Genomic DNA, 57,671 nt, shown 5'->3' on the forward strand with positions numbered 1-57,671 from the left:
TTTTTTTAACAGCAGGTCCTGCAACAAGTGCTATTACTATGAGTATTGTATATAAAACTTTAGGAAAAACATCATTAATTATTTATTTATCTACGATTGGGTTTTTATCTTTTCTTTTTGGTTTAGGATTTGATACTTTTTTTGCTGGTCTAAATATTTTACAATTTGATTTACACAATGAGGAAGCAAGTTTATTCTCACAATTTGCAAGTATGATTATGCTTTTTTTAATGGCTTATTATTTAATAAAACCTTTACTTTTAAAAAAGAAAAGTGAGAAGTCTTCTTGTTGTTCTTCTGATTCATCTTCTTGCTCTGATATAAAAACTGAAACTAAAGTTGACAATAAATTAAATTTTACAAAAAACAATCCAAATTCAAATAATTTTAAATTTAAGGTTTAATAGGTGAAGTGGGAAAATAATAGAAGAAGTTCAAATATAGAAGATAAAAGAGGTGAATCAGGTTCTAATTTTGGCTCTAGACAAAATAATTCTCTGATGATGTTATTACCAGTTATTAAGATGTTAATTGGCACAAAAATAGGAAGAATTATTTTAATAATAGGTGCTATTGCATATTTTATGGGCTTCAATCCTTTAGCTTTTTTAGATATGGGAATGACTCAAAATAATACTTCAAGTTCTCAAGTTATAAATACACAAAAAGATGATAAAAGTGCACAGTTTGTAAGTGCTGTTTTAGCTCAAACAGAAGATATATGGTCAAATGTTTTTAAAAAATATAATGCAAACTATATTGAGCCAAAATTAGTTTTATTTAGAAATTCAGTAAAAAGTGGATGTGGTTTTGCTTCTTCTCAAACTGGACCTTTTTATTGTCCTGCTGATCAAAAAGTATATTTGGATTTATCATTTTTTGATGAACTTGCAAAAAGACACGATGCTCCGGGTGATTTTGCCCAAGCTTATGTAATTGCTCATGAAATAGGTCATCATGTACAAAATATTACTGGAACAATATCTAAAGTACAAAATGCAAAACAAGGATTATCAGATGCAAAAGAAAATGCATTGCAAGTAAAAGTTGAACTCCAAGCTGATTGTTATGCTGGACTTTGGGCATATTATAGTAAGAAAGATTTTAATTCAATAGAAGAGGGTGATATTCAAGAAGCACTAAATGCTGCAAGTGCTATTGGTGATGATACATTACAAAAGAAAGCTCAAGGATATGTAAGACCTGATTCTTTTACTCATGGAAGTGCAGCTCAAAGAATGGCATGGTTTAAAAAAGGTTTTGAAAATGGAACTTTAGAATCTTGTAATACTTTTAATTAGATGAAGAAAAATATGCAAGATAAATTATTACACTATTTAAATGAAAGTCCAACTGTATTTTTTATTTTAAAAAAAGAAAATAAATCTTGGGAACTTGAATATGTTACTTCAAATGTAATAAATCTATATGGTTATAGTGCTAAAGATTTTTTATCAAAAAAAGTAAAACACGAAGATTTTATTTTTCAAGAAGATTTACACACTTTTAGAACAGAAAGTAGGCAGGTTTCAAAAGTTATAAAAGATGAATACATATATAAACCATATAGAATAGTTAAAAATAATCAAATAATTTGGGTAAATCATATCTTAAAAATAATTCATGATGAAAATGGCAGAATTAGCCATTATTATGGATATTTAAATGATATAACAGAATCACAAAAAATTAAAAAAGAGCTCGAAGAACATCTAAATATCATTAATAATAATGTTTTAATTAGTATTACAAATAAAGATGGATTTATTATAGATGTTAGTGATGCATATTGTAAATTGACTCAATATTCAAAAAAAGAATTAATTGGAAAGAAACATAATATATTTAGACATTCAAGTATAGAAAATAGTTTTTTTAAAGAGCTTTGGGAAATTATATTAAAAGGAAATATTTGGAAGGGAGAACATCTTAATATAAAAAAAGATGGTACGGAATTTTGGGTTGAAAATTCAATTACTCCAAATTTTGATGAATATAAAAATATTATTGGTTTTACATCTGTGTATAATGATATTACAGATAAAAAGAAAATATCTGAAATTTCCATTACAGATTTTTTAACAGAATTATATAATAGAAGGCATTTTAATACTATTTTTGATTTAGAATTTAAAAGAGCAAAGCGTGATAATAAGAATTTTGTTCTTCTTATTTTAGATATAGATTTTTTCAAACAGTACAATGACACATATGGTCACGATGGTGGAGATTGTGTATTAAAACAAATTTCAGATGTTTTAAAATCTACTTTAAAAAGATCAAATGACTATATTTTTAGATTAGGTGGAGAGGAATTTGGAATTATTACTTCTAATATTCAATATATAGGTGTTGTAAAATTATGTAATAAACTACTTGATGCAGTTGTGAATTTAAAAATAAAACACAGATCCAGTTCTATTAATGATTTTGTAACCATTTCTATTGGTGCTAAAATTGTGAAAACTTCAAATGATATCAATGATAAAACAATATTTAAATCAGCAGATAATGCTTTATATGAAGCAAAAGAACAAGGAAGGAATAGAGCTGTAATAAAAGAATAAATTCTATTTTTTAAGTCCAATGACTTTAAAAATATTTAAATTATTTAGTATATAAATAGCAATTATTGTACAAATAGTTCCTAAAATAGTATTGTAAGTTATTTTTTCATCTAAAAAAATAGCACTTAAAATTAAAGCTGATGAAGGAACTAAGAATATAAAACTACTAACTTCATTTGTTCCTAGTCTTGTAATCCCAACAAAATATATTGATGTTGCAAATGTAGTACTTAAAATACTTATAACAAATATATTTAACCAAAAAATCAAATCAAAATCATAAATTCTATTAAAAAGAGAATTATCTATAAAGAATTCATAAATAACAAATGTTGAAATTACATATACATAAAAAGTAAAAATTAAAGGATTTGTTTTTACAGCTTTTGAGCTTATTATTGTCAGTATTGGCCAAAGAATAGAAGCTATTAAAAAGTATATATTATCTTTTGAAAATATCTCATTGAAATCAAAATTCCAAACATTTAACATAGTTAGTACTCCAAAGCCTCCAAGAATCAAAGCAAAAGAGTGTTTTAAACTAATAGTTTTTTTCTTGATGATTGCTAAGATTATAAAAGTATTAATAGGTATTAAAGTAGTAACTAAAGCTCCTCCAAAGCCAGCTGTTCCATGCTGCACTCCTAAAAAGAAAACTAAAGAGTATAAAACTAAAACAACAGAAGCTAAAAGAATAAGAAATAAGGCTTTGAAATCTATTTTAAAAGAGAGTTTGAAAAAGTAAAGAATTGGGATCATGGAAAAAAAAGATATTCCCATTCTTAAAAAAATCAATTCATATTCATTTATGTAAGAGCTTAATATCTTTACATTTACCCATGATACTCCCCAGAATATCATGGCCAAAACCATAAGAATATAAAATAGATTTTTATTCATTTACTTAAGATTGTTTAATAGTAAGATATCTACTAAGTCTCCTGATTTTATATCATCACTGTCATCTTTTTGAATAAGTAGAGCAGGACTTTCAAGCATATTTGTTAATATTGCACTTGTCCCTTGTCTTTTTCCATCAAAATTGATTTTATATTCATTATCCACATATTCAACATTACAAGCTGTAAATATTGTTTTTGACATTTTTCTTGGAAAGTTTTGATTTATTCTAGCTTTTACTATTGGTAAGCTTTCATTTGAATCTCTAAATTTATATATTAAAGGTAAAACATAAAGTATCGCACAAACAGTAGATGAATAGGCAAACCCTGGTAGTGCAATGATGATTTTTCCATCTTTTATAGCTGCTAAAATATGCATACCTGGTTTTACAGTAACTCCATGAAATAAAACTTCAGCTTTTAATTTGTCTTTTATCACATCTTGAACAAAATCATAATCACCAACTGAAACACCTCCCGTTGTTACTACAATATCAGCTTTTTGTAAAGCCATTTTTAAAAGATTTGTAATAGAATCAATGTCATCTTTTACAATACCCATTTGTAAAGTATTTGCACCGTTACTTTTACATAAAACTTCTAGAGTTAAATGATTTGAACTTCTTATTTGTGATTCATTTGTTTGAACTTCACCCAAATCTAAAACTTCACTACCTGTACTTGCAATTGCTACTGTTGGATTAATAATAACTTCAATTTGAGAGATATTTAATGAAGCAAGAACTCCAATTTCTGCAAAACCAATTATAGTTCCTTTTTTAATTAAAACTTCATCTTTTTTATAATTTTCACCTATTTCTCTAACAGCAAAGCCAAATGGCACTTCTTTTATTATTTTTATTTTATTATCTAAAATTTCTACATTTTCTATAGGTATTAAAGTATCACTGCCTTTTGGCATTAATGAACCTGTAAATGTTTTTATACAAACACCCCTTGATACTTCTTTTTCAACAATACTACCAGCTGGATTTTTATCAATGATTTCTAGCAGATTATTATTTATATCTTCATATCTAATTGCATAGCCATCCATTGCTGATGTTGGTAATTCAGGACTATTGTGATCAGCAATTATATTTTTAGCAGTAACTCTACCAATTGCATTTGTTATAAATAGCTTTTCAGTTCCTTGTTTATTGATAGAAATATTATTTAATATTTCTAAAGATTTTTCATAACTTATAAAATTTCTCATATCTAGTATCTATCTTTTATTTAAACTATTGTTTTTATTAATAATAATTTGTTCAAAAAGCATCGCTCCAAAACCTCTTGGTAAATCTTCATTTGTTTTTTCAACATTTTGAATAATAGTTCTAATTTGGTTTTCTGTCATATTTCTGGCTACTGGCATAATAGTTTCAACAATCTTTTGTCTAAACTCTTTTTCTTCTTCTCTTGTCATTATTTAATCTTTATTTTATTATTTATGAAATTATATATTTTTTAGATAAAATCTGAGTAAAATAATCATTATTTTTCTGAATTATTCATTTATTTATATATAATATCAGAAATGCTTTGATATGATGAGATATATTTAATTAAAAGGGTTCTTTTGGAAATCAAAATTGCAACAGAAGAAGAAATAAAATATTGTTATAAGCTTATGCATCAAACTAATAAAAATTTATCTGAAAAAGATTTTATTAATTTAGTATCTGAACAAATAAGAAATGGATATAAATTAATATATGTAATAGACAATAGTGAAGTCATTTGTGTAACAGGTTTTGTTATATCCCAAAAACTTGCTATAGGAAAATATTTACATATTGATGATTTCGTAACTAATAAAAGTGTCAAATCAACTGATGCGGCAAAAGCTTTGTTAGATTTTATTAAAATTTATGCAAAACAACAGAACTGTACCTCAATACATTTAGACTCTGCTATAAAAAGAGAAGAAGCTCATAATTTTTATCTTAATGAAAATATGAAAATAGACTCTTATCACTTCAGTATTGATATAATATAAACTCATTAAAAAAGGTTTTGAGAACTTTTTTGATATAATTGCCTTAAAAATTTATAGGAATAATATATTGGTTGAATTAAGTAAAAAAATATCTACAATAGTTGGTAAAACTAATGCAGAATATGGATTAATAAAAGAGGGAGATAGGGTATTAGTTGGCTTTTCAGGTGGAAAAGATTCTCTTACTTTAATACACACTTTAAATAGAATAAAAAAAGTTGCACCATTTAATTTTGATTTTAAAGCAGTAACTGTAACTTATGGAATGGGTGAACAAGTACAATTTTTAAGTAATCATTGTGCTGAACATGGAATTGAACATGAAATTATAGACACTCAAATATTTGAATTAGCAGGTGAAAAAATTAGAAAAAATTCATCTTTTTGTTCATTTTTTTCAAGAATGAGAAGAGGATATATCTACACAGCAGCACAAGAACAAGGATATAATAAAGTAGCTCTTGGGCATCATTTAGATGATGCAATGGAATCTTTTTTTATGAATTTCTTCTATAATGGTACTATGAGAACTATGCCGCCTAAGTATACGGCTGAAAATGGTTTAGAAGTAATTCGTCCTTTAATCTTTTGTAGAGAAAGACAATTAAGAGCTTTTGCAAATGCAAATGAAATTAATGTAATTGGTGATGAAGCATGTCCTGGATTAAGATTTGATGTTAAAATGCCACATGCAAGAGCTAGTACAAAAGAATTATTAGCTAAATTAGAAGAAGATAACCCAAAAATATTTGTATCTATGAAAGCTGCATTTTCTAATATTCAATTATCGACATTTTTTTATAAAGAAAATCAAGAAATTATAGAAAGTATTGAAGAGGAAGATAATATTTTATGAAAATATTAATATCGTCTTGTTTGTTAGGTGAAGATGTAAGATATGATGGAAATAATTCATCTGTAGCTTTTAATCCTAATATCTCATTTTCATTAAAAGAGTTGTTTATGGATATTCTTTGTGAAAATGAGATTTATTCTTTTTGTCCTGAAGTAGCAGGTGGATTAGGAATTCCAAGAATTCCTGCTGAAATTGTTAAAAATGATAAACCTTTTATAGTACAAAATGAAGAAGGAAAAGATGTTACAATAAACTTTTTATTAGGAGCAAAAAAAGCTTTAGATATTTGTCTAGAAGAAAATATAAAAATTGCACTATTAAAAGCAAATTCTCCATCTTGCGGGAATATAAATATTTACGATGGAACTTTTACAAACAATCTAATAGAAGGTCAAGGCTTAACTGCAAGACTATTAAAAGAGAATGAAATAGAAGTTTTTAATGAAACACAACTAAAAGATTTAAAGAAGTTTATAAAAGCTAACAAATAAAGCTTTTATAAACTTTCATTTACAAGATTTGATAATCTTAATGGATCTAAAGCCCCAGAAACTCTTTGTTTTTCTACACCATTTTTATAAACTACAAGTGTAGGTATAGATCTAATCCCAAATCTGGTACCCATATTTGGTAATGCTTCTGTATTTACTTTTACAAATAAAGCTTTTAATGGATATTTTTTCGCAACATCATTAAAAATTGGTGCCATCATTTTACAAGGTCCACACCAAGGTGCCCAAAAATCAACAATAACTGGAATATCTGAATTTACTATTACATGATCAAAATTTGATTCATCTAATTCAATAGGATCTGTATCTAGTAAAGAGTTTTTACAAGAACCACAATTTGCTTTTGCATAGCTATCTTTTTTAGGAATAGCATTTATTTTAAAACAGTGAGGACAAACGATATTGATTTTTTCCATATTTTTATGCCTTAATATTTAATAATATATCAGATACCGCATTTTGAGTTTTTATACTGTTTGCATTTGCACTATATGATATAACTTCAGGTATTTGATTTACTATAGAATCAATCAAATCAGTATTTACTTCTTGAATTTCTGGGGTACCCATTGTATTTGAAACTTGAGCTATATTTGATGCCATTTCATTAAGTTTTAATTCTGAAGAAATCATTGCATTTAGATTATTATCTATTGTCATAAACTGCTCCTTATTTTCTATATTAAAATTTTAACTAAAAAGCTAGAAAAAGTAAATAATATATTAATATCATAAATAGAAAATAATTTTCTTATTTTATCATTAGTTAAATAATTTTAGAGTATTATCCAACTCATGATATATAAGTTATTAAAATCAACGACTGTAAAACTTTTATTACTTGTTTGTACAGTTTTATCAACATTAATACTATCCTCTTTTTTGTTCAATAAGCAAATTGATATGTTGAAAAAACAAATAGATAATATCTATTTTGGTAACTTAATTCCTATCGTAAAACTTCAAATAATTGCTGACAATTATAAAGATATAGTTTCTTGTAGAAAAATAAAATATATATGTGATTTTAAGAATGAACAAGAAATTATTCTTCAAGAATGGTCTTATTACAAAAATACTTATAAAAGTGATAATGAAAAAATTGTAGTTGAAACAATAGATAATGAAATACAAAATACGTTCAAAGAAAATAAACTTCATCTTTTCCAAAATATTTTAACAAGAATTAATTTTTTGATAAAGTATGAAACTCAAGTTGCATTCAAACAAAGAAAGAGTTTTCTTGATGATTATGTAAAAATGAAAAATTATCTATTTTATAGTGTTATTTTTATTATTATAATATCTACATTTATAGTTTTTTATATTGTAATTCAAGTTATTAGAAAAGATAAACAATTAACAGTATTGAATAAAAAATATAAAATAGACTCAATTACAGATTCTATGACAAAATTATATAATAGAAAATATTTTGATACAATTTTTGATAATATGCCTTTTATTGCAAATGCAAATCATTGGGAATGTGCTTTTATTATGGTAGATATTGATTATTTTAAGCAATATAACGATACATATGGTCACGATATGGGTGATGAGGCTTTAAAACAAGTTGCAAATACTTTAAAAGAGTATTTTGATAAAAAATATGAATTTACTTTTAGGTTAGGTGGTGAAGAATTTGGTATAATTCTTTTCGATATTGATATCCATATTTTAGAAAATTGCTTAAAAGATATGAATAGAAAAATTTTAGAATTACAAATTGAGCATAAAAATAGTAAAATATTAGATATTCTTTCTATTTCTATGGGTGCAATAATTTATAAACCAAATACATATGTATCGGCTAATAAAATGTATAAACAAGCAGATGAGTGTTTATATAAATCAAAAGAAAACGGAAGAAATCAATATCATATACACAAAGGATAGAAATGTCATTATTGAGTTTTTTATTTAATAAAAACAGTCATTTTAATTTAGCTAACATAGTTACTTTTTTTAATATTGCATCAGGAATTTTTGCAATATATTTTTTAACTCATCATCAGTTTTTTGCAGCAGCACTTTTTGCATGGTTAGCTGGTGGTTTCGATATTGTTGATGGTAAGATTGCTAGAAAATATAATCTATCAACACAATTTGGTATTCAATTGGATTCTTTTGCAGATTTTTTATCATTTGTCATTGTTCCTACTATGTTTATTTTCTTTGCTGTAATTGATACTAAAGAGATTTTTTTGAGTATGCCTTTAATTATTTTTGCATTTGTTTATTATGTAATTTCAGGACTTAGAAGATTAATTCAGTTTAATATAAATGCTGATGAAGGAAAAGTTGAAAAATACTTTACAGGAGTTCCTACACCTTTAGGAGCTATTTTATTATGGCTTGTTTATTTAATTTTCTTAACAGGTTTTATTACAGAAACATTTGTATTGTTATTAATGATTTTAATTGGATATTTATTAAATTCAAAAATTAAAATACCTCATTTATAAGAACTTAAATGAATCAAGAAGTAGTAAGTGTAGATTTAGGCTCTAACTCTTTTCGTGTTTTGAAATATGATTGTATTAATCATAAAATTATTTCAGAATATAATGAAGTTGTAGGAATGGCTGATGGTCTTGTAGATACAGGATTAATATCAAAAGAAGCACAAGATAGAGTTGTAAAAGCGATTTTACACTCTGTGGAAATTATAAACTATAATCCATCAAAAGCAGTTTGTGTTACTACAGCTGCCATGAGAAAAGCATCAAATAGTAAAGAAGTATTAAATTACTTAAAAGATAAAACAAATATAGAGTTTGAAATAATTGATGGATTTGAAGAAGCAAGACTTACTTTATTAGCTGTTCAATATGCATTAAAAAGAGAAAAAATAGATTCAAAAAATTTTATTCTTCTTGATATTGGTGGTGGTTCAACTGAAATTATTGTAAACACAAATGATATCTATGAAGCTCATAGTTTTGATTTTGGAATAGTAACTATGACTCAAAAGTATTTAAAATATCATGATTTACACAATGATTTAGACTCTAGAAAAAAAGAGATAAAAGAATTTCTTGATAAATTAAATATAAATTTAAATGACTATAGTTTTGTTGCAACTGCTGGAACTCCAACAACAATAGCAGCTATAAAATTAGGTCAAGACTTTTTTTCATATGATAGAAATATTGTAAATGGTGCAATAGTAAATTTAAATGATTTAGAATATAGTTTAAATATTTTTAAAAATTCTTCAAAAGAAGAAATAGCAAAATTAGTTGGCAAAGGAAGAGTTGAGTTTATTGAGGTGGGAATCTTTATTTATAAAGCAATATTTGAAGTTCTAAATAAAAATGAATCAATAGTTTTGGATGATGGTTTAAGAGAAGGTGTTGCTATAAATTATTGTTTAAATAAGTGTAATAATTAAGAAAGTAATCTTACACTTTGTTCTTGAACTATATTAGCTTGTGAGGCTGCCAAATATCCCATATTTGAAGTAATATTAGTTTTTGAAAAATCAGCAGAATCTTTTTGAAAATCTTTATTTTTATTTATTTTATTTTCAGTAAATAAAGTAACTTGTTCTTGTATAGTTTCTTTGGCATTTATTTCTAATTTATTTCCTAATTCTGTAAAGTTATCATATATATTTTGTAATTGATTAACAGAATTATCAACTTTTGTTACTACTTCATTTAAAGCATTAGTATCGTTTAAATTACTGTTATTTACAGTTTCAAAAATTTCATTTGCTATTGCTGCTGTATTAGGCTTTTCTATTGAAAAATTTGATGTTTTTGTATTTATATCAATAGTGTTTTTATCATCATAATAATCCATCGTTAATAAAGATTCTTTATTATATTTGGTTTCATAAGCAATTTGATTAAAAGATCTTAATTCATCATTTATACTTTGTTTTATATCATTTTTATTTTCAAAAGTATCAATTATTTCAAGTTTATTTTGAATATTTGTTAAGTTGTTTTGTTGTTTTTCTATGGCATTTTGAGCAACATTTGTCATTCCAATGCCATTGTTTAATGATTGTACACTTAATGATAGTTCATCTCTTTTTTTATTATATTCATTAATTGATAGATTTAAAGCATCTTTACTAGTATTTGAAACTTTTGAAGAAGAAGTAGATTTTTCTAATTGTAAAGAAGAAGAATTATTGAGGTTAGCAATATTATTATTTATACTATTTATATCCATAAAAAAGCTCCTTTGAACAAATTTTTAAATCAAATTATTGTACTTAAATTATAATTAATAGCATATAAATTTATATTTAATGAATGATAATAAAAAAAAATTTAAATTAATTGTTTTATCAAACCGTAATTTAATTAATCTTTGAGTAAAATATCTCCTTATTTTTAGAACAACGGAGAATTATTATGAAGATGACTGGCGCAAAAATGGTTGTAGAATCATTACATCAAGAAGGGGTTGAAGTAGTATTTGGATACCCTGGAGGCGCTATTATGAACGTCTATGATGAAATATATAAACAAAACCATTTTCAACATATTCTAAATAGACATGAGCAAGCTTCAATAATTGCGGCTGAGGGATACGCAAGAGCAACAGGAAAAGTTGGAGTTTCAATAGTAACTTCTGGACCTGGATTTACAAATGCAGTTACTGGACTTGCAGATGCATATATGGATTCAATTCCTTTAGTTGTAATTTCAGGGCAAGTTCCAACTACAATTATTGGTTCAGATGGATTTCAAGAAATTGATGCAGTTGGAATTTCAAGACCTTGTACAAAGCATAATTATTTAGTTAATAAGATTGAAGATTTACCAAGAATTATTAAAGAAGCGTTTCATATAGCAAGTACTGGAAGACCTGGCCCTGTGCATGTTGATATTCCAAAAGATATTACAGCAGAAATAGGTGATTTTGTTTATCCTACTGAAGTTAATATGCCAACATATAAACCAACAATAAATTATAATAAAAGACAATTAAAAAAAGCAATGGAAGCTATTTCAAATGCTAAAAAACCATTGTTATATGTTGGTGGAGGATCGGTTTTATCTAACTGTTCATTTGAAATTAGAGAATTAGCTAAAAAGTTAAATATTCCAGCAGTTGAAACACTAATGGCAAGAGGGGTAATGGGTGATGAAAATCCATTATTTTTTGGTATGTTAGGAATGCATGGAGAGTTTGCAGCTAATATGGCTGCTCATGAAACAGATTTATTAATCTCTTTAGGTGCTAGATTTGATGATAGGGTAACAGGAAGACTTGATGAATTTGCTTCAAAAGCAAAAGTTATTCATGTGGATATCGACCCAACTTCAATTGCAAAACTTGTAGTTCCTGATTATCCGATTGTTGGAGATTTGAAAATTACAGTTAAGGCGATGATTGAAGCTATTGATAATAGTGAAATAGAGTTTAATGATTATACAAACTGGGTTGAATTATTAAGAGATTACAGAGAAAAAGAGCCTTTGAGATATATTGATTCAAATGAAGTTATTAAACCTCAATGGCCAATACAAAGAGTTGGAAAATTATTAGGTGAAAAAGCTGTTATTTCTACAGATGTTGGACAACATCAAATGTGGACAGCCCAATTTTATCCATTTTCATATCCAAGACAATGGATTACATCAGGTGGATTAGGAACTATGGGATTTGGATTACCAGCTGCTATGGGTGTTGCAAGAGCGCTTAAAGGAACAGATAAAGTATCTATTAACTTTACAGGTGATGGTTCAATTTTAATGAATATTCAAGAGTTAATGACTTGTGTTGAGTATGAATTACCTGTTATTAATATTATTTTAAATAACAACTATTTAGGAATGGTAAGACAATGGCAAACAATGTTTTACGGAAATAGATTATCAGAAACTGATTTATCAGCTCAACCAAACTTTAAAATGCTAGTTGAAGCTTTTGGTGGATTAGGTTATAGAGTTACAACAAAAGAAGAATTTGATGCAGCTTTAAAAGATGCGGTTGAACAAAGAAAACCAGCAATGATAGAAGTAGTTGTTGCTAGAAATGAAGAGGTATTACCAATGGTTCCAAATGGTCATGCATTAAATGAAATGACTTTAATTGAAGGAGGAAAATAATGAATAATTTTAATCACTATTACGATACAGAAACTACTAGACAAGTTATTTCAGTAATTGTTCTAAACGAACATAACGTATTATCAAGAATTGTTGGATTATTTTCAGCTCGAGGTTATAATATTGATTCATTAACAGTTGCTCCAATAGCTGAAAGTCAATACTCAAGAATGACTATTGTTACAACAGGTGATAAAAGAGTTATTGATCAAATTGTAAAACAATTAAATAAATTAATTCCTGTATTAAAAGTAAATGAACATAAAAATGTTGTAGAAAAAGATACAGTTTTAATGAAGTTTTCAATTGATAATAATTTATCAGATATTGATGTAATTGCACGTGCTTACCATGGAAGTATTCAAAATGTTACTGATGAAGCTATTATAGTTTCAGCTACTGATTCAAGTGCTAGAATAATGAACTTTATAAAAGTTATGCAAAAATTCAATCCACTTGAAGTAGTAAGAAGTGGTATAGTAGCAATGGAAAGATAAGAGTAAAAAACTCTTATCTTATCCTAATTAAAGGATAAAAAATGACTATTCAAGAGATTGCAGATTTTGTTGGTATTGATTGCCAAGAAGAAAAAGAGATAACGGGATTAAACACTCTAACAGATTCAAATGAAAATGAACTTACTTTTTTAGAAAATAAAAAATATTTATCAGATTTAAAAAATACAAAAGCAGCAGCTGTTTTAGTTACAAAAGAAAATGCAAGTGTAATTCCATCTAATACAATTGCATTAATTTGTGATGAACCATATTTGATGTTAGCAAAAATAACAAAACTATTTGCTCCAAATGTTATAGAAATGGATGGAGAGAAACCATTAGTAGGTGGTGGAACAAAAGTAATGCCAAATGTTTATATTGGTAAAGATTCTGTTATTGGTAGCGATTGTACTATTATGGCAGGCGCTTTTATAGGTGATAATGTAAAAATAGGAAATAACACTATTATTTATCCTAATGTTACTGTTTACAGAGATTGTACTATTGGAAATGATTGTATTATTCATGCAGGAACTGTAATAGGAAGTGATGGTTTTGGATTTGCAAATACAAAAGATGGTAAATATATCAAGATATATCAAAACGGTAATGTAACTATTGGAAATGATGTAGAAATTGGTGCAAATTCTACTATTGATAGAGCTGTATTTAAATCAACAATTATAGAAGATGGTGTTCGAATTGATAATTTGGTTCATGTAGGACATAATTGTAAAATAGGGCGAGGTTCAATTTTAGTTGCACAAGTGGGGATTTCTGGATCTAGTATTTTAAATGCTTATGTTGTAATGGGTGGACAAAGTGCAACTGCAGGTCACTTAGAAATTGCAGCATTCTCTACAATTGCTGCACGTGGTGGAGTTACAAAAAGTATTACTGAGCCTAAAAAATCATGGGCAGGGTTTCCTTTGATTGAGCATAGACAATGGCTTAGATTACAAGGTAAAATCTCGAACTTATTAAAATAAAAAGGTTTTAAAATCGCAAAGAGAATCATATCATTAATTATTTTATTTATTATTATTTACTTCCAATTTTCTACTTTTGAAAGTGGAAAAGATGTTGTGGGAGATGTTGGATCAACTTTTTCTGGTTTTTCACAAAAATATTTTGGGTATTTATCATATATATATTTATTACTTTTTATTTATCCATTATATATACTTAATTTTAGAAAGAATATCAAAGAAAAAGATTTGCTTTTAAACTTTCTAGTAGTCTTTTTATTGCTTTTTGTTTGTTTAATTTTTCAAGCATTACTTATTGAAAATCCTTATTATAGAGGAGAAATAGGTAATATTTTAGTAGATTCCTTATCTCCAGTTATTGGAAGAGCAGGGCTTTATTTCTTTGTTCTTGTGGGATTTATTATATGTGCATTAGTTTTATTTGAAAACTCAGATTTAGAAATTAGTGATTTAGCTAAGCTAAAAAATAAAATAAAATTGAAAAATAGTTTAGATATAAAAAAAATAGAGAATAAACGAAGAGAAAAAAGAGTTGAAGAAAATACTAAAGCAATTTTAAATAATATAGATAGAAATTTGAATAAAAGTATGCCAGAAATAAAAACTGTTTCAAAACCTTCAAAAATTATTGAACCAGAAATTTATGAAGAAATAGAAGAGATTAAAGACAATGAACTTTATGAAACATCACTATTTGAAGAAGATGATTTCAGTAAAAAGATTGATGTTGTTGAATCTCATGGAATAATAGTTGAAGAATTAGAAGAAAATAAAAAACTTTTAGAACAAATAGAAGTTGGGAAAACTGAAAAGCCTAAAAATTTTAAACTACCTCCAAGCTCTTTTTTTCAAGATTCACCAAAAGATAACAAATCAAAAGTATCAGAAGCATTTATTGATCAAAAAATAAGTGACTTACTTGATAAATTAGCAATGTTTAAAATTGATGGAGATGTTGTACGAACTTATACAGGTCCAGTTGTTACAACTTTTGAGTTCAAACCAGCTCCAAATGTTAAAGTATCTAAAATATTAAATCTTCAAGATGATTTAGCAATGGCACTTAAGGCCCAAACTATAAGAATTCAAGCTCCAATTCCAGGAAAAGATGTGGTTGGAATTGAAGTTCCAAATGAAGATACTCAAACTATATATTTAAAAGAGATGCTAGATAGTGAAATTTTTCAAAATTCTAAATCTCCACTTACTATGATTTTAGGAAAAGATATAGTTGGAAAACCATTTATTACAGACCTTAAAAAACTTCCACATCTTTTGATTGCAGGAACTACAGGATCAGGAAAATCTGTTGGAATTAATTCAATGATTTTGTCATTATTATATAAAAATTCTCCAGATAATTTAAGACTTGTAATGATTGACCCAAAAATGCTTGAATTTTCAATGTATAACGATATTCCACATCTTTTAACTCCTGTAATTACAAAAGCAGGCGATGCTATAAATGCCTTAGCCAATATGGTTAGTGAAATGGAAAGACGTTATACTCTAATGTCAAAAACGAAAACAAAAAATATTGAAAATTATAATGAGAAGGCAAAAATTGAAGGTTATGAAACAATGCCTTATATTGTTGTTGTAATTGATGAGTTAGCAGATTTGATGATGACAAGTGGAAAAGATGTAGAGTACTCAATAGCAAGGCTTGCGCAAATGGCAAGAGCTTCTGGAATTCATTTAATAGTAGCAACTCAAAGACCATCGGTTGATGTTGTAACAGGACTTATTAAAGCAAATTTACCAAGTAGATTATCTTATAAAGTAGGGCAAAAAATAGATTCTAAAATTATCTTAGATTCTATGGGAGCTGAATCACTTTTAGGTAGAGGAGATATGTTATTTACACCTCCTGGAATGTCTGGACTTGTAAGAATTCATGCTCCTTGGTCAACTGAAGCTGAAATTGAAAGAGTAGTTGACTTCTTAAAAGATCAAAGAGTAGTTGAATATGATATGAACTTCATAAAAGATAGAAATACTCAAAGTTCATTAAATTCTTCAAATACAACAGAAATTACAGAATTGGATGAATTATATAATGATGCTAAAGAAATAGTTTTAACAGAGAAAAAAACATCTATATCTTATATTCAAAGAAGACTTAGAATTGGATATAACAGAGCAGCAACTATTGTAGAACAACTTGAGCAGTCGGGTATTCTGTCAGAAGTTAATGCTAAAGGTAACAGAGAAATATTAGTTTAAAATTGTTACTTTTTGTTTTATATTGATATAATATATTTTCAAATGTAAACAAGGAGTAATTTTGATTAATATTTTGATGATAGAAGATGATCTTGAATTCGCTAATAATTTAATTAAATATTTAAAACAATATAATATCGAAGTTACAAATTATGAAACCCCAGAGCTAGGAATTTCAGCTCTGGCACTTAAAAAATATAATTTAATTATACTTGATTTAACCCTACCAAATATAGATGGTATAGAAGTTTGTAGATTAATACGATTACGTTACGAAACTCCAATTATCATTTCAACACAAAGAGCATTTTTAGGCGATAAAATAGCTTGTTTTTCTTATGGAGCTGATGATTTTATGCCAAAACCATATGATATGCAAGAATTAATTTTAAGAATAAAAGCAATTTTAAAAAGATTTAATAATCTAATAATTAATGAAAATACTACTTTAAATAAAGATCAAGTATTTATTTTTGATGAATCTAAAATGGAAATTTATAAAAATAATGTTTTAGTTGAATTAACTAATGCGGAATATTTTATTTTACAATATATGATTCAAAAAAGTGGTTTTGTAATATCTAGAGAAGAATTATTATCTAATGTTGATTCAATAAAATATGAAAGTTCATATAAAAGTATTGATGTTTTAATTGGACGTGTTAGAGCAAAAATAGAAGAAAATCCTAAAAAGCCTAAATATATAATTTCAATTAGAGGGGTTGGATATAAATTAATTAATCAATTGTAATTTTATATTTACCTTTTATTTACTTTAAAATACCATATATTTACTTATAAAAGTTAGAATTTAGTATTCTTTAAAATTAGGAGTATATTATGGCAACAACAAGTTCAGTAACAACAAGTGCAGCAACTGATGCATATGGAAATAGTTACACAACAGCTGTAAGTAACGATTCATTAGAAAGTTCTGATTTTATTACATTAATGCTTACTGAAATAAAACTACAAGATCCAACTAATACAGTTGACTCCGCTTCAATGTTAAGCACTCAATTACAATTATCTACTCTTGATGCAAATACTGCAACTGTTGCAGCAATGGAATCGTTACAATCTACTTTTGAACAATCTGCACTAGCAAGTTCTGCTAATATTATTGGTAGTATTGTCGAAAATGGTGATATTGATAGTGATGGTAATCCTAAACAATATAAAGTTTCATCAGTTGCTATGAATGATGGATCTATATCTTTAACAGCTTATGAATTAGAAAATTTTTATGATGTTTACTATTTTGATGCTGTAGATAGTTCCTCAGATACTGTTAATTCAACAAATGAAAATGGAACTATTACTTTAAAAAATGGTGATAATGCAAGTTATACTTTTTCAACTTATAATAAATCATATGAAGATTTAGCTGCAGAAATAAATAATGTTTCTGGAATTACAGCTTCGATGGCTCAAAATACTAGTGGTAAATATCAAATGGTTGTTTCTGTAAGTAATGGTTCATCATCATTATCTCAAAGTAATTCAACTTTGAATTATACACAAGACACAGCAACTGCATATGCAAGTGATATAAAAACTATTTCATATAATGATATTACAAAAATTTACTAATTGTTACTAACTGTTTAAATAGCATTAGTTTCATTTATACTACACATACCATATATTTACATTTAAAGCTTATGATTAATATAGTGAGAACCACTATTTAATCATAAAGGATTTAAAATGATTAGTACATTATGGACAGGAATTGCTGGACTTTCGTCTCAGCAAACAGCCTTAGATAACGAATCAAATAATATTGCCAACGTAAATACTGTTGGATACAAAGCTTCAAGAGTTTCTTTTGCAGATTTAATGTATCAAGGTAGCATCGGAAAAGGTGCTAAAGTTACAAGTGCAGAAAAACAGTTCATACAAGGAAGTTTAAATATTACTGGTTCGTCTTATGATATGGCACTTAATGGAGATGGTTTTTTTGTTGTTGCAAACAAGAGTGCTACTGGAACTTCTGAGAATTATTTCACTAGAGCTGGAAATTTTAGAATGGGTGAAAATGGAACTTTACAAGATTCCAATGGAAATGAAGTTCAAGGTTGGGCATTAAGCGCAATAGATGCAGATGCAGATGTAACTTCAACCAATAGTAATCTTGATTCTTTTACAGATGTATTTACTCAAATAGCTGGGAATCAAGTAGTACAATTTACTAATAAAGTAGAAACTTATGCTGCAAAAATGTCTGATTACAGTTCTTCAGCAGTAGGGGATGCATCTGAGTTATCAGGTTCTGGAGCAAAAACTCAATCTACAAAAATTTCTGATATTGAAGCTTTAATTACAAATTATTCAAATGCTTTATCAGATTATGCTGAAGATCCTTCAGCAACAACTAGTCCTTCTACTGCTCAAAGTACATTATTAACTTTTGATGTAAATAATTCAAATCTTGATGCGGTAGGTGATCAAATATATGTTTATATTGATGGAAGTAAAATTACTCAAAATTATATAGATACAACAGCAACTACGACTCAAAAAGCTGCATTGGATGCTGCACTGAGTCCAACAGTTATTACAACAGATGCAGAATATAATATGTATGCAAGTAGAATTGCAACCTACGAAGGTTTAGCTGATAAAATTTCTAATATTACAGGATTAAAAGGATATACAGTAAGTGCTTCAGCTCCATATGATGCAAGTACTGCATATGCTGATGTATTAAAAGGAAATATAAAAATAGATTCTATAATACCAGGTGATGCCTTTACTGTTGGAGATGTAGTTGAAGTATCTGGAACAACAGAAGTAGATGGAATGAAAACAACTATTACTGAAAATGTTGTGGGTTCTGGGGAAGCTGCTGTTCAAAGTGCAATGGAAGCTTTAAGAGATGCAGTTGGAGGTAATCAATTAGATGCTTTTAAAACATCTGATATTTTCAGTGATGACTTAGATGTTGCTCAAGGATTTGCAGCAGGTGATTCTATTTCTTATACAATAGGAGATTTAACGGGAGTAACTGTTTCTTATACAGCAACTACAATTGACACAGAAGTTGAAGCTATAGATGCATTAGTTACAAAAATAAATACAGATCCTGAATTAAGTCTTTTAGTTGAGGCACAAAATATTAATGGAAATTTGGTAATTAAATCAAAAGAAGCTGGAGAAGAATTTTCTGGAGTTTTAAAATTTACTGATTTTTCTGCTACGAAAACATACACAAAAGATAAAAATCTTGATATTAGTGGAAATACTGGTGCTGGTGCAGAATTTATGCAAATTGTTTCTACAGTTGATCAAACATCATCTTTAAAATCTTTACAATTAAAATTGGATTCCTTAGGATTAACTGATTCTGCTTTTGGTGAATTTTCTGTAGATGATACAGGACTTGTAACTATGACTCAAGATGGAATCGACTATGTAATAGGTCAAGTTGCTATTGCACAATTTACTAATAATATTGGATTAGAAGCAATTGGAGATAACTTATACGCTAAAACAACTGAAAGTGGAAATCCTGTTTATTCTGTAGCAAATGATAATGGTGTTTCTATTGCAGGTGAAACTTTAGAACTTAGTAAAGCTGACTTAAGTGAAAGTTTAGTTAATTTAATGGTATTTCAAAGAGCATTTGAAGCAAATGCAAAATCTATTACTACAGCTGATGATATTTTGCAAACATTAATCAACCTAAAAAAATAATTAGGAGTTTATTATGGTTAGTTCTATAAACAATATTATGTTCAACTTAGATATGTTAAACAAAAGAAGTGAAAAAAATACATATGGTTTAAGTAGTGGTGATGCACTACAATACGGAAGTGATAATTCAAAACAATATAACGAAATATTATCTGTGAAGAATAACGTAAAATCATATACTAGTATTTTAGACAAAATTCAACTATCTGGTGCATATAATGATACAAGTGACTCAGCCGTATCAAATATGAAAAATTCTGTTAAGTCAGTACAGAGTTTAGTATTAGAAGCTTTAAATGGAACCAATAATAGTGATACAAAAGAAATAATCGCAGCAAATATTGAATCTAAAAAAGAAACTATATTTAATTTAGTTAATAGTAGTGTAAATGGACAGTATGTATTTTCTGGTAAAAATACAGATTCAGCATCTTTTGAAAAAGATGCTGTAAGTGGAAAAATTAACTATACTGGTTCATATGACAATAAAACTCTAAATGTAGAAGATAAAACTTATGCTACTCAAGGAGTGAATGGTATAGAACTTTTATATACGCCAAGCCAAAGTGCTGAAGTAGGATCTAGTCTAACTTTTAGTACAAATGAAAGAATATTAGATAAAGATGGTAATGAATATGGATTAGTAGATACTACTGGTTTAGGTGATTATGGTTTATTTTTAAATGGAGATAGTTCAAATACTAATGTAGCCTCTCTTCCTATAACAGTTAATAGTGATGGAACTTATACAGCGAATTCTATCACTACAGCATTAGAATCGAAAACTTCAATATTTGATACTTTAGATCAAATAATAAATGCGCTAAGACAACAAGATTCAAGTGGAAATGCAATTACAGAAGATGCAGCAAATCAAATTTTATCTAATTCTTTGGAAAAAATTGGGTCAGCTTATGATAATGTAAATTTAAATCATGCAATATTAGGAACAAGAACTTCTTATATTGATAACTATGAGCAAATAACTGAAGCAAAATTAACAAATTTTAATATTCTTTATGAAACTTATGCCGGTGCTGATTTAACAGCACTTGCAATTGAATCACAGTCATTACAAAACACTTATACTGCTTTGTATTCAACAATAAACAAGATAAATAATTTATCTCTTGTTGATTATTTAAAATAATTAAGCTTTGAAATGAAAAGAATATTTATAGGAGGATATTATGATTAACTCTTTATATATTGGAAGAAGTGGACTAGATGCTGCAAAGTATTCAGTTGACGTTACATCAAATAATATTGCTAATGAAAATACAGCAGGTTATGTAAAAAGAACCATTAATACATCAGAACTAACTACTTTAGAAGATGATATAGGAAATGGAGTATCTTTTGATTCTGTTACAAGAAGTACTAGTGTATATTTATATGACAAATTAGTTTCTCAAGATAGTTTATCCTCATATTATGAAGCTGAAGATTCTATCTTAAGTAATGTTGAGATGATGTTTAGTGAAACTGAAAATACTGGTTTTTCTAGCACTTTGAGTAATTTTCTTGACTCTTTAGAAACATTAAGAGGTGATTCAACAAATTTGATTTATAAAAATGATTTTTCTTCTCAAGCAGGATTTATAGTTGAGGGAATACAATCTTTAAATGAAAATTTAAATGAAACAATATCAAGTACAAAAACTCAGTTAGAAGATGATGTAAAAACTGTAAACAATATTTTAGAACAAATAGTTTCTCTTAATGAGCAAATTTTAAAAAGTAATACAGAATCAGTTGATTTATTAGATAAAAGAGATCTTCTAGAAAAAAAGTTGTCAGAATATGTTGATGTTCAAGTTAATAGATCAAGTAATACTTATAATTTAAAACTATCAGGTGTTAATGTGATTTTCAATAATACAAATCTACATGAAATAAGTATTAAAGAAGAAAACATTGCGCAAAAAGATATTTATAATTCAAGTGATTTTGATACTGTTGATTTTAGTACTGGAGATAAGATTTCAATTGTATTAAATAATACTTCCACAAAATTAACAATAGATTCTGCTATTGTAGGTAAAACTGCAAAAGAACAAATTATGGATAAGATAAATGCTAGTTCAGAATTTGCTAACTTCACAGCTTCTTTAGATACAAGTAATAATTTAATTATCACTTCTGATATAGAAGGAGAAGAAGGTAAGTTTGATATTGCTATCTCTTTAAATGGAACTGAAATATTAAAAAATAGTAATTCAGTAGAAGCTGAAAACAATGTTTCTCTTGCTGTATATAATAATGAATTAGCACTAAGTGGAGGATCATTAAAAGCTTTAACAGAAGAACTTACATCTTCAACTTCAAATATCTATGAATACAAAAATAGTTTAGATGATTTTGCTCAAGCATTTGTAGATACAGTTAATTCTAATAGTGCAACACCTTTATTTTACGGTTCAAGTGTTGATTCATTAAGTTTTATATCTGATAATGTAAATTCTTTAACTAATGATGACTTAGAAAACTTAGCACAAATACAATGGAATGATGATATTACAATAGGTAATGAAACTACTTCTTTCGTAGACTTTTATAAAAGTTTATTGGTAACTATATCTTCAAATGTTGAAGATAATAGTTTTAAATTAGAATCTCAAAATGCAGTTGTAAATTCATTAGAAACAACATATAATAATCTTACAAAAGTTGATCCTGATACTGAGATGATAAATCTTCTTCAGTATCAAGCAGCTTATGAAGCAAATGCAAAAGTTATATCAACTGTTGATGAAATGTTACAAACTTTATTAAATATGTAAAGGATAAAAAATGGCAGAAGGAATATTAGGACTAGGAAGTTCGGGAAGTGTCGATTTAAGTTCAGAATTAATAACAAAATTAAAAACAGCAGAAAGTACAAGTATCCTTGATCCTATAACAGCAAGTCAAGAAGAAACCCAAGCTGAATTAGATGCTTTATCAGAAATCCAAACTATGGTTTCTGAGCTTTTAGATTTAGTTGATGATTTTGATTTATTTACAAGTGGTACAAATATTTTTGATGAAATTACAGCTACAACAACAGGAAGTTCAGTTAGTTTTGATGCCGCAGATACATCTAAGTTAAATCCAGGAACGATAACTGTATCGGTTCAACAATTGGCTCAAAAAGATGTTTATCAATCAAATACTATATCTGATATTACTTCAACAATGAGTAGTGGAACTATGACTATTACAGTTGGAGGAACTGCTTATTCTTTTACAACTACAGGAAAATCTTATGAAGATCTCATTGAAGAGATCAGTTATAATTCTAAGTTGGATGTTAGTTTAGAAAAAGTTAATGATACAGAATATCGTATGATTGCTAAAAGTAAAGAAAGTGGTACAGCTAATGCAATAACAATTTCACAAAGTGGTGATGTTGATTTAGGTTTTGTAAATGTTTTAGCAGCTCAAAATATGAAAGCAACAATTGATGGTGTTAATTATGATGTTTCATCAAATAAGATTACAATGCAAAATGGTTTAATTATTAAAGCTGTTGCAGTAGATACTGATACATCAAATTCTTCAATCAGTATGGAAAGAGATACAAGTACTATTGTTACTAGAATTCAAGATATTGCATCTAAATACAATGATTTAGTAGATTTAATAGATTCATATACTTTAGGTGATGAGGATAATGCTGCAACTATTTCAGATTCAAGTACATTAAAAACAATGATGTCTACTATAAAAGAAATTTTATTTGATACCTATGGATTAAGTAATGAAGAAAATATGTTTAAATATGGGATTTCTTTTGATAGTGATGGATATATGAATGTAGATAGTACTACATTAACAAATGCGGTAACTAATAACTATGATGATATAAAAGAACTATTTACAGGATATGCTGAAAAAGAGGGAATAGGAACAAGATTAAAAACTTATCTGGATTCATTAGATTCTTCAGATGGTCTTTTAACAACATATGAAGATAAATTAAATACTTATTTAGATACATTAAGTGATGATTATGATACAGCATCAGAAAAATTAGATGAAAAATATACAGCTATGGCTACTCAATTTGCTGCCTATACAGTTTTGATTACACAAATGGAGAATGCTTTTGCATCTTTACAGCTATTAATTGATAGTAGTACTAGTGATTCTTAATATAAATTCTTTAATTTTTTAATTATACACAAGGTTATGCAAGTGTTATTTTTTAGACACTTGCTGCTATTTAATATTATTTATGTTAAAATAAATAAAATATAATTAAGGAGTATGTTATGAATACAAGTATTGTAGGAAGACACATAGATTTAACAGATGCTATTAAAGAGTATATTAATAGCTCAATAGAAGTATTTAAAAAATATAATTTAGATATTATTTCTGTAAATTCAATTATTTCTCAAGAAGAAAAACATGGTAAAAAAGCTTTCTCATTTGAATTCACTTTAAACATTGCACATTTAGATACTGTTGTTGTAAAACAAAAAGATAAAGATTTATATTCAGCTATTGATATAGCTGTTGATAGAGTATCTAAAGTACTAAGAAGACATCATGATAAAATTGCAGCTCATAAAGCTACAAAATTAACAGAAGTTGTTGCAAATGAAATTCAAGATGGTATAGCATTAGAATTAGAAAAATTTGAAGATGAAATTGCTCCTGTAAGATTAACATCTTATAAACCAATAGACATTGAAGAAGCATTAGAAGATTTAAAAGGATCTGATGCACAATTCAAAGTATTTATGGATAAAGATGATAATATGAGAGTTCTTTATAAAAGCTCAGTTCAAGGCAAATTTGGACTTTATTAAAAAAAGCTTTTGTTATGAAAAAGGTATTAGCAGAAAAGCTAATACCTTTTTTAGTTTATAATAAAAAATAGGATTAAAAAAATTTATGGATAAAACATTAAAAAAAATTGCATTAATTGGTCAGCCAAATGTAGGGAAATCTTCATTATTCAATCGAATTGCAAATAAAAGAATTGCTATTGTATCAGATTTAGCAGGTACAACTAGGGATATTAGAAAACATGAAATTGAAATATTAGATAGAAAAGCCTTAATGCTTGATACAGGTGGTATTGATGACACAAATGATGCTATATTTTCAAATGTAAAAAGAAAAGCTATTGAAACAGCAAAAGAGGCTGATATAATACTTTTTATGGTTGATGGTAAGAACATACCTGATGATAAGGATAAAGAATTATTTTATGAGCTTCAAAGATTAGGAAAAGAATTAGCGCTAATTGTAAATAAAATTGATAATGATAAGGAATTAGAAAGACTTTGGGAATTCTTTGAATTTGGAATAGGGGATGAAAATCTTTTTGGAATATCTGTTTCTCATAATAGAGGAACTAAAAATTTATTTGATTGGATTTATCAACATCTTCCTGTTAATCTTGAAACAGTAGCAAATGAAGAAGCAGAAGCTTTAAGAAAAGCTAGATTAGAAGATCCTGATTATGATGATGAAGATTATTCAAGTGAAGACAATGGAAACTTTGATTCAGAAGAAATTATAGAAGAAGAAAAAGTTGATGATAATAAAATAAGAGTTGCAATAATTGGAAAAGTAAATGTAGGAAAGTCTTCTATGTTAAATGCAATTTTAGGAGAAGAAAGATCTGTTGTTTCTCCAATTGCAGGAACTACAATCGATCCTGTTGATGAATCTTTTGAATACAAAGACAAAGAAATTACATTTGTAGATACAGCAGGATTAAGAAGAAGAGGAAGTATTGAAGGTATTGAAAAATATGCCTTAATGAGAACAAAAGAGATGTTAGAAAAAGCTAATATGGCTCTTGTTATCTTAGATGCTTCTGCTCCTCTTGCTGATTTAGATGAAAAAATTGCTGGATTAGTTGATGAATATGGATTAGGTACTATTATTGTTCTAAATAAATGGGACGAGAATATGGAAACTTTTGAAAAAATGCAAGAAGAAATTAGAAGAAGATTTAGATTTTTATCTTATGCTCCTATTATTGCTGTTTCTGCAAAAACAGGAAGAAGTATTGAAAGATTAAAAGAAAAAATTATTGAGATTCATAATAATTATACTCAAAGAATTCCAACTTCTCAACTTAATAAAGTTATTGAAGAAGCAGTAATTAGACACTCAATGCCAAGTCCAAATGGTGCGTATTTAAGAATTTATTATACAACTCAATTTAGTACAAGACCGCCTAAAATTGCTCTTGTAATGAATAAACCAAGCCTTTTACACTTCTCGTATAAAAGATATTTAATAAATTACTTAAGAGATAATTTTAATTTTGAAGGTACACCAATTCATGTAATAGCTCGTGGAAAAAATGATAAAATGGGTGATGAAGAATATTTAGAAAGAGACAATTAAAAACCTAAATTTAGGAGTTATCTTTGAACAAAGTAAAAAATGATATTTTTGCTGGTGTTACGGCAGCTGTTGTTGCACTTCCTTTAGCTTTAGCTTTTGGGGTTGCAAGTGGAGCTGGAGCAATAGCAGGTTTATATGGTGCAATAATTTTAGGTTTTTTTGCCGCTGCTTTTGGAGGTACTCCTACCCAAATTTCAGGTCCAACAGGACCAATGACTGTTGTAGTTGCAGCTACAATTGCTACTTTTCCTAATGATTTTCCAGCAGTTATGACAGTTGTTTTTTTGGCAGGTATTATGCAAATTTCCTTTGGAATTGTAGGTATTGGAAAATGGATAAAATATATTCCTTATCCTGTAATATCTGGTTTTATGTGTGGGATTGGTGTAATTATAATTATTTTACAAATAAACCCTTTTTTAGGTGTTGATGGATTTACATCTATCATTTATACCTTAACTCATTTGTTAGAAACTTTCCAAAAAGTGAATTATGAAGCTATAATAATATCATCTATTACGCTTGCTATTATGTTTTTAACTCCAAGTAAAATTTCAAAAATTATTCCACCTGCATTAATTGCATTAGTATTTGTTACATATTTTTCAATTTTAATGAACTTTGATATAAAGACTATTGGTGAAATTCCAATGGGTTTACCTGAATTTGTCTTACCTGTTTCTTTTGATGTATTAAAATTAAGTACCATTTTAACTTTAGCTATAACTTTATCACTTTTGGGCTCAATTGATTCATTATTGACTTCTATAGTTGCAGACTCTAAAACAAAAACAAAACATGACCCTAAAAAAGAGTTAATAGGGCAGGGCATAGGTAATATGGTGTGCTCTTTCTTTGGAGCAATTCCAGGAGCAGGTGCAACTATGAGAACAGTAATAAATATAAATAGTGGAGCAACAACTAGAATTTCAGGGATGGTTCATTCTATTACTTTATTATTAATTGTATTGTTTTTAGCCCCACTTGCTTCTAAAATTCCACTTGCTGTATTAGCAGGAATTTTAATAAAAGTTGGATTTGATATTTTGGATTATAAATTTTTAAAAATATTAAATAAAATATCAAGACAGAACTTGCTTATTATGATTACTGTATTTTTATTAACTATTTTTGTTGATTTAATAATGGCTGTTGGTGTTGGAATTACTATTTCTTCAATAATGGCTGTTTATCAAGTATCAAGAAATACTCAAATAAAAATAGCACGTTCAAAAGTTTCATTTGATATTGATATAGAAAATAATGATATTCAAATAATAAAAGTAAATGGATCTTTGTTTTTTGGAACAGCCTCTTTTTTAGAAGATAAATTGGAAAAACTAAAAAGTAGTAAAAAAATAATAATAGATTGTAAAAATGTATCTTTTTTTGATATTTCTGCTATTTTCACTCTAGAAGAAATTATTGAAAAATTTAGAAATAAAGATTTTGAAATTATTTTGGTTTTAAGATATAGACATAAGAAAAAAATATTATCAGTAGATTCAGGAAATGTATTTAAAAAAATAAAAATATATTCTAACTTAGATGATGCCATAAACTATACACAAAAATTTGAGTTAAAAAATAATGGCTAAAATATATCTTTTAAGTAATCAAATAAATTCTGAAGTTGTTAATTTAGAAGTTTTCAAAATAGAATATATAAAATCTAAAATTGATTTATTAAAATACGATGCATTAATTTTTACATCTAAGAATGCAGTTTATTCTTTAGATTCTTTTAATAAAGATTGGAAAAAAATTCCTTCTTTTGTAATTGCTCCTAAAACCGCTCAAATTATAGAAAAACTAGGTGGACAAATTGCATTTACAGGAATTACTTCACATGGGAATGAATTTGCCATTGAATTAATTGAGTTATTAAAAAATAAAAAAGTACTCTATATAAAAGCTTTTAAAACTGTTTCTAATTTAGTTGAAATATTAAAAAATAATAATATTTTATTGGATGAATTAATTGCTTATAAAACAACTTGTAAAAAATCAGATGTTATTTTAGAAGATAATTCCATTTTTATTTTCACTTCTCCTTCTAGTGTTGAGTGTTTTTTTAAGCAATATTCTTGGAATAATTCTTATAAAGCTATTGTAATAGGCAAAACAACTGCTCTTTATTTACCAAAAGGTATTGATTGTACTGTAAGTTCAGAGACATCAATAGATGAGTGCATAAATCTAGCAAAGCAATTTTTAATTTAAACTCAATTTTAAACATCTTTAGCTAAAATAAGATTATCTAAGTAGTTCGGGATTTCCATTGTTGTGGGTCCGATAATTTTGTATTGTACTTGATTGTAGATATATGGTGTGCAGCTTTTCATTACGTTTTAGCTCCTAAAATATACCTCTCTTGTGCGTTTATTGGCTTTTAGGGCCATTTAGATGGTTAGCGGCTACTTGGGTATTAAATTATTATTTAAGGAATTATCGTGAATATATTGATACTTGGTAATGGTGGTAGAGAGTACTCTATTGGATTAGCAATATTTAAAGAAAATGCTCATAATTTGTTTTTTATGCCAGGAAATGGTGCAACAGATAAATTAGGAACGAATATAAATATAAAAGATTATAAACAATTAGCTCTTTGGGCAAAAGATAATTCTATTGATTTGACTATTGTTGGACCTGAAGCTCCATTAGTAGATGGTGTTGTTGATATATTTAAAGAAAATGATTTGACTATTTTTGGACCAAGTGCCGCAGCAGCAGCTCTTGAAGGTTCAAAAGTTTATATGAAAAATATACTAAAAAAATATAACATACCAACAGCAGCGTTTATAGAGACTTCTAATGAAAAAGAAGCTCATGATTTTATTGATACTATGAATTTACCAATTGTTGTTAAAGCAGATGGTTTATGTGGTGGTAAGGGTGTAATTATTGCTCAGTCAAAGAAAGAAGCAAAAGAAGCAGCATCTGATATGCTTTCTGGTACTTCTTTTGGAGATGCTGGAACTTCTATTGTAGTTGAAGAATATTTAGATGGTTATGAATTATCAATTTTTGCTATTTGTGATGGTGAAAACTATAAGGTATTACCAGCTGCTCAAGATCATAAAAGAATAGGGGATGGAGATACTGGACCAAATACAGGTGGTATGGGTGCATATGCTCCAACCCCTTTAGTAAATGATGAAATTTATAAAAAAGTAGAGGAAAGAGTAATTATTCCAACACTTGCTGGTATGAAAGCAGAAGGTGCTCCTTTTGAGGGAGTTCTTTTTATTGGAGTAATGGTAGTAAAAGGTGAACCAATTATTTTAGAATATAATGTAAGATTTGGTGATCCAGAATGTGAAATATTAATGCCTTTATTAGAAACTCCTGTTTCCGAATTATTTTATAAAGGTGCTACAAAACAACTTGATAAACTAGATATTAAAATCAAAAATGAATTTAGTGTTGGCGTTGTAATGGCAAGTGGAAATTATCCATATGGTTCAAGTCCTGCAGCTGAAATAATTGTTGATAAAATCGTTGATGAAGATTTATTAAATAACTCTCATATTTCTTATGCAGGTGTTGAAAAAATTGATGAAAAATTAATGGCAACAGGTGGAAGAGTACTTGTTTGTGTGGGATTTGGTAAAAGTATTAAAGAAGCAAGAGATAGAGCTTATGCTTTATGTGGACAAGTTCATTTTGCTGGTAAAAAATGTAGATCTGATATTGCATATCAAGCTTTAAAGTAAATATTAATGCAAGAAAATAGTAGTAATAATCTACAATTAGCATCAATGAAGTCACGAGCATTGGCTTATGTTATTGATGATTTATTGATTACTGTAATTATTATGGTAATATTTTGGGATAGTATAGTTTCACGAAGTGATGATATGGATGCTATGATGTTTTTAATGAAAACAGATTTAGTTATGCCACTAATTGCACTAAAAGTTGCTTATCATACTTTTTTTATTTGGTATTTTGGCGCTACAATAGGTAAAATTGTGGCAAAAATAAGAGTTATAGATGTTGATTCATGGAATAAGATTTCATTATTCTCGTCATTTTTAAGATCTGTAGGGAGAATATTTTCTGAAATGTTTTTCTATGTTGGTTTTTTAATTGGTTTTTTTAATGAAGGTAGAAGAACATTTCATGATATAACAGGAAAAACGTTGGTAGTTAATGCATAAAAAAATTATAGCTTCATTAATAATTACATCTTCATTACTTTATTCCCAAGAAATAAAAAATGAAAAATTTCAGTTAATATCAAAAGATATAGATTCAAAGAATAATATTGTTATAGCAACAGGGAATGTTGTAGTTTTTTCTCCAACTTATTATTTAAGTGCTGATAAAATAATATATAACAAAGATAATGAAACTTTTGAATTATTCAATAATGTTTTAATTATAAAAGATAATAATATCCAAACACAAAGTGAATATGCTTTTGTTGACTTAAAAAAAGATTCTTTTAATCAAAATCCAATGTTTTTATACGAAAATAAAGACAAAATTTGGATGAATTCGAACCAATCTACAAAAGAAACGGAAATAATACAATTAGATAGTACTATTCTTTCATCATGTGATTGTTTAGACCCAGTATGGAGTATTAGAGCTTCTAGTGCTGATTATAATACTGAAGATAAATGGATTAATACATATAATCCAAGATTATACATAAAAAACGTACCAGTTTTTTATAGCCCTTATTTAGGTTTTTCAGCTGATAAAACTAGAAGAACAGGTTTACTAATACCAACTTTAGGTTATTCAAGTAGTGAAGGATTATATTATTCTCAACCTATGTTTTTTGCACCTGCTCAAAATTATGATTTTGAACTAGTACCACAAATTAGAACAAATAGAGGATATGGTTCATATTTATATTATAGATATGCTGATTCTCAAGATTCTATTTTAGAAATGAAAACAGGTATCTTTAAAGAACAAGATCAGTACGTGATAGATAATAGCTTAGATAGTGACTTACACTATGGGTTTGATTTAGACTATCAAAAAAGAAATCTTTTTACAAAAAGTAGTAAAGCTCAAGATGGTTTATATACTTCAATTAATTATTTAAATGATATTGAATATATAACTTTAGAAAATGATGATACAACTACTTCAAGTGATTCAGAAGTTGAATCAAAAATTAATTACTTTTACAATACTAATGATTATTATACAGGTGTATATGGAAGATATTATATAGACACTGATGCTGATTCAAATGCAGGAACTCTTCAAGAAGTGCCACAAGTACAATTTCACTCTTATAACAAAGAATCTTTTATTGATAATCTAGTATATTCATTAGATACAAAAGCAAGTAATTATACTAGAGATGAGGGAATAACAGCAAACGTTTATAAAATTAGTGCTCCTATTAGTTATAGTAAATATTTTTTCGATGACTTTATGTATCTTAATTTAGAAAATGAAATAGTTTTGATGAAATATGATTATGATAATTTTGGAAGTGATGATTATGAAGATGGTAATTTAATTCAAAATCGAGCTTCTGTTTCAGTAGGTAGTGATTTAATTAAACCATATGATAAATATTTACATACAATTAATTTAAATGCTAAATATTCTGTTCCTACAAATCTAAAAGAAGATGGCGATTTATATCAAATTACTACAGAAAGCGGTTCTGATAAAGAAACAGAACTAGAAGCATTTGATATTGTTGATGAAGAAAAAAATATTGAATTGTCAATAAATCAGTCAATATATGGGAAAAATAGTTTAAAACAACTTGTGAATCATAAAGTTTCACAGTCTATTTTATATGATGATCTTGATAATCCTAAACTGCAAGATTTTGAAAACTATGTAAAAATAAATCATGATTTTGGTAGTGTTTCTGGAAAAACAGTATATAATGTTCAAGATGAAAAATTTGTTGAAAATTCTGCAAGTAGTACATTCACATATAAAGATGCATCATTAACTTTGGGTTACTATCAATCAAAAGCAACTGATAATGATACAAACGATAGAGAAGATTTAGAATCTTATAGAGTTAGTACATCTTATCAATTATCAAAAGACTATAAAGTTTCTTACTATGAAAATTATAACTTACTTGATAATGAGTTAAGTAAACAAGGTGTTTCTTTAGGTATAGATGATGATTGTTGGAATTTAAATCTTAAATTCCAAAATGAAATTGTTTCTTCATCTTCTAGTACGTCAGATGGAACAGATCAAAAAGTATTTTTTGTTAGTTTATTGTTAAAACCATTAGGTGGAATAAATCAAAAATATGAAATAGAAGATGATAATTGATGAATTCAGATAATATATATTTTAAAAATAGAGAAGTAGCAGCCTATAGATTACTTGATGTTTTACCAATGGACAGCATGAAATTAGAAGATTGGACAGTAATTGCTAGTTCGTATGGTGGTTTTGAAATAGCCAAAATCATAGCTAATGCTTTAGATAGTAAATATGATATTATGTTTTCAGAAAAAATATTTGCACCAAATAATGAATTTTGTGAAATAGCAGTAGTTACAGAACATGAAGAAGTTCTAATTCATGAAGAGTTAGTTAAATCTTTTGATATAAGTTTAGATTATGTGTATGCAAAATCTAAACAAGTTTACGAGGAGTCTATTACTCAAAGAGTAAGTAGATTTAGGCATGGTGAGAAAATTGAGAAATTGGAAAATAAAAATGTTTTAATAGTTGATGAAGGTATTAATACAGGCTTAACAATGATGGCTTGTATAAAAACAGCTATCAATTTAAAAGCAAAATCTATTTCAGTAGCAACTCCAATTTTACCAACAGCTAGTATTCCTACAATTGAATCAATTGCAGATGATTTATTTTTTATAAAAAAATTAGATCATTTTGTTGCAATTAATTTTTATTATGATAGTTTGGATGATGTTAGCTTTGAAGATATAGAGAAAATAAATAAAGGATAAAAAATAATGTCAATAGTTTGTGAATTTGAATTAAGTGGAAAACAAGAGATTTTTGAGTTTAATAAAGTAGCTAAACAAGCAAATGGTTCAGTATTAGCGAAATTAGGAAATGCAGTTGTATTAGCAACGGTAGTTAGTGAATTTGATAATCCAGTAAGTGAAGATTTTACTCCATTAACAGTTCAATATATAGAAAAAACATATGCGGCAGCAAAATTACCGGGTGGTTTTATAAAAAGAGAAGGAAAACCAAGTGATTTTGAAACCTTAACATCAAGAGTAATTGATAGAAGTTTAAGACCTTTATTTCCAAAAGGTTATGTTTATCCAACAACAATTACAGTAATGGTTTTAAGTGCTGACAAAAATGTAGATTTACAAACTTTAGCTTTAAATGCTGCAAATGCTGCACTATATACTTCAAACTTACCAATTAAAAAATCTGTTTGTGGAGTAAGAGTTGCTAAAATTGAAAATGAATATGTTATTAATCCACTTCCATCTCAAATAGAAAATTCTGTTTTAGATTTATATGTTGCTGGATCTAAAGATGAATTATTAATGATTGAAATGAAAACTATTTCTTCTTCTGAATTAATAGAGGTTGATATTGAAGCATTTACAAAAGTTCATAATGCAAATGAGATGAATGAAGAAATGTTAGTTGAAGCAATTGGTTTTGCTCAAAATGCACTTAAAGAAGCTAACTTAACATATGAAAAAGGTTTTGAAGCTGTTTGTAAAGAAAAAGTTGATGTTGAATTAATTCAATTTACAATTGAAGAATCTGTAATTAATTATGTAAGAGATAATTTTTCATCTGAAATTAAAGAAGCTATCAAGAAATTAGCAAAAAGTGAAAGAGCAACACAATTAAAAGATGTTGCAAGAGTTATTTCTAAAAATGAGTATTGTACAAATAATGAACTAGAGTACGCAACTATCTATGAAGCTGTATCAATTGTAAAAAGAGAAATAGTAAGAAATATGATAGTAAGTGATAAGGTAAGAGCAGATGGAAGAGGACTTAAAGATGTAAGACCAATTTCTATTGAAACAAATATCTTACCTTCTACTCATTCTTCTTGTTTATTTACAAGAGGTGAAACACAAGCTTTAGTTATTGGAACAATTGCAGGTGCTAAAGATGGTCAAATGTATGAAGTATTAACTGAAAAATCAACTTCAGTGGATAGATTTATGGTACATTATAACTTTCCAGGTTTCTCAGTTGGTGAAGCTAAACCTATGTTTGGAGTAGGAAGACGTGAGTTAGGACATGGAAATTTAGCTAAAAAAGCACTTGAAGCTACAATCGATGATGATTATAATGAAACAGTAAGACTAGTTTCTGAAATTTTAGAATCTAATGGTTCTTCTTCAATGGCAACTGTTTGTGGAGGTTCATTAGCTCTAAAAGCAGCAGGTGTGCCAATTTCTGATTTAGTAGCAGGTGTTGCTATGGGAATGGTAGTTGAAGGTGATAATTATTCAGTTCTTACAGATATTATGGGATTAGAAGACCATGATGGAGATATGGATTTTAAAGTTGCTGGAACATCAAAAGGAATTACAGCTTTACAAATGGATATAAAACTAGGTGGTATTGAATTATCAGTTTTAAAAGAAGCATTATTACAAGCAAAAGAGGGAAGAGACCATATATTAGTTTTAATGGAAGAAGCTGTTAATGAAATTATCCCAAGTGAAGCTTTACCTTTAGTTGAACAATTTGCAATTGATCCAAGTAAAATAATGGTTATTATTGGAAAAGCAGGAGCAACTATAAAAGAAATAATTGAGAAATTTACAGTATCAATTGATTTAGATAGAGATAATGGAACAGTAAAAGTAAGTGGAGAAAATAAACAAAATGTTTTAGATGCTTGTGAACATATAAAAACCATTTCAAATAATGCCCCTTCAAGAAAAGACTCCCCTAAAAATATTGATTTTGAAAAACTATATGCAATAGATGAAGTTGTTACGGGGAAAGTTGAAAGAGTAGTAGATTTTGGTGCATTTGTACTTCTTTCAAAAGGAGGAGAAGGTCTTTTACATATTTCAAAGATTTCAAAAGAAAGAGTAAATAATGTATCAGATATCTTATCTGTTGGTCAAGAAATTGAAGTAAAAGTTTTAAAAGTTAAAAAAGATAGAATTGAATTATCAATGAATTAAATAATAAATTAAGAATGAGGATTATAAAATTCTTATTCTTGTTTAAACCTCCCAAAACACTTCAAATAACTTTTTAAAGCACCATCTTATCAATATTTAACCAAATTAATTATCAAAATACAAGAAATAATCTTTATTCTAACCCTAAATTAATATTTCTTACGTTAGTATAATATAAATAAATTTTTAACAAAACTTAAGGGGTTTTAATATGGCTAAGCTTTTAATCGTAGATGATTCTACAATGCTAAGAGATATGCTTAACTATGCATTAAATGAGGGTGGTTACACAGATGTAACAGAAGCCGTTGATGGTGTTGATGGTTTAGCAAAAGCTAAGGCTGCTAATTTTGATTTAATAATCACAGACGTTAATATGCCTAATATGGATGGATTAACACTTATTAGTGAATTAAGGAAAGTACCATTATATTCAAAAAAACCAATTTTAGTACTTACTACTGAAAGAAGTGATGAAATGAAAGCAAAAGGCAAAGCTGCAGGAGCAACTGGTTGGATAGTAAAACCATTTGTACCGGATCAACTTTTAAAAGCAGTAAATATAGTTTTAAGTAGATAAATAAAGGAGCTCTTATGTCGTTTGATATTTCTAAATATAGAGAAATGTTTCTTGAAGAAGCTGAAGAGTTATTTGAATCAGCAGACAATGTGCTTTTAGAAGCTGAGAATAATGGTTCTTTAACAGATGAGGAAATGGGACAGCTTTTTAGAGATGTTCATACTTTAAAAGGAAGTGGGGCTTCTGTTGAACTAGCTTTATTTGCTGAATTTACTCATGATGTTGAAAACTTAATGGATAAATTAAGAAATCATAAAATTGAATTTATTCCTGAAATGGCTGAAACATTAATTGATGGTCTTGATGTTATGAAAGAATTATTAAATTTAGAAGTTTCAAATACATTAACTAGAGAAATATTTACCGAAATGACATCTGGATTATTGCATGATCTTAGAGCTTATTCAAATGGTACGGTTGTAAAAAAAGAAGAAGCTATTGTTAAAAAAGAAGAAGTAAAAAAAGTTATTGAAGTAACAAAAAAAGAAGAAATCGAATTATTAGATAGTGATAATTTTGGTTTCTTTGATGATGATTTAAATGAGCAACGAGATAATCAAATAAAAGCTTATGGAATTTTTGCTGATGATGATTTAGATGAAGAGCAAAAAAATTATGGTTTTTTTGATGATGACTTGGAAGAAATATCAAGAAATGCTATAGATAGTGATTTTAAGCTAACTAGTAATGATAAAGAACATTTCGGTTTCTTTGATGATGTCCCTGAAATCACTCCTAATTCAGAGATGAAAACTAACGATATAAAAAATTCTAGCCTAGAAAAAGATAAAAACTTTTCTGCTCCAATACAAAATACTGAAATAAGAAAACAAAAAGTTGTTTCAAATGATGAAAACGAAGAACAAGTTAATTCGAAAAAAACAACTTCAAATAATAATAATAGTATTAGAGTAAACTTAGATAAAATAGATTTACTTATGAATAATGTTGGTGATTTAGTTATTACAAATGCAATGTTAACTCAATTTTCCTCTACAATTGAGGAGTCTAAAACTAGAAATTCTGTATTAGAAAGACTTGAATTACTTGAAAGACATATTAGAGATATGCAGGATTCTATTATGAGTATTAGAATGGTTCCTATGGATTCAATTTACTCTAAGTTTCCAAAAGTTGTTAGAGATATTTCTAAAAAACTTGGTAAAAAAGTTGAATTTAAACATTATGGAGATAATGTTGAAATCGATAAAGCAATGATCGAAGGTTTAACTGATCCATTAATGCATATTATTAGAAATTCTCTTGATCATGGAATAGAGACTCCAGCAGAGAGAGAATTAACAGGAAAACCTGATATTGGTTCTATTAGTATTTCAGCTGAACAAGCAAATGGTCAAATGATAATAACAATTCAAGATGATGGAAAAGGTATTAATTCTGATAAAGTTGCATTAAAAGCATTAGAACAAGGTCAAATTGATGATAATCAATATAATACCATGACTGATAATGAAAAGGCAATGTTAATATTTGGAGCAGGTGTTTCAACAGCAGATGAAATTACAGATATTTCAGGACGTGGTGTAGGAATGGATGTTGTAAAAACAAATATTCATAAACTAGGTGGAGCAATTAAACTTGATACTCATATTGGAATAGGTACAACTATTACAATTATGTTGCCTTTAACCTTAGCTATTTTAGATGGATTAGACATAAAAGTAGGAAGTCAAAAATATATTTTACCATTAAGTTCAATTGTTGAATCTTTACAACCAAGCTCTGATATGATTAAAAAAATTGGTGATGGAACTCAAGATTTATTAATGTTAAGAGAAGAATTTATACCGGTTGTTAAATTACATCAACTATTTGGTCTTGAGAGAAGCTTTAACAAACTAGAAGAGGGAATGTTAATAGTCGTTAAATCAGGAAATACAAAAGTAGCATTATCAATTGATGAATTTTTAAATCAACATCAAGTTGTTGTAAAACCTTTAGATAAAAATTTTAGAAGTGTACAAGGAATTGGAGCAGCAACAGTAAGAGGAGATGGAAGTATAGGATTAATTTTAGATGTTATTGGTATTATTAATGCTCAAATTAAAATTGAAAAAGATATGAATTCTGCAAAAAGGGCTTCATAATACCAATGAGTAATTCAACCCAAGATATTCATGAAAAAGTAAAAAAACTTCTTTATTCTTTGACTGGTATTACTCTAGCTGATAATAAGGATATTATGATTTCAAATAGAATTGATAAATTAAAAAGAAATTGTAATTTTAGTGGTGATATTGTAGATCTGCTAAAATCTATTGAACAAGGTAATCATTTAACAGAATTTATAAATTCTTTTACTACAAATAAAACACATTTTTTTAGAGAAGACTTCCATTTTTTAGATTTAAAAGATAGAGTTCTTCCTATGTTTGCTAATAGTGGTAATAAAATACAAATGTATTGTTCGGCTTCATCTACAGGAGAAGAACCTTACTCTATGGCGATAAGTGTTTTTGAAGCAAAAGAAGAATTAAATAAAAATATCTCTGCTTCAATAATTGCAACAGACATTGATACAAATGTTCTAGAGTATGCAGCAAATGGAATTTATAGATACTCTAAATCATCAAAAGAATTTCCATCTTGGATAAAACCTCAAAAATACTTTAAAAGAAGAGTTCAAAAAAATCTTGCAGGTGAAGAAGTTTTAATCAAAGCAAATGATGAGTTAAAAAGAATGATTACTTTTCAAGTTATGAATTTAAATGATAATGTATATCCTTTTTCTAATAATCAATTTGATGTTATTTTTTGTAGAAATGTATTAATATATTTTTCCTTAGAAGATCAAAATAAGATTTTAAAAAAACTATTTAAACACCTTAAAGTTGGAGGTACTTTGTACTTAGGACACTCTGAAAATCCCCAAGATTTAGTTAATTATGTTAAAAGAGTAGGGCAAAATATTTTTGTGAAAGAAAAGGATATCATATGATTGTAATTGGTCATAAAGATGGAAGTATTGAAAAAGCCTCAGCTGTTAGATTTACTCAAAAAACAAAAGGTTATTTAACTCATACAATAATTGGTGGTGAATTTGCAGTTGGAAATGATATTGAACAAATTGCATTTAAAACTTTATTAGGTTCTTGTGTTGCAATTATGTTCTATGATAAAGTAACAAAAATAAAAGGAATGAATCACTTTTTACTACCAAAAACAAGTAATACAAATGATGATATGAAATATGGCCTTTATTCTGTAGAAGCAATGTTAAATGAAATGTATAAATTAGGCTGTAAGAAAACAAATATGGTTGCAAAAATTTCAGGTGGAGCTGATATTATGCAAATAAATTTATCAGCTCAATCTATTGGCTTTAGAAATGTTGAATTTGCAAAAGACTTCTGTAAATCAGAAGGATTTAAACTTTTAAGTGAACATACTCGTGGTGAGCATGGTAGATTAATTCTTTTAGCAAATGATTTTGATACATTTATCAAAGTTACTCAAAAATCAGAAACAGATAGTAAGATTTTCTCTGAAGAAAAATCATTACAACAAGAAATTACAAAAGCACCAGTACTTAAAGAGTATGTTGGTGGAGTTGATTTATTTGGTCTTGATACAAAAGAGGCTGAACCTCAAATGGAAATAGAACTTTTTTAATAAAATTTAGAGAGAAGTTGGTAAATATTAATGTACACAGTTTTAGTTATTGATGATTCAGCTTCTATGAGAAGAATTATTAAAGATATGATTAATTCTATTGATGAATTTGAAGTTATTTGTGTAGCAACAGATGCCTTTGATGCAAGAGAGAAAATCAAAGAATATGAACCAGATTTAGTTACAATTGATATAAATATGCCAAAAATGGATGGTGTTGTTTTTTTAAGAAATTTAATGAGACTTCACCCCATGCCTGCTGTTATTATTTCAGGGGAAAGTGTTCGTGGAAATGACATTTTTGATGATGGTGCAGTTGGATTTATTCCTAAGCCTGACCATGGTGAATCAATGCAATCTTTTCAAAACAGGCTTAAAGAAACACTTTTAAATCTAACATTTTTATTAAAAAGATATACTTTAAAAAAACCACAAGCCTCTAAAAAACATGTGTTAAATAATCAAAATATTGAATATAAAATACATCCGGATGAAGTAATTCCTTCAAAACCTGCATCTTTACCGGGAATAAAACTTATTGCAATTGGTTCTTCGACAGGAGGGGTAGAATCTTTACTTAGAGTTTTCAAAAAACTGCCTTCTGATTTACCTCCAATTTTAATTACACAGCATATTCCCTATGGATTTTCTAATTCTTTTGCACATAGATTAAATGATTACTCAGAAGTTATTGTTTGTGAAGCAAAAGATGGAATGAAACTAGAAAGAGGGCATGGATATTTAGCTCCTGGAAATATGCACTTAACTATTGAAAAAGTTGGAAATGAATATAGAACAAAATTATTAGATACAAAAAAAGTAAGCCAACATAAACCAAGTGTTGATGTACTATTTAGATCAGTAAATAATAATGTAGGTTCAGCAGCAATGGCCATAATGATGACTGGGATGGGTGATGATGGAACAATTGCAATGAAAGAGTTATACGATAATGGCGCTTATACTGTTGCACAAAATGAAGAAAGTTGTGTTGTATTTGGAATGCCTATGAAAGCTATTCAAGCTGGAGCGGTAAAAGATATAATTCATTTAGACAAAATAGCTGATTATATTATAGATTTTGCGAAAGGAAAGAGAAAATAGAGCTACTTTCTTTTATATGGGAATTAGTTTGAAAATTATAGTTTTCAATACTAATTAATTATATTTATGCTAGAATCACTTTTAACATAAATAATTTACTATATCAACAAATGGACGTATAGATGAGATATGACTTAGATTTCACAAATAGTTTTGATAAAACTCTTTTATTTTGGATTGAAAGATTTATAAGAAACAAATTAACAACCTTATCAAATAGACAAGTAAGTGACAAAGATAAATTAGCTTTTATAATTCAGTCATTAGTTAAAGGTACAAAAAACATAGATGAACTAGCTATTATCGTAAAAGATGCTAGAAATATAGGTTTAAGTGGAATAAATACATACTTTAACCCTCTTTTAAAGCTATACAATTTCATAGCTAATCTAGGACTTGCTTCAATGAAAGAGATTGATGAAGAATTATTAAGTGATTTTTTAGCATCACAAACTAGTTCATTATCAGATGCATCAAAAAAGAATCATAGAATTGCCCTACTTGCCTTGTTTTCATATATAGATAAACAAAATCAAAATGAAGATGGTAGTTCATATTTATACAAAATAGAGTTAAAAAACTGGGGAGGATTAAGTGGAAAAAGTGGTACTAAACTACCCTCTTATATGAATAAAAGTGAAATTGATAGATTTTTAACTGCAATTGATAATTTTGAATTTAGTGAAAATATAGCTTATAGAAATAGACTTATTCTAAAAATTATCATTTATACAGGGATTAGGGTTAGTGAAATTCTAAATTTAAAACTAAAAGATATGTTTAAAGAAGATGATGTTTATGTTTTGCAAATAAAAGGAAAAGGAAATAAACCTAGAATTGTAATGATTAAATCTTCTATAATTGAAAATGAATTAAAAAATTGGTTAGATTTAAGAGTTTGTAACAGCGATTTATTAGTTTGTAATCAAAAAGGAAATAGATTAACACAAGCATATGTTAGTAGAATCGTTGAAAATATACTGATAAGTGCAGGAATTAGAAAAGAAAAAAATGGAGCTCATATGTTAAGACATAGTTTTGCAACCCTACTTTATGCTAAACATCATGATTTAATATTAGTTCAAGAAGCTTTAGGACATGCAGATATTAATACTTCAAGAATTTATACACACTTTGATAAAGAAAGATTAAAAGCAACAATTGATTTGATGAGTTGACATTTATCAAATACTAAAATATAATTAAATCACTAGAATAAAAAATAAAAAAAGGAAGACAAAATGGAAGCTTTAATTGTAGTTGCTCACGGAAGTAAAGTAGAAAGTTCTAATAATGAAATTAAAAAAATTGTTGATAATATAAAAGAAAATTTAAAAGATGAACAATTAAGTGTTTTCTATGCATTTCTAGAATTAACAGAACCATCAATATTTGTCTCTTTAAATAAAGCCATTACACATGGATGTAAAGTTATAAAAATCTTTCCTTATTTCTTAGCCGCAGGAAAACACGTAAAAGAAGATATCCCAGCTGAAATAAAAAAATTTAAAAAAAGATATCCTGAAATAGAATTTACATTATTACCACATATTGGTGAATGTAAAGGTATTGAAAATTTAATATTATCTAATATTTAATTTTTTATAAATATATTATATTACCAAAGAGCCTGAGTAAAATCATCACTACTTGTAGAAATTAATTCTAAATAGATATTTTTACTATAATCTATGTATAAGTTATAATCCCCTATTGAGATTGATTCTTCTACATCTCTTTTATTAAAATATAGTTCATCAGTACTATCACAAAAGCTTGATAAATAGTACTCTACAAGGGAAGGAGCCATATTATCAATAGCTCTTTCTAACAAATCAAAATCTTGAACTCCAAATATATTATACAAGGAGTCCTTATTTACTAAAGTAATCATTACTTAGCTTTTTTAGTGATTAAATCCATTTAACAATGATGCCATTCTATTTAAATCAATTTTATTGCTATTACTTACATCTTCATCTTCTTTTTTTAATACATTTTGAGGAGCAACAGGTGTTGAAGAACTTGAATTATTTAAAGGAGTACTTTCTAAAACAAGAATATCATCTTTTTTATCTTCACTCTTTTCTTTTTCAGAAGAAGTTGATGTAGAGTTATTTGATGAGTTATTATTATCAGAACTTTTTCTATTTAATATACTTTCAATTTTACCTAACATAGAACTAATGTTTGATCTATCTTCTTGTGTATGATTTTTAAATTCATCAACATTTTTCTCTAAATCTTCTTTAGCACCTTCTAATTCTAATACTTCATCTTCTAATTCATTAATTCTAAGTTTTAAATTACTATTATCTTCTTGAAGCTCTTCGTATGCTTTAATTAAAGTACTTAAGGCGTTATTTAACTTCGTAATTGTCTCTGCATTTGTCATGATTATCAAATCCTTGTTGGTATTGTTATTATTATCGTATTATTGCAAAATTTAGCTAATAATTCCATCAATTTTTAATAAAGAATCAACACTTGGTTCTCTTTGCGCAAAATTGAAAAATAATTTGTCCATATCATAAGAACCTCCTTGGCTTAAAATAGTATCTCTATATTTTATTCCTAGTTCTTTATTAAAGATATTTCCTGAATCAATAAACATATAAAATGCATCGGCACTTAGTACTTCAGCCCATTTATATGAGTAATATCCAGCTGCATATCCACCTGAAAAAATATGAGAAAATCCATTTTGAAATTTATTATATGAAGGTGGAATCATAGCTGCAAACTCTTTTCTAATTCCATCAAGTAAATTTTGTATTTCATCTTCTGTTTTGTATAGCTTTTGATATAGTTTAAAGTCAAACAATGCAAATTCTACTTGTCTTACAGTAAATAGTGAAGATTGGAAATTTTTTGCCTTTATAATCTTTTCTATTGCTTCATCATCAAGAACTTCTCCTGTTTTGTAATGCTTCGCAAATAATTTTAAAACATCTTTGTCGTAAGAGAAATATTCTAAAAATTGTGATGGAAACTCAACTGTATCCCATGCAACTCCTGAAATTCCACTTACAAATGGTTCTTCAACTTTACTTAATAAATGATGTAATGCATGTCCCATTTCATGAAATAGTGTAACAACATCAGAATGTCTTAATAATGAAGCTGTATCTTTTGTAGATTGAGGGAAATTACCTACTATATATGCAGTTGGAAGTTTAATCTTACCATCTGAAGTTTTATAGTAAGAATGCCAATTATTCATCCAAGCACCACCTCTTTTATCTTTTCGGGCTTCCAAGTCAATATAAATTCTAGCTATTGTCTTATCATTTTCACTTAAATCATAAACTTTAACTTTTTCATCCCAAGCAGGTACATCAACTTTGGTAAATTTGATATTAAACATTTGATGTAAGAAATCAAAGAATCCATTTAAAACTGATTGTTGTTCAAAATAAGGTCTATAATATTCCTCATCTAAATCATATTGAGCTTTTTTTAATTTTTCAGAATAATATGACATATCACTTGATCTAAAATCATTTATTCCATCTTTTATTGCTAATTCTTTAATCTCTTTTAATTCTTCTTTTGCTCTAACTTTTGCTTTTTCTCCTAATTCTTCTAAGAAAGTTATAACATCTTCTTCTTTTGAAGCCATTTTAGTAGCAAGTGAGTATTGTGCATATGATTCAAAACCTAGTATTTTTGCTTTTTCATTTTTTAAAGCTAAAAGCTCTTCAATAATTTTCCCATTTTGTGGGGCTCTTGTACAATATCCTTTATAAAGTTCTTCTCTTTTTTCTCTTGACGTTCCATAAGTGATATATGCAGAATAAGAAGGAGCTTGAAGTGTAAATTTATATTTTGTAATTCCATCTTCTTCAAACTTTGCTAATTCTAAATCAGAAGCTGGAATTTCTTTTACATCTTCAAAGTCATCAATAATCATTTCAAATTCATTTGTTGCATTTAAAAGATTTAATGAAAATTTATGTGATAGTTCACTAAGTCTTAAACTTATTTCTTCTAATCTTTTCTTTTTATTATTATCTAAATGACAACCCGATAATTTAAAGTCTCTAATTTCATTTTCTAATACTTTATTTTGTATATCATTTAAACTACTTTTTTCATTAGACTGTATATTCTTTAAAGCTATATAAATATTTTCATTTTGAGAAATATCAGTATCGTACTTTGATACAACTGGCATGCATTCTTCATATACTTTTGTCGTTATTTCTGAGTTTTTTACAGAGTCAATATGAAATATTGGAGTTAAAAATTCACTAGTTCTCTCCCCTATTTCTTGAAATGGTAAAACAAAATTTTTATAAGTTTTATTTTCTATCTCTAATAATTTGCTAATTTCTTTTCTATTTTCATTTAATAAATTCTCAACTAATTCTTTTGAGTTTTCAAAATTTTCTAAATTAAATTCCTTAAACATTTTTGTTCCTTTTTTTATTTTTTAAATTTTAGAGTGAAGCCTCTATCAAACTTTTCATAATCTTTGTAAAAGCTATATGATTCAATATTAAACTCTTTAAAATAGTTTTCTAAAGGTGCTTTTTGATCAAAACCCATTTCACAAAGTAGATATGATATTTTTTTTATACTTGTTTGTTTTACAATATCTTTTAAAAGTTCATCTCCTATATCTCCACCAAATAAAGCATTTGAAGGTTCATATTTTACATTTGTTGGAAGTTTATAGTCATTTGCAATATATGGAGGATTTGATATGGTCATAAAAATATCATTTTCACTTACATTTTCATATAAATTACTTAATCTAAACTCTATTTTATTTTCAACGCCATGTTTTATAGCATTTTGTTTTGCTAACTCTAAAGCTTTATCGTTAATATCAACTGCAATGATTTTTATATTTTCAATTAACATTGCAAGCATCACAGATATTATTCCACTACCTGTTCCTATTTCTAAAACTTTTATAGTTTCTTTTTTATCTTTTAGTATTTCAAGGGCATTTTCAACTAAGATTTCAGTTTCAGGTCTTGGTATTAAAACACCTGATTTTACTATAAACATTTCTCCATAAAATGAAGCCTTATTTATAATGTATTCTATTGGATAATTAGTAGCTCTTTTTTTAACTAATACTTCAAGTTCTTTTTCTTTTGTAAACTCTTCCTTATAGTTTAAATGAAGCCATATTGTATTTTTCTCCAAAAGGTGTAGCATTAATATTTCAACCTCTTTTGCTGGAATATGAGTTACTAGTTTTAGTTCATTTGTATATTTTCTTATTGTGTCTTTTATTGTCATTATTTTATTTACCTTTTGAAAGTGATGATTATATTATAAAGTTTATTAAGATGATTAATCTAAAATATATAGTGCAATTTCATCTGATAATAGGAAATTTTTATTAAATATTTTTTCATTTTCTATATAAAGCTTATTATTCTCCACTAAATCATCGACTTTTTTCTTTTCTTTTTCATCAAAAAGCGATATTTCAACACCGTTTAAAGACCTAAATCCAAGTAGTATTTTTTCTGTTTTAATATCATCTAAACTTATATCTTCTCTCTCATTTATCAAAGGATTGTTTATATATTCTTCAATACCTTTTGAAGGATAATATCTTTGATTTTTTACATATCCAACAGCACCAGCTCCAACGCCTAAATACTCTTTATGTTGCCAATATCCATAATTGTGTTTTGATTCAGATTCCTTATTTTTTGCAAAATTTGAAATCTCATACTGATGAAAACCTTTGTTATTTATATAGTTAAATATTTCATATGATAACTCTTCATCATCAATTTTTACGCTAGATCTATCAAAGAATTTTGTACCTTCTTCTATAGTTAACGAGTAAGCACTTAAATGTGTAATTGGAAGAGAAAAAGCCATATCAAAATCTTTTTTCATACTTTCCAATGTGTCATTTTGTACACCATATATAATATCACAGTTAATCCCTTTAAATCCTATCTTATGAGCATTTTGTATAGCATTTATAGCACTCTTACTACTATGTGCTCGACCTAGGAATTTAAGCTTTGTTGTATCAAAACTTTGTACGCCAAAACTTACACGATTAACACCTAATTTATTCATACTTTCAAGCCATTCAAATGAGGCTGAATTTGGATTTGCTTCTGTTGTTATTTCAGCAGATTCTTCTAAATACGGTTTTATTATTTTAAATATTTCCTCGTACTCAAAAGCCTTGATAGTTGAAGGAGTTCCTCCACCTATGAAAACAGTTTCTATTTTTTTATTATCTTTAATAATATAATTTTCTATGTCATTTTTTAATTGTATTTTTAATGCATTCATATATTCATGTTTTAAATGAAATCTATCTGTATATGAATTAAATGCGCAGTAAAAACATTTACTGTCACAAAAGGGAATATGTATATATAAAAGCAATTTTTAATCCTAGTTTTTGTAAAATATCTGGCTAATTATAAGGGAAAATATATTTATGACTGATAAAACTAAAATAACAATTAATAATGAGAAGAAAAAATTTAGACCTAATGTAGCCGCAATTGTGTTATCAGCAAAATATCCTCATACATGCGAAATATTTATCGCTTCAAGAACAGATGTAGAAAATGCTTGGCAATTTCCACAAGGTGGTATTGATGAGGGAGAATCTTCAAAAGAAGCACTTTTTAGAGAACTTGAAGAAGAGATTGGAACAAAGGAAATTGAAATCATAGCAGAATATCCAACATGGGTTTCATATGAATTTCCTCCTGCCATTGCTAAAAGGATGTATCCTTACGATGGACAAAGACAAAAATATTATTTGGTTAAGTTAAAAAAAGGCGCTAAAATAAATATTAATACAGAAATTCCTGAATTTAGCGAATATAAATTTGTGCCTACTAAAAATATTTATGATTATATAACTTTCTTCAAAAGAACTGTTTATAAACAAGTTTTACAGCATTTTAAAAGTGAAGGTTATATTTAAAAAGGATAAAAAATTAGATGTTAAAAGTACTTAAGTTTGGTGGAACAAGTGTTGGAACACTTGATAGAATTCAGAATGTTGCAAATATCATTAAAAAAATAAAAGACGAAGGTCATGATGTAATTGCTGTTGTTTCTGCGATGAGTGGTGAAACTAATAAGTTGATTGAATATGCTGAATATTATTCAAAGACTCCTAAATTAGATGAAATTGATATGCTTTTAAGCTCAGGTGAAAGAGTTACCTCTGCACTTTTATCAATTGCATTAAATGAAATGGGTTTAAAAGCCATGTCAATGAGTGGTAGACAAGCAGGAATCTTAACAGATAATGCTCATACAAAAGCTAGAATTGAGTCAATTGATACTCGTGAGATGAAAAATGCAATTAGTGATGGAAATATCATTATAGTCGCTGGTTTCCAAGGTGTAGCTATGGATACTTTAAGGGTTTCAACCCTTGGTCGTGGAGGTAGTGATTTAACAGCTGTGGCAATTGCAGGGGCTATTGAAGCTGATGTTTGTGAAATATATACAGATGTTGATGGTATTTACACAACAGATCCTAGAATTGAGCCAAAAGCTAAGAAATTAGAAAAAATTTCTTATGATGAAATGTTAGAATTAGCATCATTAGGTGCAAAAGTATTACAAAATAGATCAGTAGAAATGGCGAAAAAATTAAATGTAAATTTAGTATCAAGAAGCAGCTTTACGCCAGAAGTTGAAGGTACGTTAATAACAAAGGAAGAAAATATCATGGAAAAACCAATTGTAAGTGGAATCGCATTAGATAAAAATCAAGTAAGAGTTGGAATGTATGGAGTTACTGATAAACCAGGTATTGCAGCAGCTATTTTTACTTCACTTGCAGATGAAAACATAAATGTTGATATGATAGTTCAAACAGTTGGAGTTGATGGTAAAACTGATTTAGATTTTACAATTCCAACAACTGACTTATTAATTTGTAAAAATGTAATGGAAAAATTTAAAAAAGATACTGAAAATATTGATTATAATGAAGCTATTTGTAAAGTATCAATTGTAGGTGTTGGTATGAAATCTCATACAGGTGTTGCTTCAAAAGCATTTACAGCAATGGCAAACGAAAATATCAATATTAGAATAATTTCAACAAGTGAAATTAAAATTTCTATGATTATTGATTTAAAATATGCAGAACTTGCTGTTAGATCACTTCATGATGCTTACGATTTGGATAAATAATAGTGCAAGAATTTTTAAATTGGACAGTTGATACAATCAGGGAAGATAGACTTATATCTCCTTGGTTGGAAGAAAAAAAATATGAATGGACGCCATTAGTATCTAAAAACATCTATAATTTATTAGAAAGAGGTTTTTCTATAATTGTAGTTACAGATAAAGAAAGAGAATGGTTTTTAGAGTATATTTTAGGGAATATCAATTCAACAAAATTAAATAGACCATTTTTACCATTTTATGATTTTAAATCTTTTTATAGATATATGGACACCGTTAAATCAGATGAAGATATTGCTTATATAAAAGATATGCTAAGTATTTCATTTCCAAATGGATACTGTTTTTGGTACATAGGTAGAAGCCAAGATGTAAGAGCTATTATTCCAAAAGTTTTAAAACACTCTTTTTTATGGTTATTTGATGAAGAGAAACAAGATGCTTTTAATTTAAAATCGAATGATGAAGCTTTAGATATGAAACTTTTGCAAATGTTTAGATTGTATAATAAATCAGTAAGTGCTTCTTTATTTGCTGAAATAAATGTGGAAAACTAATTTGATAAATTTTATTGATCACTCTTGTATTTTAATTGTAAATGATATCGAATTAACTTTAAATGAATTAATTCCAAAATATCCTTTACATTCAACAAGAATTATAAAAAATGAAGAAAAAGATGAGTTTCAAATTACACAAGCTACTCTTGCTATAAAAGAAGCATATATAGCTTCAAATGAAATAAAATATATATTTTTATGTGGTGCTACTTTTAGAAAAGAGGCTCAAAACTCTTTATTAAAAGTTTTAGAAGAACCTCCTAGAAATGTAGTATTTATAATAATTACAAACTCTAAGACATCAATGTTACCAACAATTTATTCAAGAATACCATATAAATATCTAAAAAAATCACTGCTAAAGAATGAGTCGTTATTAAATATAAATAAATTAGACTTAAAAGATATTTATAATTTTTTAAAAGAGAATCAAAAAATTTCTAAAAATGAAGCAAAAGAAATTGTTGAGTCAATTTTGCTAAAAGTAAATAATCAAAAAATTAAATTGACTCACAAAGAATTAGATTTCTTTTCAAAATCTATAAAGCTATTAGAATTAAATTCTCGACCAATAAATGTATTAACTACCCTACTTTTGTTTCTTGCTAATCAAAAAAATAAACACTAAAGAGGTTTTATATGCAAAATCATAAAACAAAAATCATGGGTGTTTTAAATGCAAATGAAGATTCTTTTTTTAAAAATAGTAGATTTGATAACTCAAAAGCCTCTTTTTTAATTGAAAAAATGATTGAAGATGGTGCTAATATTATAGATATTGGTGCAGTTTCTAGTAAACCAGGAAGTATAGCTGTTGATGAAGATATTGAACTTTTACGAATAAAAGATATTGTTAATATAATTTATCAAAATAAATACTATGAAAAAGTCGATTTTTCAATAGATTCTTATACTCCAAAAGTAATAGACTATGTTTTAAATAAAGGATTTAAAATAATAAATGATATTACAGGTTTACAAAATGATGAAGTTTGTAAAATAGCGGCTTCTTATAATGTAAAAGTTGTAATAATGCATATGCAAAATAATCCTGCTAATATGCAAGATAATCCAATTTATAAAGATATACTATCTGAAATCAATGAATATTTTTCTATACAAATAGAAAAAGCAAAAAGTTTTGGAATAAATGATATTGTTTTAGACGTGGGAATTGGTTTTGGGAAAAATCTAGAGCATAATTTAACTTTACTTAAAAAACTAAATTATTTTTCTCATTTTGGATATGAATTATTAATAGGAGCAAGTAGAAAATCTATGATTAATATGATAATTCCAACATCTATAGAAGATAGACTTCCTGGGACTTTGGCTATTCATTTAGAATCTATTAAAAATGGAGCTTCAATAATTAGATGCCATGATGTAAAAGAACACTTTCAAGCAATAAAAGTTTTTGAAGCTATTAATAGTATAAAGTAAGAGATAAGTTAAAAAGAGATACTAAATTTATAGTATCTCATGTAATGTATTTGCTTTTTTCATCCACGTTTGAAGATTTTCATAATTTTCATCTTCAATTAATTTTCTAGCATCTTTTAAATGTTTTTCAAATAAATCTATTGAATCTAAAAGATTTTTCCTATTTTGTTTAAAAATATCACTCCACATAATTGGGCTTGATTTTGCAATTCTACTCATATCTTTGAAACCACCTGCTGCAAGAGCAATAATTGATTTTGGATCTTCATGTCCCATTACAGTATTTGCTAATGAAAAAGAGATAACATGTGGTAAGTGAGACATATAACAAGCATGAATATCATGTTGAGAACTATTCATAACTACAATTCTCATCCCAATTGCTTGAAATATTTCATATGCTTTATTAATATGAAGTTCTGTATTATCTTCAAGATCACATAAAACTACAGTTTTACCTTCGTATAAATTATCAATTGCAGCCTTTGGTCCTGATTTTTCTGTTCCTGTCATTGGATGAGCTGCTACAAAGTTTTTTCTTATTTTATTTGGTATATTCTTAACGATATACTCTTTTGTTGAACCCATATCAATTATAGTTGTATTTTCATCTATATCTAAAAAATCTGGAAACATTCCAATTATAGCATCAACTGGAATCGCTAAAATAATAACATCTGAAACTTTTTTTAATGTTTCTAAATCAACTAATTCATCTACCAACTTTAAATCTAAAATATCTTTTTTATTTTTTTCACTATTTGTAAAACCATAAACTTTTTTTGCAATACCATATCTTTTTACAGCTTTTGCTAAAGAACCTCCCATTAGTCCTAAACCAATAATTCCTATATTCAAAATACAACCTTCTATATAAATTAATTAATGATTATATCTTAATAATTATATAAAGAATATTTAGCTATATTATTGCACCTATAATGAAATTAAGGATAGTTGTGAAAAATAAAGTAGTACTATTTTCTTTGGCTTGTGCAACAGCACTAAGCGCAGATGCAATAAAATCTATAGAATATAAAGATGTTAACAAAATCTCACCACAAATTTTAAATGAAACATTAAATATGCAAGTTGGTGATGAGCTTGATGAGAATAAGTTAAATGAAGCTGTGATAAAGCTTTATCAATATGGTTATTTTGATGATATCCAAGTAATAAATGAACGTGGAAATTTAAAATTAATATTCGCAGAAAAACCTTCAATAGCAAGTGTTGAAATAAAAGGTTATAAAACAAGAAGTGAAGATATTGAAAACCTTAAAACTGTACTTAAACTAAAAAAAGGTTCAATGTATACAGAAAAAAAAGTTAAAGAAGCAAAAGATAAACTTCTTTCTATGTTAGAAAGCGAAGGTTTTATAAACTCAGTTGTAGAAACAGAAGTTGAAAAAATCAATGAACAATCTTTAAAACTTACTTTCAACGTAAATAAAGGTGATGAAATCATCATAAAAAAAGCAAATTATCATGGTTCTGATAACTTAGAACAAGATGACTTTGATCTTGTAACAGCCAATAAAGAAATTGAATTTGCTTCTTGGTGGTTTGGACAAAATGATGGTGAAGTTAAAATTGATCAATTAAAATATGATGCAAGAAGAATCAATGATTTATATTTTGAAAAAGGTTTCTTAGATGCACAAGTTAAAGAACCATTTTTAGATATCGATTTTGCTTCAAATCAAGCAAAATTAGATTTTTTTATAACTGAAGGTAATAAATATACTACTAATGATATTAAAATATATTTAGATTCAACGATTGTTGATCCCGCTACTATTTATCCTGAATTAGAATTAATTGTTGGTAATACTTTCAATATCAAAAAATTAAGAGCTGACCAAGATTATATTAGAACACAAGTTGCTGATAAGGGTTATGCTTTTGTTGATGTTAGATTTGATTTAAAAAAAGATGAAGCTAATTCAAAAGTTGATGTTGTTTTCAATGTAATCCCAGGTAAAAAAGTTTATATTAATGATGTAAAAATAGCAGGAAATGCAAGAACACTTGATAGAGTTGTTAGAAGAGATGTATATTTAGCTCCAGGAGATTTATATAATCTAACCGATTTTAGAGATTCAACAAAAAAATTAAAAAGATCAAGTTATTTTGAAAATGTAGTTATTGAAGAAAAAAGAATAGCTGATGATAAGATGGATATTGTTGTAAGAGTAACAGAAGCGGCAACAGGTTCAATTATGCTTGGTGGTGGATACGGATCTTATGATAAAGTAATGGTAAGTGGATCTGTTTCTGATAAAAATATCTTTGGTTCTGGTTTATCTTTAGGTATGAGTGCTGATATTTCTGCTAATTCAAGTGACTTTACACTAAGTTTAAAAAACCCAGCTATCAATGACAGTAATTACAATGGTGAAGTTGAAATCCATAACAGTGATACAGATATTGATAGAACTTATTATGACTCAACTATTGCTACAAAAGGTTTCTCTGTTTCTTTAGGAAGACAATTAGTTAGAGATTTATATGCAGGTGCTAAATATAAATTAGATTTTGTTAGTGAAGATTATGAGTATACTGATACTTTTTTAGCTTCAAGAGATACATCAAAAGAGATTTATGAAGATACTGATTATGTTTCAAGTTCAATTACCCCATATATAAACTTTGATAATACAGATGATTATTATAATCCAAGAGAAGGAATAAAAGCTGGAACATCTCTTGAATATGCAGGAGTTGGTGGAGATTCAAAATACTATAAATCAAGTTCTTATGCAAAATATTTCTATTCTTTAGAAGATTTAACAGAATTAGATTGGATTTTAAGACTAAAAACTCAAATGAAAATTTTAGTTGATAATGGTCAAATTAATCAAGGAGACTCCTTATATCTAGGAGGTGCGAAAAGTTTGAGAGGATATAGTTCTTATGCTTTCCCATCTAATTCATCAGGATATGTAACAAATCCATATAAACAAATGTGGGCAAATTCTGTTGAAATGAGTTTCCCTTTAATTCCTAGTGCAAAAATGAGATGGGGATTATTCTATGACTATGGTATGATTGGTGAAGATTCATTCTCTGAAATAAAAAGATCTGGAACAGGAGCACTTCTAGAGTGGATTTCTCCTATGGGTCCTTTACAGTTGATCTTTGCTCACGCTCTTGATGCAGAATCTGGTGATGATACATCATCATTTGAATTCTCTTTGGGTTCAAGTTTTTAATGGTATAAAAAAATGACTAAAAAAATTGAAGTAGATTTAAAAAAAAGATTGACAAATGAAGATGCATTACATTTAATAAAAAATGCATCTTTATTGGATCTTGGAAAAATGGCAAGTGAAAAAAAAGCAGAATTACATCCTGATAAAACAACATCTTTTATAGTTGATAGAAATATTAACTATACAAATGTTTGTTGGGTTGATTGTAAATTTTGCGCATTTTATAGACATGGACGAGATGAAGATTCTTATGTTTTAAAATTTGATGAAATTGATCAGAAAATTGATGAACTTTTAGAAATTGGTGGAACTCAAATACTTTTTCAAGGTGGAGTTCATCCAAAACTAAAAATTGATTATTATGAGGAATTAGTTTCACATATACATACAAAATATCCTCAAATTACAATCCATGGATTCTCTGCAATTGAGATTAAATATATTGCAAAAGTATCTAAATTAGAAATTATTGAAGTTTTAAAAAGATTACAAAACAAAGGACTAAGCTCAATTCCAGGAGCTGGAGCTGAAATCTTATCTGATAGAGTAAGAGATATAATTGCGCCTAATAAAATGGATAGTTTAGAGTGGATAGAAGTTCATGAATTAGCTCACTCAATTGGTATGAAAACGACAGCTACTATGATGTTTGGGACTGTTGAAACAGATGAAGAGATTATTGAACATTGGGAATTATTAAGAAATCTACAAGATAAAACAGGTGGTTTTAGAGCCTTTATTATGTGGTCTTTTCAAGGAGCTAATACTCAACTAAAAGCTGAAATTCCAGATATTAAACCACAATCTTCAAATAGATATTTAAGATTATTAGCAGTTTCAAGATTATATTTAGATAACTTCAGAAATATGCAAAGTTCTTGGGTAACACAAGGCTCTTATATTGGTCAATTAGCTCTTAAATTTGGAGCAAATGACCTTGGAAGTACAATGATGGAAGAAAATGTTGTTAAAGCAGCTGGTGCAGAAAATAGAATGAATAAAGAAGAGATGATAAGACTGATTAAAGATATAGGTGAAAATCCTGCTAAAAGAAATACAGCTTATGAGATAATAGAAAGGTTCTAATTTTGTTTAAAATAAAAAATAATTTTTTAATCATATTAGCAATATTACAAGGGAGTTTAATGGGTGCTACTATAAAGCATATTGATATAAAAGGTATTCAAGTACCAATAATTTTTGAGGAACAGAAAAGTTTACCAATATTAAATTTACAATTAGTTTTTGAAAATTCAGGATATATTCAAGATAAAGATAAAAATGGCTTAGTAAGTTTATCTTCTAAACTTTTAAATGAAGGTACAAAAGAGTTAGGAGCTACCGCATTTGCTCAAGAATTAGAAGAAAATGCTATTTCATTAACTACATCAAATGGATTTGAAACATTTGTTATTGAGTTATCAAATCTAAAAGAACAATCAAAAAAAGGAATTAGCCTTTTAACAGATCTTTTAAAATCTCCAAATTTTTCACAAGATACTTTAGATAAATTAAAAACTATTCAAAATGGATCTTTAAAAAGAAAAGAAAATGATTTTGACTATGTTGCTCAAAATCAACTAAAATCTTTACTTTTCAATGGAACTGCACTTGAAAATCCATCTGCTGGAACTATTGAATCTATTTCAAAAATTCAATTAAAAGATATTGAAAATTTTGTTTCTAATACTATTTCCTTAAGCAACTTAATTATTGTTGCAGGTGGAGATTTTGAGGAGAAAGAGTTTGAAGAATTAATTAAACCATTTTTGGAAACTTTAAAAATTGGTGAAAAAAATGAATTCCAAAAAATAGATTTTCTTTCAAAGAATGATGAGAAAACTTTAATAAAAGAGACAGAACAAGCATATATTTATTTTGGAAGTTCATTTAATATTGATTCTAAAGATGAAGAAAATTATAAGGCAAAAGTTGCATCATTTATTTTAGGTGGTTCAGGTTTTGGTTCAAGACTTATGGAAGAAATAAGAGTAAAAAGAGGATTAGCATATAGTGCTTATGGCTCAATTTCTATAAATAAATCTCATACTTATTTTAATGGGTACCTACAAACAAAAAATGAAAGTGCTAATGAAGCAAAAGATTTAGTAAAACAATTAGTAGCTCAATTTGTAAAAGATGGTGTTACTCAAGAGGAACTAAGTGCTGCTAAAAACTTTTTAACAGGAAGTGAACCTTTAAGAAGTGAAACATTAAGTCAAAGATTAAATAGTGCATTTACTTTATACTATAGAGGATTAGAACAAGATTATTCTAAAAAAGAGTTAGAAAAGATTCAGGATTTAAAACTAGAAGATTTAAATTCTTATATTAAATCTCATAATGAGATTAATAATTTAACATTCTCAATAGTAAGGAAATAATTTTGTTAAGATTTGCCCCAAGTCCAATAGAAGATTTTAATATTGGTAACCTAAGGGTTGCTATTTTTAATTATATTGTATCAAAACAATTAAATGAAGATTTAGTTATCAGAATAGAAGATATAGATGTAGAAAATATTATAGAAGGTAAAGATAAAGAAATAATAGAATTATTAAATCTTTTTTCAATAGAATATAGAAATATAGTATATCAAAGTGACTCACTAAAATATCATCAAAAAATTGCACTTCAATTAATGAGTCAGAAAAAAGCATTTGCTTGTTTTTGCTCTGATGACAAATTGGATGAATTAAAACAAGAAGCACAAGTAGAAGGAAAAATATTTTCCTATGATGGTTTTTGTGAAACCTTATCTGATGAGACAGTTTTAAATACAAATGCACCCTTTAGAATAAGAATTAGAAAACCAGATGAAAATATTAAATTTACTGATGTTTTAAAAGGAAATCTTGATTATAGTCCTTTAGAAGTAGATTCATTTCCAATTTTAAATCAAGATAAAAAACCAACTTATAACTACGCATGTGCAGTTGATGATATGATTATGGATATTTCTATGGTAATCAGAAATGAAAATCATATTTCAAATACAGCAAAACAAATTCATGTTAGAAACTCTCTAGGTTATACAAAAGAGGTAAAATATGTACATTTGCTAACAATTTTAAATGCACAAACAAATAAAAATATATCTAAAGAAGATAATATAAATTCTGTAAAATGGCTTATTGATGAAGGTTTTTTACCAAGTGCTATTGCAAATTATTTAGTTCTTT

The 57,671-nt window shown here is 27.2% G+C and carries 56 protein-coding genes (2 of these 56 cut by a window edge); 44 read left to right on the forward strand and 12 right to left on the reverse strand.

Annotation, left to right across the window (positions count from 1 at the left end):
• The 3 genes in view from ABVS04_RS07475 to ABVS04_RS07485 are tightly spaced (at most 12 nt apart) and all read left to right on the forward strand, a layout consistent with a single transcriptional unit that may run on beyond the window.
• On the forward strand, window positions 1-404 hold the final stretch of the coding sequence (locus ABVS04_RS07475; protein WP_368030057.1) for an SO_0444 family Cu/Zn efflux transporter. 739 nt of this gene lie to the left of the window's left edge; the window shows 404 of its 1,143 coding nt (coding positions 740-1,143); its start codon lies beyond the left edge, outside the window; it ends in the stop codon at window positions 402-404.
• Between the two features lie 3 nt (window positions 405-407).
• On the forward strand, window positions 408-1,301 hold the full coding sequence (locus ABVS04_RS07480) for a neutral zinc metallopeptidase (protein ID WP_368030058.1): 894 nt from the start codon (window positions 408-410) through the stop codon (window positions 1,299-1,301).
• Window positions 1,302-1,313: 12 nt separating this feature from the next.
• Window positions 1,314-2,567, forward strand: coding sequence for a diguanylate cyclase (locus ABVS04_RS07485; protein WP_368030059.1), 1,254 nt, complete (start codon window positions 1,314-1,316; stop codon window positions 2,565-2,567).
• 3 nt (window positions 2,568-2,570) lie between these two features.
• On the opposite strand, the gene ABVS04_RS07490 is transcribed toward ABVS04_RS07485, so the two are convergent.
• From ABVS04_RS07490 to ABVS04_RS07500, 3 genes are read right to left on the reverse strand one after another with little or no spacing between them, the layout of a single operon-like run.
• A complete protein-coding gene (locus tag ABVS04_RS07490) occupies window positions 2,571-3,467 on the reverse strand; it encodes a DMT family transporter (RefSeq protein ID WP_368030061.1) in 897 nt (298 codons plus the stop codon).
• Entirely contained in the window at window positions 3,468-4,688 is a 1,221-nt protein-coding gene (locus ABVS04_RS07495; RefSeq protein WP_368030062.1) for a molybdopterin molybdotransferase MoeA, read from the reverse strand.
• 9 nt (window positions 4,689-4,697) lie between these two features.
• Window positions 4,698-4,898 (reverse strand): hypothetical protein, encoded by a 201-nt coding sequence (locus ABVS04_RS07500; RefSeq protein ID WP_368030063.1) that lies wholly within the window; start codon window positions 4,896-4,898, stop codon window positions 4,698-4,700.
• Window positions 4,899-5,051: 153 nt separating this feature from the next.
• Between ABVS04_RS07500 and ABVS04_RS07505 the strand changes: the two genes are divergently transcribed.
• From ABVS04_RS07505 to ABVS04_RS07515, 3 genes are all read left to right on the forward strand, one after another.
• The gene (locus ABVS04_RS07505) at window positions 5,052-5,471 is read left to right on the forward strand and encodes a GNAT family N-acetyltransferase (RefSeq protein ID WP_368030064.1); all 420 of its coding nucleotides are present in this window, start codon (window positions 5,052-5,054) and stop codon (window positions 5,469-5,471) included.
• A 67-nt stretch (window positions 5,472-5,538) separates the two neighbouring features.
• Entirely contained in the window at window positions 5,539-6,327 is a 789-nt protein-coding gene (locus ABVS04_RS07510; protein ID WP_368030065.1) for an ATP-binding protein, read from the forward strand.
• Window positions 6,324-6,818, forward strand: a complete 495-nt coding sequence (locus ABVS04_RS07515; RefSeq protein WP_368030066.1) for a DUF523 domain-containing protein — start codon at window positions 6,324-6,326, stop codon at window positions 6,816-6,818. Before ABVS04_RS07510 ends, ABVS04_RS07515 begins: the two co-directional genes overlap by 4 nt.
• Window positions 6,819-6,823: 5 nt before the next feature.
• On the opposite strand, the gene trxC is transcribed toward ABVS04_RS07515, so the two are convergent.
• Together trxC and ABVS04_RS07525 are read right to left on the reverse strand one after the other, a co-directional pair.
• On the reverse strand, window positions 6,824-7,255 hold the full coding sequence (gene trxC, locus ABVS04_RS07520; protein WP_368030067.1) for a thioredoxin TrxC: 432 nt from the start codon (window positions 7,253-7,255) through the stop codon (window positions 6,824-6,826).
• Between the two features lie 4 nt (window positions 7,256-7,259).
• On the reverse strand, window positions 7,260-7,499 hold the full coding sequence (locus ABVS04_RS07525) for a hypothetical protein (protein WP_368030068.1): 240 nt from the start codon (window positions 7,497-7,499) through the stop codon (window positions 7,260-7,262).
• Between the two features lie 243 nt (window positions 7,500-7,742).
• On the opposite strand from ABVS04_RS07525, the gene ABVS04_RS07530 reads away from it, so the two are divergent.
• From ABVS04_RS07530 to ABVS04_RS07540, 3 genes are read left to right on the forward strand one after another with little or no spacing between them, the layout of a single operon-like run.
• Window positions 7,743-8,738, forward strand: coding sequence for a GGDEF domain-containing protein (locus ABVS04_RS07530; protein WP_368030069.1), 996 nt, complete (start codon window positions 7,743-7,745; stop codon window positions 8,736-8,738).
• 11 nt (window positions 8,739-8,749) lie between these two features.
• Window positions 8,750-9,307: a phosphatidylcholine/phosphatidylserine synthase gene (locus tag ABVS04_RS07535; protein ID WP_368030123.1), complete on the forward strand. Its 558-nt coding sequence runs from the start codon at window positions 8,750-8,752 to the stop codon at window positions 9,305-9,307.
• 8 nt (window positions 9,308-9,315) lie between these two features.
• Window positions 9,316-10,236: an exopolyphosphatase gene (locus tag ABVS04_RS07540; RefSeq protein WP_368030070.1), complete on the forward strand. Its 921-nt coding sequence runs from the start codon at window positions 9,316-9,318 to the stop codon at window positions 10,234-10,236.
• On the opposite strand, the gene ABVS04_RS07545 is transcribed toward ABVS04_RS07540, so the two are convergent.
• Entirely contained in the window at window positions 10,233-11,027 is a 795-nt protein-coding gene (locus tag ABVS04_RS07545; RefSeq protein WP_368030071.1) for a hypothetical protein, read from the reverse strand. The genes ABVS04_RS07540 and ABVS04_RS07545 overlap by 4 nt on opposite strands.
• 185 nt (window positions 11,028-11,212) lie before the next feature.
• Here ABVS04_RS07545 and ABVS04_RS07550 point away from each other — a divergent pair, with 185 nt between their 5' ends.
• The 26 genes from ABVS04_RS07550 (at window position 11,213) to ABVS04_RS07675 (ending at window position 42,712) form a co-directional block, all read left to right on the forward strand.
• Window positions 11,213-12,916 carry an acetolactate synthase large subunit gene (locus tag ABVS04_RS07550; protein WP_368030072.1) on the forward strand — a complete coding sequence of 568 codons (1,704 nt, stop codon included), beginning with the start codon at window positions 11,213-11,215 and terminating at the stop codon, window positions 12,914-12,916.
• Entirely contained in the window at window positions 12,916-13,413 is a 498-nt protein-coding gene (ilvN, locus tag ABVS04_RS07555) for an acetolactate synthase small subunit (protein WP_368030073.1), read from the forward strand. The genes ABVS04_RS07550 and ilvN overlap by 1 nt, the downstream gene beginning before the upstream one ends.
• A 41-nt stretch (window positions 13,414-13,454) precedes the next feature.
• Window positions 13,455-14,402, forward strand: a complete 948-nt coding sequence (lpxD, locus tag ABVS04_RS07560) for a UDP-3-O-(3-hydroxymyristoyl)glucosamine N-acyltransferase (protein ID WP_368030074.1) — start codon at window positions 13,455-13,457, stop codon at window positions 14,400-14,402.
• 96 nt (window positions 14,403-14,498) lie between these two features.
• Complete coding sequence (locus ABVS04_RS07565; protein WP_368030075.1) at window positions 14,499-16,628, forward strand: DNA translocase FtsK; 2,130 nt, start codon at window positions 14,499-14,501, stop codon at window positions 16,626-16,628.
• A 61-nt stretch (window positions 16,629-16,689) separates the two neighbouring features.
• On the forward strand, window positions 16,690-17,379 hold the full coding sequence (locus ABVS04_RS07570; protein ID WP_368030076.1) for a response regulator transcription factor: 690 nt from the start codon (window positions 16,690-16,692) through the stop codon (window positions 17,377-17,379).
• An 89-nt stretch (window positions 17,380-17,468) separates the two neighbouring features.
• Window positions 17,469-18,221 (forward strand): flagellar hook capping FlgD N-terminal domain-containing protein, encoded by a 753-nt coding sequence (locus tag ABVS04_RS07575; RefSeq protein WP_368030077.1) that lies wholly within the window; start codon window positions 17,469-17,471, stop codon window positions 18,219-18,221.
• A gap of 117 nt (window positions 18,222-18,338) precedes the next feature.
• On the forward strand, window positions 18,339-20,327 hold the full coding sequence (locus ABVS04_RS07580; RefSeq protein WP_368030078.1) for a flagellar hook-basal body complex protein: 1,989 nt from the start codon (window positions 18,339-18,341) through the stop codon (window positions 20,325-20,327).
• A 13-nt stretch (window positions 20,328-20,340) separates the two neighbouring features.
• Window positions 20,341-21,477, forward strand: coding sequence for a hypothetical protein (locus ABVS04_RS07585; protein WP_368030079.1), 1,137 nt, complete (start codon window positions 20,341-20,343; stop codon window positions 21,475-21,477).
• A gap of 40 nt (window positions 21,478-21,517) precedes the next feature.
• Entirely contained in the window at window positions 21,518-23,110 is a 1,593-nt protein-coding gene (locus tag ABVS04_RS07590; RefSeq protein ID WP_368030080.1) for a flagellar hook-associated protein FlgK, read from the forward strand.
• 10 nt (window positions 23,111-23,120) lie between these two features.
• On the forward strand, window positions 23,121-24,464 hold the full coding sequence (gene fliD / locus ABVS04_RS07595; protein WP_368030081.1) for a flagellar filament capping protein FliD: 1,344 nt from the start codon (window positions 23,121-23,123) through the stop codon (window positions 24,462-24,464).
• Window positions 24,465-24,583: 119 nt separating this feature from the next.
• Window positions 24,584-25,126 (forward strand): ribosome-associated translation inhibitor RaiA, encoded by a 543-nt coding sequence (raiA, locus tag ABVS04_RS07600; RefSeq protein ID WP_368030082.1) that lies wholly within the window; start codon window positions 24,584-24,586, stop codon window positions 25,124-25,126.
• 85 nt (window positions 25,127-25,211) lie between these two features.
• Window positions 25,212-26,684 carry a ribosome biogenesis GTPase Der gene (gene der / locus ABVS04_RS07605; protein WP_368030083.1) on the forward strand — a complete coding sequence of 491 codons (1,473 nt, stop codon included), beginning with the start codon at window positions 25,212-25,214 and terminating at the stop codon, window positions 26,682-26,684.
• A gap of 23 nt (window positions 26,685-26,707) precedes the next feature.
• A complete protein-coding gene (locus tag ABVS04_RS07610) occupies window positions 26,708-28,282 on the forward strand; it encodes a SulP family inorganic anion transporter (RefSeq protein ID WP_368030084.1) in 1,575 nt (524 codons plus the stop codon).
• On the forward strand, window positions 28,275-28,907 hold the full coding sequence (locus tag ABVS04_RS07615) for a uroporphyrinogen-III synthase (protein ID WP_368030086.1): 633 nt from the start codon (window positions 28,275-28,277) through the stop codon (window positions 28,905-28,907). Before ABVS04_RS07610 ends, ABVS04_RS07615 begins: the two co-directional genes overlap by 8 nt.
• A 230-nt stretch (window positions 28,908-29,137) precedes the next feature.
• On the forward strand, window positions 29,138-30,403 hold the full coding sequence (gene purD / locus ABVS04_RS07620; RefSeq protein ID WP_368030087.1) for a phosphoribosylamine--glycine ligase: 1,266 nt from the start codon (window positions 29,138-29,140) through the stop codon (window positions 30,401-30,403).
• Between the two features lie 6 nt (window positions 30,404-30,409).
• Window positions 30,410-30,850, forward strand: a complete 441-nt coding sequence (locus tag ABVS04_RS07625; protein WP_368030088.1) for an RDD family protein — start codon at window positions 30,410-30,412, stop codon at window positions 30,848-30,850.
• Window positions 30,843-32,966, forward strand: a complete 2,124-nt coding sequence (locus tag ABVS04_RS07630) for an LPS-assembly protein LptD (RefSeq protein WP_368030089.1) — start codon at window positions 30,843-30,845, stop codon at window positions 32,964-32,966. The genes ABVS04_RS07625 and ABVS04_RS07630 overlap by 8 nt, the downstream gene beginning before the upstream one ends.
• Window positions 32,966-33,616 (forward strand): phosphoribosyltransferase, encoded by a 651-nt coding sequence (locus ABVS04_RS07635; RefSeq protein WP_368030090.1) that lies wholly within the window; start codon window positions 32,966-32,968, stop codon window positions 33,614-33,616. Before ABVS04_RS07630 ends, ABVS04_RS07635 begins: the two co-directional genes overlap by 1 nt.
• Before the next feature lie 6 nt (window positions 33,617-33,622).
• Window positions 33,623-35,797 (forward strand): polyribonucleotide nucleotidyltransferase, encoded by a 2,175-nt coding sequence (locus tag ABVS04_RS07640; protein ID WP_368030091.1) that lies wholly within the window; start codon window positions 33,623-33,625, stop codon window positions 35,795-35,797.
• A gap of 211 nt (window positions 35,798-36,008) precedes the next feature.
• Window positions 36,009-36,377 carry a response regulator gene (locus ABVS04_RS07645; protein ID WP_172126280.1) on the forward strand — a complete coding sequence of 123 codons (369 nt, stop codon included), beginning with the start codon at window positions 36,009-36,011 and terminating at the stop codon, window positions 36,375-36,377.
• Window positions 36,378-36,391: 14 nt separating this feature from the next.
• On the forward strand, window positions 36,392-38,485 hold the full coding sequence (locus ABVS04_RS07650) for a chemotaxis protein CheA (protein WP_368030092.1): 2,094 nt from the start codon (window positions 36,392-36,394) through the stop codon (window positions 38,483-38,485).
• Between the two features lie 5 nt (window positions 38,486-38,490).
• The gene (locus ABVS04_RS07655) at window positions 38,491-39,336 is read left to right on the forward strand and encodes a protein-glutamate O-methyltransferase CheR (RefSeq protein ID WP_368030093.1); all 846 of its coding nucleotides are present in this window, start codon (window positions 38,491-38,493) and stop codon (window positions 39,334-39,336) included.
• Window positions 39,333-40,010, forward strand: a complete 678-nt coding sequence (locus ABVS04_RS07660) for a chemotaxis protein CheD (RefSeq protein ID WP_368030094.1) — start codon at window positions 39,333-39,335, stop codon at window positions 40,008-40,010. The genes ABVS04_RS07655 and ABVS04_RS07660 overlap by 4 nt, the downstream gene beginning before the upstream one ends.
• A 30-nt stretch (window positions 40,011-40,040) precedes the next feature.
• Window positions 40,041-41,114, forward strand: coding sequence for a chemotaxis response regulator protein-glutamate methylesterase (locus ABVS04_RS07665; RefSeq protein ID WP_368030095.1), 1,074 nt, complete (start codon window positions 40,041-40,043; stop codon window positions 41,112-41,114).
• Between the two features lie 122 nt (window positions 41,115-41,236).
• Complete coding sequence (locus ABVS04_RS07670; RefSeq protein ID WP_368030096.1) at window positions 41,237-42,292, forward strand: tyrosine-type recombinase/integrase; 1,056 nt, start codon at window positions 41,237-41,239, stop codon at window positions 42,290-42,292.
• A gap of 63 nt (window positions 42,293-42,355) precedes the next feature.
• Window positions 42,356-42,712, forward strand: a complete 357-nt coding sequence (locus tag ABVS04_RS07675; RefSeq protein WP_368030097.1) for a sirohydrochlorin chelatase — start codon at window positions 42,356-42,358, stop codon at window positions 42,710-42,712.
• A gap of 20 nt (window positions 42,713-42,732) precedes the next feature.
• Here the strand turns inward: ABVS04_RS07675 and ABVS04_RS07680 are convergent, their stop codons facing one another.
• Genes ABVS04_RS07680 through hemW form a run of 5 tightly spaced genes read right to left on the reverse strand, consistent with a single transcriptional unit; the run spans window position 42,733 to window position 47,492 of the window.
• Window positions 42,733-43,008: a hypothetical protein gene (locus ABVS04_RS07680; RefSeq protein ID WP_368030098.1), complete on the reverse strand. Its 276-nt coding sequence runs from the start codon at window positions 43,006-43,008 to the stop codon at window positions 42,733-42,735.
• Between the two features lie 12 nt (window positions 43,009-43,020).
• Complete coding sequence (locus tag ABVS04_RS07685; protein ID WP_368030099.1) at window positions 43,021-43,509, reverse strand: hypothetical protein; 489 nt, start codon at window positions 43,507-43,509, stop codon at window positions 43,021-43,023.
• A gap of 51 nt (window positions 43,510-43,560) precedes the next feature.
• A complete protein-coding gene (locus ABVS04_RS07690; protein WP_368030100.1) occupies window positions 43,561-45,528 on the reverse strand; it encodes a M3 family metallopeptidase in 1,968 nt (655 codons plus the stop codon).
• A 14-nt stretch (window positions 45,529-45,542) separates the two neighbouring features.
• Window positions 45,543-46,370, reverse strand: a complete 828-nt coding sequence (gene prmC / locus ABVS04_RS07695) for a peptide chain release factor N(5)-glutamine methyltransferase (RefSeq protein WP_368030101.1) — start codon at window positions 46,368-46,370, stop codon at window positions 45,543-45,545.
• Window positions 46,371-46,424: 54 nt separating this feature from the next.
• On the reverse strand, window positions 46,425-47,492 hold the full coding sequence (gene hemW, locus ABVS04_RS07700) for a radical SAM family heme chaperone HemW (protein ID WP_368030102.1): 1,068 nt from the start codon (window positions 47,490-47,492) through the stop codon (window positions 46,425-46,427).
• A gap of 55 nt (window positions 47,493-47,547) precedes the next feature.
• Between hemW and ABVS04_RS07705 the strand changes: the two genes are divergently transcribed.
• The 5 genes from ABVS04_RS07705 to folP are packed head-to-tail and all read left to right on the forward strand — an operon-like array spanning window position 47,548 to window position 51,274.
• The gene (locus tag ABVS04_RS07705) at window positions 47,548-48,045 is read left to right on the forward strand and encodes an RNA pyrophosphohydrolase (protein WP_368030104.1); all 498 of its coding nucleotides are present in this window, start codon (window positions 47,548-47,550) and stop codon (window positions 48,043-48,045) included.
• A gap of 17 nt (window positions 48,046-48,062) precedes the next feature.
• Complete coding sequence (locus tag ABVS04_RS07710) at window positions 48,063-49,274, forward strand: aspartate kinase (protein ID WP_368030105.1); 1,212 nt, start codon at window positions 48,063-48,065, stop codon at window positions 49,272-49,274.
• Window positions 49,275-49,276: 2 nt separating this feature from the next.
• Window positions 49,277-49,828 carry a HobA family DNA replication regulator gene (locus ABVS04_RS07715; RefSeq protein ID WP_172126266.1) on the forward strand — a complete coding sequence of 184 codons (552 nt, stop codon included), beginning with the start codon at window positions 49,277-49,279 and terminating at the stop codon, window positions 49,826-49,828.
• Window position 49,829: 1 nt separating this feature from the next.
• Window positions 49,830-50,459, forward strand: a complete 630-nt coding sequence (locus ABVS04_RS07720) for a DNA polymerase III subunit delta' (RefSeq protein ID WP_368030106.1) — start codon at window positions 49,830-49,832, stop codon at window positions 50,457-50,459.
• An 11-nt stretch (window positions 50,460-50,470) separates the two neighbouring features.
• Complete coding sequence (gene folP, locus ABVS04_RS07725) at window positions 50,471-51,274, forward strand: dihydropteroate synthase (RefSeq protein ID WP_368030107.1); 804 nt, start codon at window positions 50,471-50,473, stop codon at window positions 51,272-51,274.
• Between the two features lie 27 nt (window positions 51,275-51,301).
• Here folP and ABVS04_RS07730 read toward each other — a convergent pair whose 3' ends face one another.
• Window positions 51,302-52,132, reverse strand: coding sequence for a prephenate dehydrogenase (locus tag ABVS04_RS07730; protein ID WP_368030109.1), 831 nt, complete (start codon window positions 52,130-52,132; stop codon window positions 51,302-51,304).
• Window positions 52,133-52,233: 101 nt separating this feature from the next.
• On the opposite strand from ABVS04_RS07730, the gene bamA reads away from it, so the two are divergent.
• The 4 genes in view from bamA to gltX are tightly spaced (at most 59 nt apart) and all read left to right on the forward strand, a layout consistent with a single transcriptional unit that may run on beyond the window.
• A complete protein-coding gene (gene bamA / locus ABVS04_RS07735; RefSeq protein ID WP_368030110.1) occupies window positions 52,234-54,489 on the forward strand; it encodes an outer membrane protein assembly factor BamA in 2,256 nt (751 codons plus the stop codon).
• A gap of 12 nt (window positions 54,490-54,501) precedes the next feature.
• On the forward strand, window positions 54,502-55,575 hold the full coding sequence (locus ABVS04_RS07740; protein WP_368030111.1) for a dehypoxanthine futalosine cyclase: 1,074 nt from the start codon (window positions 54,502-54,504) through the stop codon (window positions 55,573-55,575).
• A 59-nt stretch (window positions 55,576-55,634) separates the two neighbouring features.
• On the forward strand, window positions 55,635-56,873 hold the full coding sequence (locus tag ABVS04_RS07745) for a M16 family metallopeptidase (RefSeq protein WP_368030124.1): 1,239 nt from the start codon (window positions 55,635-55,637) through the stop codon (window positions 56,871-56,873).
• 2 nt (window positions 56,874-56,875) lie between these two features.
• On the forward strand, window positions 56,876-57,671 hold the 5' portion of the coding sequence (gene gltX, locus ABVS04_RS07750; protein WP_368030112.1) for a glutamate--tRNA ligase. The gene runs 506 nt beyond the window's last position; 796 of the gene's 1,302 nt are visible here — the first part of the coding sequence; its start codon is at window positions 56,876-56,878; its stop codon lies off the right edge, out of view.

It is taken from the genome of Arcobacter sp. s6, from assembly GCF_040884245.1.
In the GTDB taxonomy this organism is placed as follows: domain Bacteria; phylum Campylobacterota; class Campylobacteria; order Campylobacterales; family Arcobacteraceae; genus Aliarcobacter.

Bases quoted from the DNA above. Each gene is read 5' to 3' on its own strand.
- der (WP_368030083.1), top strand. From the start codon at position 25,212: ATGGATAAAACATTAAAAAAAATTGCATTAATTGGTCAGCCAAATGTA.
- ABVS04_RS07530 (WP_368030069.1), top strand. From the start codon at position 7,743: ATGTTGAAAAAACAAATAGATAATATCTATTTTGGTAACTTAATTCCT.
- ilvN (WP_368030073.1), top strand. From the start codon at position 12,916: ATGAATAATTTTAATCACTATTACGATACAGAAACTACTAGACAAGTT.
- ABVS04_RS07495 (WP_368030062.1), bottom strand. From the start codon at position 4,688: ATGAGAAATTTTATAAGTTATGAAAAATCTTTAGAAATATTAAATAAT.
- ABVS04_RS07575 (WP_368030077.1), top strand. From the start codon at position 17,469: ATGGCAACAACAAGTTCAGTAACAACAAGTGCAGCAACTGATGCATAT.
- ABVS04_RS07680 (WP_368030098.1), bottom strand. From the start codon at position 43,008: ATGATTACTTTAGTAAATAAGGACTCCTTGTATAATATATTTGGAGTT.
- ABVS04_RS07690 (WP_368030100.1), bottom strand. From the start codon at position 45,528: ATGTTTAAGGAATTTAATTTAGAAAATTTTGAAAACTCAAAAGAATTA.
- ABVS04_RS07675 (WP_368030097.1), top strand. From the start codon at position 42,356: ATGGAAGCTTTAATTGTAGTTGCTCACGGAAGTAAAGTAGAAAGTTCT.
- ABVS04_RS07550 (WP_368030072.1), top strand. From the start codon at position 11,213: ATGAAGATGACTGGCGCAAAAATGGTTGTAGAATCATTACATCAAGAA.
- ABVS04_RS07650 (WP_368030092.1), top strand. From the start codon at position 36,392: ATGTCGTTTGATATTTCTAAATATAGAGAAATGTTTCTTGAAGAAGCT.
- ABVS04_RS07640 (WP_368030091.1), top strand. From the start codon at position 33,623: ATGTCAATAGTTTGTGAATTTGAATTAAGTGGAAAACAAGAGATTTTT.
- ABVS04_RS07645 (WP_172126280.1), top strand. From the start codon at position 36,009: ATGGCTAAGCTTTTAATCGTAGATGATTCTACAATGCTAAGAGATATG.
- ABVS04_RS07630 (WP_368030089.1), top strand. From the start codon at position 30,843: ATGCATAAAAAAATTATAGCTTCATTAATAATTACATCTTCATTACTT.
- ABVS04_RS07710 (WP_368030105.1), top strand. From the start codon at position 48,063: ATGTTAAAAGTACTTAAGTTTGGTGGAACAAGTGTTGGAACACTTGAT.
- ABVS04_RS07500 (WP_368030063.1), bottom strand. From the start codon at position 4,898: ATGACAAGAGAAGAAGAAAAAGAGTTTAGACAAAAGATTGTTGAAACT.
- ABVS04_RS07635 (WP_368030090.1), top strand. From the start codon at position 32,966: ATGAATTCAGATAATATATATTTTAAAAATAGAGAAGTAGCAGCCTAT.
- prmC (WP_368030101.1), bottom strand. From the start codon at position 46,370: ATGACAATAAAAGACACAATAAGAAAATATACAAATGAACTAAAACTA.
- ABVS04_RS07745 (WP_368030124.1), top strand. From the start codon at position 55,635: ATGGGTGCTACTATAAAGCATATTGATATAAAAGGTATTCAAGTACCA.
- ABVS04_RS07615 (WP_368030086.1), top strand. From the start codon at position 28,275: ATGGCTAAAATATATCTTTTAAGTAATCAAATAAATTCTGAAGTTGTT.
- ABVS04_RS07545 (WP_368030071.1), bottom strand. From the start codon at position 11,027: ATGGATATAAATAGTATAAATAATAATATTGCTAACCTCAATAATTCT.
- ABVS04_RS07665 (WP_368030095.1), top strand. From the start codon at position 40,041: ATGTACACAGTTTTAGTTATTGATGATTCAGCTTCTATGAGAAGAATT.
- ABVS04_RS07485 (WP_368030059.1), top strand. From the start codon at position 1,314: ATGCAAGATAAATTATTACACTATTTAAATGAAAGTCCAACTGTATTT.
- ABVS04_RS07660 (WP_368030094.1), top strand. From the start codon at position 39,333: ATGATTGTAATTGGTCATAAAGATGGAAGTATTGAAAAAGCCTCAGCT.
- ABVS04_RS07670 (WP_368030096.1), top strand. From the start codon at position 41,237: ATGAGATATGACTTAGATTTCACAAATAGTTTTGATAAAACTCTTTTA.
- ABVS04_RS07540 (WP_368030070.1), top strand. From the start codon at position 9,316: ATGAATCAAGAAGTAGTAAGTGTAGATTTAGGCTCTAACTCTTTTCGT.
- ABVS04_RS07590 (WP_368030080.1), top strand. From the start codon at position 21,518: ATGATTAACTCTTTATATATTGGAAGAAGTGGACTAGATGCTGCAAAG.
- ABVS04_RS07625 (WP_368030088.1), top strand. From the start codon at position 30,410: ATGCAAGAAAATAGTAGTAATAATCTACAATTAGCATCAATGAAGTCA.
- ABVS04_RS07740 (WP_368030111.1), top strand. From the start codon at position 54,502: ATGACTAAAAAAATTGAAGTAGATTTAAAAAAAAGATTGACAAATGAA.
- ABVS04_RS07685 (WP_368030099.1), bottom strand. From the start codon at position 43,509: ATGACAAATGCAGAGACAATTACGAAGTTAAATAACGCCTTAAGTACT.
- trxC (WP_368030067.1), bottom strand. From the start codon at position 7,255: ATGGAAAAAATCAATATCGTTTGTCCTCACTGTTTTAAAATAAATGCT.
- ABVS04_RS07515 (WP_368030066.1), top strand. From the start codon at position 6,324: ATGAAAATATTAATATCGTCTTGTTTGTTAGGTGAAGATGTAAGATAT.
- lpxD (WP_368030074.1), top strand. From the start codon at position 13,455: ATGACTATTCAAGAGATTGCAGATTTTGTTGGTATTGATTGCCAAGAA.
- fliD (WP_368030081.1), top strand. From the start codon at position 23,121: ATGGCAGAAGGAATATTAGGACTAGGAAGTTCGGGAAGTGTCGATTTA.
- ABVS04_RS07655 (WP_368030093.1), top strand. From the start codon at position 38,491: ATGAGTAATTCAACCCAAGATATTCATGAAAAAGTAAAAAAACTTCTT.
- ABVS04_RS07585 (WP_368030079.1), top strand. From the start codon at position 20,341: ATGGTTAGTTCTATAAACAATATTATGTTCAACTTAGATATGTTAAAC.
- folP (WP_368030107.1), top strand. From the start codon at position 50,471: ATGCAAAATCATAAAACAAAAATCATGGGTGTTTTAAATGCAAATGAA.
- ABVS04_RS07580 (WP_368030078.1), top strand. From the start codon at position 18,339: ATGATTAGTACATTATGGACAGGAATTGCTGGACTTTCGTCTCAGCAA.
- ABVS04_RS07705 (WP_368030104.1), top strand. From the start codon at position 47,548: ATGACTGATAAAACTAAAATAACAATTAATAATGAGAAGAAAAAATTT.
- raiA (WP_368030082.1), top strand. From the start codon at position 24,584: ATGAATACAAGTATTGTAGGAAGACACATAGATTTAACAGATGCTATT.
- ABVS04_RS07490 (WP_368030061.1), bottom strand. From the start codon at position 3,467: ATGAATAAAAATCTATTTTATATTCTTATGGTTTTGGCCATGATATTC.
- ABVS04_RS07525 (WP_368030068.1), bottom strand. From the start codon at position 7,499: ATGACAATAGATAATAATCTAAATGCAATGATTTCTTCAGAATTAAAA.